This window comes from Kribbella sp. NPDC050820, assembly GCF_040653975.1.
GTDB lineage: Bacteria > Actinomycetota > Actinomycetes > Propionibacteriales > Kribbellaceae > Kribbella.
In genome coordinates, this window is record NZ_JBFAHB010000007.1 from 1 (window position 1) to 56,176 (window position 56,176).

The 56,176-nt window shown below is 69.3% G+C and carries 54 protein-coding genes (1 of these 54 cut by a window edge); 23 read left to right on the forward strand and 31 right to left on the reverse strand.

What is annotated here, in order from left to right:
• Window positions 1-719, forward strand: a 719-nt coding sequence (locus tag AB0H36_RS08695; protein WP_360518816.1) for a DUF72 domain-containing protein, incomplete at its 5' end; no start/stop codon positions are given.
• Here AB0H36_RS08695 and AB0H36_RS08700 read toward each other — a convergent pair.
• Both AB0H36_RS08700 and AB0H36_RS08705 read right to left on the reverse strand, forming a co-directional pair.
• A complete protein-coding gene (locus AB0H36_RS08700; RefSeq protein WP_360518819.1) occupies window positions 700-1,191 on the reverse strand; it encodes a methylated-DNA--[protein]-cysteine S-methyltransferase in 492 nt (163 codons plus the stop codon). The genes AB0H36_RS08695 and AB0H36_RS08700 overlap by 20 nt on opposite strands.
• A gap of 36 nt (window positions 1,192-1,227) precedes the next feature.
• The gene (locus AB0H36_RS08705) at window positions 1,228-2,070 is read right to left on the reverse strand and encodes a carbon-nitrogen hydrolase family protein (RefSeq protein WP_360518822.1); all 843 of its coding nucleotides are present in this window, start codon (window positions 2,068-2,070) and stop codon (window positions 1,228-1,230) included.
• Between the two features lie 454 nt (window positions 2,071-2,524).
• Between AB0H36_RS08705 and fgd the strand changes: the two genes are divergently transcribed.
• Window positions 2,525-3,529, forward strand: coding sequence for a glucose-6-phosphate dehydrogenase (coenzyme-F420) (gene fgd / locus AB0H36_RS08710; RefSeq protein WP_360518825.1), 1,005 nt, complete (start codon window positions 2,525-2,527; stop codon window positions 3,527-3,529).
• Here the strand turns inward: fgd and AB0H36_RS08715 are convergent.
• Complete coding sequence (locus AB0H36_RS08715; protein ID WP_360518828.1) at window positions 3,526-4,290, reverse strand: IclR family transcriptional regulator; 765 nt, start codon at window positions 4,288-4,290, stop codon at window positions 3,526-3,528. The two genes, fgd and AB0H36_RS08715, sit on opposite strands and share 4 nt — an antisense overlap.
• 125 nt (window positions 4,291-4,415) lie before the next feature.
• Here AB0H36_RS08715 and AB0H36_RS08720 point away from each other — a divergent pair, with 125 nt between their 5' ends.
• The 7 genes from AB0H36_RS08720 (at window position 4,416) to AB0H36_RS08750 (ending at window position 10,248) form a co-directional block, all read left to right on the forward strand.
• Window positions 4,416-5,663, forward strand: a complete 1,248-nt coding sequence (locus AB0H36_RS08720) for an aldolase/citrate lyase family protein (protein WP_360518831.1) — start codon at window positions 4,416-4,418, stop codon at window positions 5,661-5,663.
• A gap of 23 nt (window positions 5,664-5,686) precedes the next feature.
• On the forward strand, window positions 5,687-6,154 hold the full coding sequence (locus tag AB0H36_RS08725; protein ID WP_360518834.1) for a helix-turn-helix domain-containing protein: 468 nt from the start codon (window positions 5,687-5,689) through the stop codon (window positions 6,152-6,154).
• Between the two features lie 90 nt (window positions 6,155-6,244).
• A complete protein-coding gene (gene uraD / locus AB0H36_RS08730) occupies window positions 6,245-6,736 on the forward strand; it encodes a 2-oxo-4-hydroxy-4-carboxy-5-ureidoimidazoline decarboxylase (protein ID WP_360518837.1) in 492 nt (163 codons plus the stop codon).
• Window positions 6,733-7,062: a hydroxyisourate hydrolase gene (uraH, locus tag AB0H36_RS08735; RefSeq protein WP_360518840.1), complete on the forward strand. Its 330-nt coding sequence runs from the start codon at window positions 6,733-6,735 to the stop codon at window positions 7,060-7,062. Before uraD (AB0H36_RS08730) ends, uraH begins: the two co-directional genes overlap by 4 nt.
• Before the next feature lie 3 nt (window positions 7,063-7,065).
• Window positions 7,066-7,971 (forward strand): factor-independent urate hydroxylase, encoded by a 906-nt coding sequence (gene pucL, locus AB0H36_RS08740; protein ID WP_360518843.1) that lies wholly within the window; start codon window positions 7,066-7,068, stop codon window positions 7,969-7,971.
• Window positions 7,972-8,059: 88 nt separating this feature from the next.
• Window positions 8,060-9,418: an 8-oxoguanine deaminase gene (locus AB0H36_RS08745; RefSeq protein WP_360518846.1), complete on the forward strand. Its 1,359-nt coding sequence runs from the start codon at window positions 8,060-8,062 to the stop codon at window positions 9,416-9,418.
• A 101-nt stretch (window positions 9,419-9,519) separates the two neighbouring features.
• Window positions 9,520-10,248: a peptidoglycan-binding domain-containing protein gene (locus tag AB0H36_RS08750; protein ID WP_360518849.1), complete on the forward strand. Its 729-nt coding sequence runs from the start codon at window positions 9,520-9,522 to the stop codon at window positions 10,246-10,248.
• A 180-nt stretch (window positions 10,249-10,428) separates the two neighbouring features.
• Here the strand turns inward: AB0H36_RS08750 and AB0H36_RS08755 are convergent, their stop codons facing one another.
• The 9 genes from AB0H36_RS08755 to AB0H36_RS08795 all read right to left on the reverse strand — a co-directional run bounded on the left by AB0H36_RS08755 (window position 10,429) and on the right by AB0H36_RS08795 (window position 21,790).
• A complete protein-coding gene (locus AB0H36_RS08755) occupies window positions 10,429-10,629 on the reverse strand; it encodes a hypothetical protein (RefSeq protein WP_360518852.1) in 201 nt (66 codons plus the stop codon).
• 128 nt (window positions 10,630-10,757) lie between these two features.
• Entirely contained in the window at window positions 10,758-11,150 is a 393-nt protein-coding gene (locus tag AB0H36_RS08760) for a hypothetical protein (protein ID WP_360518855.1), read from the reverse strand.
• A gap of 159 nt (window positions 11,151-11,309) precedes the next feature.
• Window positions 11,310-11,987, reverse strand: a complete 678-nt coding sequence (locus tag AB0H36_RS08765) for a hypothetical protein (RefSeq protein WP_360518858.1) — start codon at window positions 11,985-11,987, stop codon at window positions 11,310-11,312.
• 273 nt (window positions 11,988-12,260) lie between these two features.
• Window positions 12,261-13,541 (reverse strand): guanine deaminase, encoded by a 1,281-nt coding sequence (gene guaD, locus AB0H36_RS08770; RefSeq protein ID WP_360518861.1) that lies wholly within the window; start codon window positions 13,539-13,541, stop codon window positions 12,261-12,263.
• Window positions 13,538-14,380: a xanthine dehydrogenase accessory protein XdhC gene (xdhC, locus tag AB0H36_RS08775; RefSeq protein ID WP_360518864.1), complete on the reverse strand. Its 843-nt coding sequence runs from the start codon at window positions 14,378-14,380 to the stop codon at window positions 13,538-13,540. Before xdhC ends, guaD begins: the two co-directional genes overlap by 4 nt.
• The gene (gene xdhB / locus AB0H36_RS08780; protein WP_360518867.1) at window positions 14,377-16,740 is read right to left on the reverse strand and encodes a xanthine dehydrogenase molybdopterin binding subunit; all 2,364 of its coding nucleotides are present in this window, start codon (window positions 16,738-16,740) and stop codon (window positions 14,377-14,379) included. The genes xdhC and xdhB overlap by 4 nt, the downstream gene beginning before the upstream one ends.
• Window positions 16,737-18,179 (reverse strand): FAD binding domain-containing protein, encoded by a 1,443-nt coding sequence (locus AB0H36_RS08785; protein WP_360518870.1) that lies wholly within the window; start codon window positions 18,177-18,179, stop codon window positions 16,737-16,739. The genes xdhB and AB0H36_RS08785 overlap by 4 nt, the downstream gene beginning before the upstream one ends.
• Window positions 18,176-20,101, reverse strand: a complete 1,926-nt coding sequence (uraD, locus tag AB0H36_RS08790; RefSeq protein WP_360518873.1) for a 2-oxo-4-hydroxy-4-carboxy-5-ureidoimidazoline decarboxylase — start codon at window positions 20,099-20,101, stop codon at window positions 18,176-18,178. Before uraD (AB0H36_RS08790) ends, AB0H36_RS08785 begins: the two co-directional genes overlap by 4 nt.
• Window positions 20,102-20,257: 156 nt before the next feature.
• On the reverse strand, window positions 20,258-21,790 hold the full coding sequence (locus AB0H36_RS08795) for a helix-turn-helix domain-containing protein (protein WP_360518876.1): 1,533 nt from the start codon (window positions 21,788-21,790) through the stop codon (window positions 20,258-20,260).
• Window positions 21,791-21,945: 155 nt separating this feature from the next.
• On the opposite strand from AB0H36_RS08795, the gene AB0H36_RS08800 reads away from it, so the two are divergent.
• From AB0H36_RS08800 to AB0H36_RS08825, 6 genes are read left to right on the forward strand one after another with little or no spacing between them, the layout of a single operon-like run.
• The gene (locus tag AB0H36_RS08800) at window positions 21,946-22,746 is read left to right on the forward strand and encodes a TIM barrel protein (protein ID WP_360518879.1); all 801 of its coding nucleotides are present in this window, start codon (window positions 21,946-21,948) and stop codon (window positions 22,744-22,746) included.
• A 23-nt stretch (window positions 22,747-22,769) separates the two neighbouring features.
• Complete coding sequence (locus tag AB0H36_RS08805; RefSeq protein ID WP_360518882.1) at window positions 22,770-23,654, forward strand: 2-hydroxy-3-oxopropionate reductase; 885 nt, start codon at window positions 22,770-22,772, stop codon at window positions 23,652-23,654.
• Complete coding sequence (gene gcl / locus AB0H36_RS08810; protein ID WP_360518885.1) at window positions 23,654-25,426, forward strand: glyoxylate carboligase; 1,773 nt, start codon at window positions 23,654-23,656, stop codon at window positions 25,424-25,426. The genes AB0H36_RS08805 and gcl overlap by 1 nt, the downstream gene beginning before the upstream one ends.
• A complete protein-coding gene (locus AB0H36_RS08815; RefSeq protein WP_360518888.1) occupies window positions 25,423-26,532 on the forward strand; it encodes a glycerate kinase in 1,110 nt (369 codons plus the stop codon). The genes gcl and AB0H36_RS08815 overlap by 4 nt, the downstream gene beginning before the upstream one ends.
• Window positions 26,529-27,860 (forward strand): allantoinase AllB, encoded by a 1,332-nt coding sequence (allB, locus tag AB0H36_RS08820; RefSeq protein WP_360518891.1) that lies wholly within the window; start codon window positions 26,529-26,531, stop codon window positions 27,858-27,860. The genes AB0H36_RS08815 and allB overlap by 4 nt, the downstream gene beginning before the upstream one ends.
• A complete protein-coding gene (locus AB0H36_RS08825; protein ID WP_360518894.1) occupies window positions 27,857-28,672 on the forward strand; it encodes a bifunctional allantoicase/(S)-ureidoglycine aminohydrolase in 816 nt (271 codons plus the stop codon). The genes allB and AB0H36_RS08825 overlap by 4 nt, the downstream gene beginning before the upstream one ends.
• On the opposite strand, the gene AB0H36_RS08830 is transcribed toward AB0H36_RS08825, so the two are convergent.
• Window positions 28,669-29,208, reverse strand: a complete 540-nt coding sequence (locus AB0H36_RS08830) for a GNAT family protein (RefSeq protein WP_360518897.1) — start codon at window positions 29,206-29,208, stop codon at window positions 28,669-28,671. The two genes, AB0H36_RS08825 and AB0H36_RS08830, sit on opposite strands and share 4 nt — an antisense overlap.
• Before the next feature lie 98 nt (window positions 29,209-29,306).
• On the opposite strand from AB0H36_RS08830, the gene AB0H36_RS08835 reads away from it, so the two are divergent.
• Window positions 29,307-30,074, forward strand: coding sequence for a glucose 1-dehydrogenase (locus tag AB0H36_RS08835; protein ID WP_360518900.1), 768 nt, complete (start codon window positions 29,307-29,309; stop codon window positions 30,072-30,074).
• Here the strand turns inward: AB0H36_RS08835 and AB0H36_RS08840 are convergent.
• From AB0H36_RS08840 to AB0H36_RS08850, 3 genes are all read right to left on the reverse strand, one after another.
• On the reverse strand, window positions 30,071-30,949 hold the full coding sequence (locus AB0H36_RS08840; RefSeq protein ID WP_360518903.1) for an FkbM family methyltransferase: 879 nt from the start codon (window positions 30,947-30,949) through the stop codon (window positions 30,071-30,073). The genes AB0H36_RS08835 and AB0H36_RS08840 overlap by 4 nt on opposite strands.
• A gap of 28 nt (window positions 30,950-30,977) precedes the next feature.
• Entirely contained in the window at window positions 30,978-31,772 is a 795-nt protein-coding gene (locus AB0H36_RS08845) for an ABC transporter permease (RefSeq protein ID WP_360518906.1), read from the reverse strand.
• A gap of 76 nt (window positions 31,773-31,848) precedes the next feature.
• Window positions 31,849-32,802: an ATP-binding cassette domain-containing protein gene (locus AB0H36_RS08850; protein ID WP_360518909.1), complete on the reverse strand. Its 954-nt coding sequence runs from the start codon at window positions 32,800-32,802 to the stop codon at window positions 31,849-31,851.
• Window positions 32,803-32,896: 94 nt separating this feature from the next.
• Here AB0H36_RS08850 and AB0H36_RS08855 point away from each other — a divergent pair, with 94 nt between their 5' ends.
• Window positions 32,897-33,664 carry a TetR/AcrR family transcriptional regulator gene (locus AB0H36_RS08855; protein ID WP_360518912.1) on the forward strand — a complete coding sequence of 256 codons (768 nt, stop codon included), beginning with the start codon at window positions 32,897-32,899 and terminating at the stop codon, window positions 33,662-33,664.
• On the opposite strand, the gene AB0H36_RS08860 is transcribed toward AB0H36_RS08855, so the two are convergent.
• The 6 genes from AB0H36_RS08860 to AB0H36_RS08885 form a co-directional block, all read right to left on the reverse strand.
• Entirely contained in the window at window positions 33,654-34,256 is a 603-nt protein-coding gene (locus AB0H36_RS08860) for an FMN reductase (RefSeq protein WP_360518915.1), read from the reverse strand. The two genes, AB0H36_RS08855 and AB0H36_RS08860, sit on opposite strands and share 11 nt — an antisense overlap.
• The gene (locus tag AB0H36_RS08865; protein WP_360518918.1) at window positions 34,253-35,365 is read right to left on the reverse strand and encodes an LLM class flavin-dependent oxidoreductase; all 1,113 of its coding nucleotides are present in this window, start codon (window positions 35,363-35,365) and stop codon (window positions 34,253-34,255) included. Before AB0H36_RS08865 ends, AB0H36_RS08860 begins: the two co-directional genes overlap by 4 nt.
• 109 nt (window positions 35,366-35,474) lie before the next feature.
• The gene (locus tag AB0H36_RS08870) at window positions 35,475-35,819 is read right to left on the reverse strand and encodes a tetratricopeptide repeat protein (protein WP_360518921.1); all 345 of its coding nucleotides are present in this window, start codon (window positions 35,817-35,819) and stop codon (window positions 35,475-35,477) included.
• A gap of 55 nt (window positions 35,820-35,874) precedes the next feature.
• A complete protein-coding gene (locus AB0H36_RS08875; RefSeq protein ID WP_360518924.1) occupies window positions 35,875-36,834 on the reverse strand; it encodes a hypothetical protein in 960 nt (319 codons plus the stop codon).
• A gap of 10 nt (window positions 36,835-36,844) precedes the next feature.
• The gene (locus AB0H36_RS08880; RefSeq protein WP_360518927.1) at window positions 36,845-38,494 is read right to left on the reverse strand and encodes a hypothetical protein; all 1,650 of its coding nucleotides are present in this window, start codon (window positions 38,492-38,494) and stop codon (window positions 36,845-36,847) included.
• Between the two features lie 98 nt (window positions 38,495-38,592).
• Complete coding sequence (locus AB0H36_RS08885) at window positions 38,593-39,075, reverse strand: GNAT family N-acetyltransferase (protein ID WP_360518930.1); 483 nt, start codon at window positions 39,073-39,075, stop codon at window positions 38,593-38,595.
• A gap of 134 nt (window positions 39,076-39,209) precedes the next feature.
• Here AB0H36_RS08885 and AB0H36_RS08890 point away from each other — a divergent pair, with 134 nt between their 5' ends.
• A complete protein-coding gene (locus AB0H36_RS08890; RefSeq protein ID WP_360518933.1) occupies window positions 39,210-40,790 on the forward strand; it encodes an alkaline phosphatase D family protein in 1,581 nt (526 codons plus the stop codon).
• Between the two features lie 43 nt (window positions 40,791-40,833).
• Here AB0H36_RS08890 and AB0H36_RS08895 read toward each other — a convergent pair whose 3' ends face one another.
• Window positions 40,834-41,655, reverse strand: a complete 822-nt coding sequence (locus AB0H36_RS08895) for a polysaccharide lyase family protein (RefSeq protein WP_360518936.1) — start codon at window positions 41,653-41,655, stop codon at window positions 40,834-40,836.
• Complete coding sequence (locus AB0H36_RS08900) at window positions 41,655-43,187, reverse strand: alkaline phosphatase D family protein (RefSeq protein ID WP_360518939.1); 1,533 nt, start codon at window positions 43,185-43,187, stop codon at window positions 41,655-41,657. The genes AB0H36_RS08895 and AB0H36_RS08900 overlap by 1 nt, the downstream gene beginning before the upstream one ends.
• Window positions 43,188-43,353: 166 nt before the next feature.
• Here AB0H36_RS08900 and AB0H36_RS08905 point away from each other — a divergent pair, with 166 nt between their 5' ends.
• Window positions 43,354-44,229, forward strand: coding sequence for an aldo/keto reductase (locus AB0H36_RS08905; protein ID WP_360518942.1), 876 nt, complete (start codon window positions 43,354-43,356; stop codon window positions 44,227-44,229).
• Between the two features lie 24 nt (window positions 44,230-44,253).
• Here the strand turns inward: AB0H36_RS08905 and AB0H36_RS08910 are convergent, their stop codons facing one another.
• The 7 genes from AB0H36_RS08910 to AB0H36_RS08940 form a co-directional block, all read right to left on the reverse strand.
• On the reverse strand, window positions 44,254-45,690 hold the full coding sequence (locus AB0H36_RS08910; protein ID WP_360518945.1) for a diguanylate cyclase: 1,437 nt from the start codon (window positions 45,688-45,690) through the stop codon (window positions 44,254-44,256).
• Window positions 45,691-45,761: 71 nt separating this feature from the next.
• The gene (locus AB0H36_RS08915; RefSeq protein WP_360518948.1) at window positions 45,762-46,508 is read right to left on the reverse strand and encodes a sugar phosphate isomerase/epimerase; all 747 of its coding nucleotides are present in this window, start codon (window positions 46,506-46,508) and stop codon (window positions 45,762-45,764) included.
• Between the two features lie 19 nt (window positions 46,509-46,527).
• Window positions 46,528-47,343 (reverse strand): sugar phosphate isomerase/epimerase, encoded by an 816-nt coding sequence (locus tag AB0H36_RS08920; RefSeq protein ID WP_360518951.1) that lies wholly within the window; start codon window positions 47,341-47,343, stop codon window positions 46,528-46,530.
• Window positions 47,340-48,494, reverse strand: coding sequence for a dihydrodipicolinate synthase family protein (locus tag AB0H36_RS08925; protein ID WP_360518953.1), 1,155 nt, complete (start codon window positions 48,492-48,494; stop codon window positions 47,340-47,342). Before AB0H36_RS08925 ends, AB0H36_RS08920 begins: the two co-directional genes overlap by 4 nt.
• A complete protein-coding gene (locus tag AB0H36_RS08930) occupies window positions 48,491-49,669 on the reverse strand; it encodes a Gfo/Idh/MocA family oxidoreductase (protein WP_360518956.1) in 1,179 nt (392 codons plus the stop codon). Before AB0H36_RS08930 ends, AB0H36_RS08925 begins: the two co-directional genes overlap by 4 nt.
• Complete coding sequence (locus tag AB0H36_RS08935; protein ID WP_360518959.1) at window positions 49,666-50,400, reverse strand: cupin domain-containing protein; 735 nt, start codon at window positions 50,398-50,400, stop codon at window positions 49,666-49,668. Before AB0H36_RS08935 ends, AB0H36_RS08930 begins: the two co-directional genes overlap by 4 nt.
• Window positions 50,401-50,580: 180 nt before the next feature.
• Window positions 50,581-51,990: an FGGY family carbohydrate kinase gene (locus AB0H36_RS08940; RefSeq protein ID WP_360518962.1), complete on the reverse strand. Its 1,410-nt coding sequence runs from the start codon at window positions 51,988-51,990 to the stop codon at window positions 50,581-50,583.
• A gap of 123 nt (window positions 51,991-52,113) precedes the next feature.
• Between AB0H36_RS08940 and AB0H36_RS08945 the strand changes: the two genes are divergently transcribed.
• The 4 genes from AB0H36_RS08945 to AB0H36_RS08960 form a co-directional block, all read left to right on the forward strand.
• Window positions 52,114-53,010 (forward strand): nucleoside hydrolase, encoded by an 897-nt coding sequence (locus AB0H36_RS08945; RefSeq protein WP_360518965.1) that lies wholly within the window; start codon window positions 52,114-52,116, stop codon window positions 53,008-53,010.
• Window positions 53,007-54,305, forward strand: a complete 1,299-nt coding sequence (locus AB0H36_RS08950) for an extracellular solute-binding protein (RefSeq protein ID WP_360518968.1) — start codon at window positions 53,007-53,009, stop codon at window positions 54,303-54,305. Before AB0H36_RS08945 ends, AB0H36_RS08950 begins: the two co-directional genes overlap by 4 nt.
• A gap of 9 nt (window positions 54,306-54,314) precedes the next feature.
• Window positions 54,315-55,229, forward strand: a complete 915-nt coding sequence (locus AB0H36_RS08955) for a sugar ABC transporter permease (RefSeq protein ID WP_360518971.1) — start codon at window positions 54,315-54,317, stop codon at window positions 55,227-55,229.
• Window positions 55,230-55,344: 115 nt separating this feature from the next.
• Window positions 55,345-56,176, forward strand: the 5' portion of a protein-coding gene (locus tag AB0H36_RS08960; protein ID WP_360518974.1) for a carbohydrate ABC transporter permease. Its footprint extends 65 nt past the window's final position; 832 of the gene's 897 nt are visible here — the first part of the coding sequence; its start codon is at window positions 55,345-55,347; the stop codon falls past the right edge of the window.

Sequence of the window (56,176 nt, forward strand, 5' to 3'; positions counted from 1 at the left end):
TCCGCGCCGTCGAACCGTGCCTGACCCCAGCCGCTCGCCGAAACCTTGTCGACGCCCGGGACGGCCTCGACTGGTACGACGAGACGCCGGACGGGTTCGTGTTCTCGGTCAAGGGTCCGCGCTTCGTCACGCACATGAAGAAGCTGGTCGACGTCGACGCGCCGATGGCCAACTTCTTCGCCTCCGGCGTACTTGCTCTCGGCAACAAACTTGGTCCGGTGCTCTGGCAGCTGCCGCCGAATCTCGGGTACGACGCCGACCGGTGCGGACCGTTCTTCGAGTCGTTGCCGCGCACCACGGCGGCCGCAGCCGAGGTCGCGAAGGGTCATGACGAGCGGATGGAGGGCCGGGCGTTGCTGGAGTGCTCGGTCGACATCCCGCTCCGGCATGCGATCGAGGTGCGGCACTCCAGCTTCGAGACCAAGGAGTTCGTCGAGCTGTGCCGCGCGTACGACATCGCGCTGGTCTGTGCGGACACCGCCGGCAAGTGGCCGATGTTCGGCGACGTCACCTCCGACTTCGCCTATGTCCGCCTACACGGCGCCGAGGAGCTCTACGTCAGCGGGTACGACGACGAGTCGCTCGACCACTGGGCCCGCAAGATCAGATCCTGGAAGCGCGACACCTACGTCTACTTCGACAACGACGTCAAGGTCCGTGCCCCCTTCGACGCGGAAGCCCTCGCCCAACGCCTGAAGATCAGAAAAGCCGGGCGGTGACTGGTTCCTCCAGGTCCAGGAGGAACTGCTTCCGCTTGAGCCCGCCGGCGTACCCGGTCAGTGAGCCGTTCTTGCCGACCACGCGGTGGCATGGGACGACGATGCAGAGCGGGTTCTGGCCGACTGCCTTTCCCACCGCTTGGGCCGTCTCGCCGAGTCGGGCTGCGATCTCGCCGTACGTCGTGGTCGCGCCGTACTCGATCTCGGTGAGGACCGCCCACACGCGCCGCTGGAAGGCGTCGCCGCGCAGGACGATCGGGAGGTCGAAGCCGATCCGCTCACCGGCGAGGTACTCGTCGAGCTGGCGGGCGGCCTCGGCGATGACCGGGTCGGTCGGCTCGACCGGCTCGCCGAGAGTGGCCGGCGCCGGCTTCACCCAGTGGTGCGGGAAGTAGACGCCGGCCAGTGCGTTGCCTGCGGCGACCAGGGTGAGGTCACCGATCCGGGTGCTGACGGTCGCGTGCCTGATCATGCTGATGGAACGCGTCAGCACCCGGACGTGTGAGCCTCAGGAGCCGACGCGCTCCCGGGTCCGGCGCCGGAACTCCCGGCCGACCTGAGTCACCTCGGCATGCTGCACGTCGGTGACCACCATCGCCGGCGAACCGTCCGCCGGCGCCTGGGCCACCCACTCGCCCCGCGGGTCGATCACGCCCGCCTCGAGCCCGCCGTCCGGGTTGGCCGACACGGCGAAGCTGATCCAGCAGGTGTTGTTGACCGCGCACCCGCGCGCCTGAACGGCTACGTGCTCGTGGTGCGAGACACCGTTCGTCGCGTACGACACCAGTACGCCGTCAGCGCCGAGCTGGTCGTACTCCGTGAACAGTTCCGGGAACAGCACGTCCAGCCCGAGCGCGAGCCCGAACCGGAATCCGTCCACGTCGAAGGTCACCGGCTGCTTGCCGGGGCTGTACATCCAGGTGAGCTTCGTGGTCGACAGCGTGCGTTCGTCGTACCGGGCGACCACTTTGCCCTGGTCGGAGACGACGTACATGCTGTTGTGCGGGCGATCGGGTGCGGGCAGTTGGTGCACCGACGGGATCACCGCCCAGATCCCGAGCTCACCCGCGAGTACGGCGATTCGGTCGAGCTCCTGCTGCAGCACGGTCCAGTCGGCCTTGGTCCAGTCGGACGGGCCGACGTCGTCCGGGCCGAGCTCCGACATCACGTGCTTGCTCGGGAAGCAGATCGCCCCCTCGGTGAAGTGCACCAGGCGGGCGCCGGCCTTCGCGGCCTGCTTCAGGAAGCTGCGGATCTCGGCGCCGGCCTCCCGGAGCAGAGCGGCGCTGGTCGGGTCGTCGCGCATCGTCGACTGGACGACGGCGAGACGCAGGGTGTGGTTTTCCGGCATGTCTGGTTCTCCTGTGGGAGTCGGACGGAAGTACCGGAGGGCAGCCGTGTAGGACTCACCCGTCTTGGCGGCGCGGGCTCGAACCCGCCGTTTGAGGTTCCTGTGCGCTGTCATCTGGCCTTCCACGCACTCGTCCGCGATCCCCCAGCGATCCCGTCCGAGGCGGCTGACCAGGACGTACGGCCCGAGACAGGAAGTCCCTTTGCCTTCTCGATGAGACCGGGCTGGGGCCGGTCGACGAAGGTGAGGCGCGGGCCGCGCCGGATCCACATGCTAACCGAAGGTGCAGACCGACAGGAGGTATCCGGCTCCGGACGAGTTCTGCGGCGACTCGCACGCAGGGGAGACCCTGCCGACGCGGACTACCTCCTGTCCGTTTGCCCCCGGCGGCATAAGTCCAGCCAGAATGGGGTTGGCTTGGAGGAGCAGGTCCAGACGACGTTGGGAGCAGAGGGTGAGCATTCGAGTCGGGTACAAGGCGTCGGCGGAGCAGTTCGGGCCGCGGGAGCTGGTGGAGTACTCGGTCCGGGCCGAGGAGCTCGGGCTCGACAGTGTGACCGTCTCGGACCACTTCCTGCCGTGGCGGCACGAGGGCGGCCACGCGCCGTTCGCGCTGGCCTGGCTGGCGGCGGTCGGCGAGCGGACCAACCGCGTGCTGCTGGGAACGTCGGTGCTGACGCCGACCTTCCGGTACAACCCGGCGGTGATCGCGCAGGCGTTCGCCACGATGGGTGAGTTGTACCCGGGGCGGGTGATGCTCGGAGTCGGCACCGGCGAGGCGCTGAACGAGATCGCGGTGTCGGGGATGGAGTGGCCGGAGTTCAAGGAGCGGTTCGCGCGGCTGCGGGAGGCGGTGCAGCTGATCCGCGACCTGTGGACGAAGGACGGCGTGAGCTCCGAGGGGCCGTACTACAAGACGGTCGACGCGTTCATCTACGACCGCCCGGAGACCCAGCTGAAGGTGTACGTCGCCGCCGGCGGACCGCTCGTGGCCAAGTACGCCGGCCGCGCGGGCGACGGGTTCATCGCGACCTCGGGCAAGGGGATGGAGCTGTACACCGAGAAGCTGATCCCCGCGGTCAAGGAGGGTGCTGAGAAGGCCGGGAAGAAGTTCGACGACCTGGACCGGATGCTCGAGGTCAAGGTCTCCTACGACCGCGACCCCGCGGCCGCGCTGGAGAACACCCGGTTCTGGGCGCCGCTGTCGCTGACGCCGGAGCAGAAGCACAGCGTGACCAGCGCGACCGAGATGGAGCGGCTGGCCGACGAGCTGCCGATCGAGCAGGTCGCGCAGCGCTGGATCGTCGCCTCCGACCCCGAGGAGGTCGTGAAGCAGTTCCAGCCCTACCTGGACGCCGGCTTCAACCACTTCGTCGTGCACGGTCCCGGCAACGACCAGGAACGCTTCCTCACCCAGTTCACCTCAGACGTGCTTCCGCTGCTGCGGAAGCTCGGCTAACGCAGGTCCTCCGAGAAGGCCTTGCCGGCCTGGGTGAGCAGGGGGACGGCTCGTTCGACGAGCTCTTCCGACATCCGGCCGGCGGGCCCGGAGATCGAGATCGCCAGCCGGGACGGCGCGTCCGGTACGGCGACCGCGACACAGCGCACCCCGAGCTCCTGCTCGCCTTCGTCGGTGGCGTAGCCGACCTCTTCGGCCTTGTGCAGCTGGGCGGTGAACGCCTCGGGGTCGGTGATGGTGTTGTCGGTGTGCTTCGGCATGCCCGTGCGATGCAGTAGCTCGCGCACCTCGGCCTCGGGCAGCTTCGCGAGGATCGCCTTGCCGACGGCCGTGCAGTGCGGCAGCACCCGGCGGCCGACCTCGGTGAACATCCGCATCGAGTGCCGCGACTGGACCTGCGCGAGGTACACGATCTGGTCGCCGTCGAGCATCGCCATGTTGGCCGACTCGCCGAGTTCGTCGACCAGGCGGGTCAGGTGCGGGCGGGCCCAGACGCTCAGCATGTTCGAGGAGCTCTCGCCGAGCCGGATCAGCCGCGGGCCGAGCACGTACTGCCGGGACGGCTCCTGGCGCAGGTAGCCGAGGTCGACCAGCGTGCGGACCAGCCGGTGGATCGTCGGCAGCGGCAGGCCGGACGCCGTGGCCAGCTGGGACAGGCCCATCATCCCGCCCGCGTCGGCCATCGTCTCGAGCAGCCCGAAGGCGCGCTCGATCGACTGCACACTGCCCGACCGGCCCTTGCCCTCAGTCTTCTCCGCCACCGCACACTCCCTCTTTCCGGATCATGGAAGTTTAGCGACAGATACCGGACATTGCGGCTTCCGCAAAGTAGATATTAGTATCCGCGATACGGAAACTGGCGTCAAGGTGAACGAGGTGTGTTGTCATGACTCACGTGGACGATCTCGCTGCGGAGTTGGATCGGCTGCTGGCTGCGGCCGATGCGGAGCTGGCCGCGCGGTACCCGGGTGATCGAGGGGTCCGGCAGCCCGTGCACACCGTCTACGTGCCGGCCGACCGGTACGACGCGGACACCGTCGGCGAGTGGGGTTCGCAGGCGAAGGCCGCGCTGGGCGACGGCCCGGCGGGGTTGACCGAAGCGCTGGATCTCCCGGCGGACCTGGGGGCCGAGCTGCACGAGCGGGTCCGCGCCAAGCTGGAGCGAGAGCCGATCGAGGATCTGCGGATCGACTTCGAGGACGGCTACGGGACCAGGCCGGACGAGCAGGAGGATGCCGCCGCGGTCGACGCGGCCCGTGCGCTCGCGAAGACCGTGAAGGCCGGCTCGGCGACGCCGTACCACGGGCTGCGGATCAAGTCGCTGGAGGCGCCGAGTCGCCGGCGTGGGCTGCGCACGCTGGATCTCTTCGTCCGTGAGCTGGCCGGCGCCGACGCGGTGACGGACTGCTTCGTGATCACGCAACCGAAGGTGACGTCGGTCGAGCAGGTCGAGGCGATGGTCGTCGTATTGTCGACAATCGAACGAGCCTACGATCTGACTGTCGGATCGTTGCCGTTCGAGATCCAGGTCGAGACCCCGCAGGCGATCCTCGGCCCGGACGGCAGCGCGCTGATCGCCCGGATGATCAGCGCGGGCGCCGGCCGCGTCACCGGTCTGCACTACGGCACCTACGACTACTCGGCTTCGCTCGGCGTGGCGGCGGCGTACCAGAGCATGGATCACCCGGTCGCCGACCACGCCAAGGACGTGATGCAGCTGGCCGCGGCAGGCACCGGCGTGTTCGTCTCCGATGGCTCGACGAATGTCCTGCCGGTCGGCGACACCGAGGCCGTGCATGCCGCCTGGCGACTGCACTTCGGCCTGGTCCGGCGATCGCTTGCCCGCGGCATCTATCAGGGCTGGGACATGCATCCGGCCCAACTCCCGACTCGGTACGCGGCGACGTACCTCTTCTACCGCGAGGGTCTGGAAACGGCCGGTGCTCGGCTGCGTGCGTACGTCAGCGGCGGCAACTCCGGCTATCTCGACGAGCCCGCAACCGCTGCGGCCCTGGCGGGCTACGTACTGCGTGGCCTCGAGTGTGGCGCCGTGGATCCGGCAGAGGTCGACAAGCTGATCGGTGTGGACACCATGGGCCTGGCGAAGCTCGCCCGGCGACCAGTGCGGTCCTGACGGCTCGGGGCTAGCCTCGCGACATGCGACTGGTAGCGGAGTTCACCACCGAGCCCTTCGATGTCGAGGGCCAGCCGCCCGCCCACGCGACCAAGGCGCTCGAGGCTGCCCGGGAGGCGGGGCTGGAGTGCGACTTCGGCCCCTTAGGTACGTCGGTCCGCGGTGAAGAGGAACTGCTGCTGCCGGCCGTGAGTCGGGTCCTGGAGGCCGCATTCGCCAACGGCGCGAACCAGGTGACGTTGCAGGTGCGCCAGGACGGCACGGTCCGGGCTCCGCGCGAGGGCAGTGGGGTGAGCGCGCTGCTCGCGGAGGTTGCGGCCGAGCTCGGCGGGCCGTTGAGTGGGTTGTCCCGGGGCGACAAGCAGCGGGCCGTGCTGCTGCTCGAGGCCAAGGGCGCATTCGAGTATCGCAAGTCGGCGGAGACCGTGGCCGAGGCTCTCGGCGTCACCCGCTTCACCGTCTACAACTACCTGAACCGGGCCCGCGACTGAGAAATTCAACAAACTGTTGACGTAGGATCAGCTCGCGTGCCACTCTCGTCATACGGAAATTCAGTTTCGTGATTCGAGAAGGTGTGACCTGTGGATCTGCTGGAGTTCAACGCCGCGCCGGACGACCGGCTGCGCCCGTTGCTGGCGGCCTGTTGCGACGTCCCCCGCTGGGTCGACGCCGTTCTGGCCGGCCGTCCGTACGGCGACCTCGAGGCGCTGACCGGGGCCGCTGACAAGGCCTTGCGCGAGCTCGACGCCAGTGACGTCGACCGGGCTCTGGCCGCGCACCCCCGGATCGGCGACCGGGCCGAAGGGGCCGGCACCGAGGCGGCCTGGTCGCGCAACGAGCAGTCCGGGGTCGGCGACGACCCTGACGTCCGTACGGCGCTGGCGGCGGGCAACCGGGAGTACGAGGAGCGGTTCGGCCGGGTCTTCCTGATCTGCGCGACCGGTCTGTCGGCGGAGCAGATGCTCACCAGCCTGCGCGAGCGGTTGACGCACGACGAGACTGCCGAGGCGGCCGTCGTACACGAGGAACTCCGGAAGATCGCACTCCTCCGATTGGCAAAGGTCGTCTCATGAGCTCTGTCAGCACGCACGTTCTGGATACCGGACTCGGGCTGCCCGCCTTGGGGGTGCCGGTCCGGCTGTCCCGGATCGCCGACGACCAGGTCGCCGTACTCGGAGAAGGCGCGACGAACGCCGACGGGCGGTTCTCCGACTTCGAGGCGGGACTCGAGCCCGGCACGTACCAGTTGTGGTTCGACATCGACGCCTACGCGGCGAAGTCCGGCCAGACGATCTTCTTCCCCGAGGTCACCGTGACCTTCACGATCTCCGACGAGCGGCACCACCACGTCCCGCTGCTGCTCAGTCCGTTCGCCTATTCCACCTATCGAGGGAGCTGACCCATGGCCATCCACCTGGGCGCCAACCAGTACGGCAAGGCCGAGAGCCGGGTCGTCCGCATCTACCGTGACACGCCGCGGCACCAGATCCGCGACCTGAACGTCTCGTCGGCGCTGCGCGGCGACTTCGAGGACGCGCACACCACCGGCGACCAGCGCGACGTGCTGCCGACCGACACCCAGAAGAACACCGCGTTCGCGTTCGCCAAGGAGAGGGGCATCGGCGCGATCGAGGACTACGCGCTCACCCTCGGCGCGCACTTCATCGACTCCGCGCCGGCCGCCGAGGGCGCGCGCGTCGAGGTCGAGGAGTACACCTGGGAGCGGATCCAGGTCGACGGCCAGGAGCACGACCACTCCTTCGTCCGGGCCGGCAGCGGCGTACGGACGACGGTCGTCAACGTCGAGGGCCGCGGCGACCAGCGGAAGTCGTACGTCGTCTCCGGAATCAAGGACCTGGTCGTGCTGAAGTCCACGGGCTCGGAGTTCCACGGGTACCTGAAGGACAAGTACACGACGCTGCAGGAGACCGACGACCGCATCCTCGCCACGTCGCTGGTCGCCCGCTGGCGCTACGACCACACCGAGGTCGACTGGGACAAGTCGTACGACGAGATCAAGGCGCTGCTGCTGGAGCAGTTCGCGAAGATCCACAGCCTGGCCTTGCAGCAGACGCTGTACGGGATGGGCGAGGCAGTGCTCGAGCGGCATCCGGAGGTCGCGGAGATCAAGTTCTCGGCGCCGAACAAGCACCACTTCGTGGTCGACCTGAGCCCGTTCGGCCTGGAGAACCCGAACGAGGTGTTCATCGCGGCCGATCGCCCGTACGGCCTGATCGAGGCGACCGTGGTCCGCGACGACGCGTCCGACGCCGGCTCCGCGTGGCACGCCGTACCGGGCTTCGTGTAGGAACCTCCAACCGCAGGTCGCCGGCGGGGCCGAAGTTCGTGGTCCCTGCCGGTGACGCGCGATCGAGCCGATGGGTTGACTGGACCGCATGAGCACAACGCGGATCGTCATCGATGGGGCGACGGTGGTCACTCTCGACCGCAGCCGCCGGGAGTTCACCGGCCATGTCGTTGCTGAGAGCAACCGCATCGTTGCCGTCGGTCCGGGTCCGGCGCCGGCGTACGCCGAGGCACGGGTGGTCGACGGGCGGGGCTGCCTGGTCACTCCGGGGCTCGTCAACACTCACCAGCACCTGTACCAGTGGGTGACTCGTGGATTGGCCGCTGACGCGACGCTGTTCGGCTGGCTGACCACGCTGTACCCGGTGTGGGCCGGCATCGACGACGAGTCCGTGCACGTGGCAGCTCAGGCCGCGCTGGCCCGGCTCGCGCGGACCGGTTGTACGACGGCGTCCGACCATCACTACGTCTTCCCGCGTGACGGGAAGGACCTGCTGGAGGCGGAGATCCTTGCCGCCGCGCAGGTCGGGATGCGGTTCCACCCGTCCCGGGGATCGATGGACCTCAGTCAGAAGGACGGCGGGCTGCCGCCGGACTCGGTCGTCGAGGACCGCGACGAGATCCTGGCCGCGACCGAGGCTGCGATCAACCGCTGGCACGATCCCGGCCCGGACTCGATGCTGCAGCTGGTGGTCGCGCCGTGCTCGCCCTTCAGCGTCACCGGTGAGCTCATGCGCGAGGCCGCCGTACTCGCCCGTCGCAAGGGTGTCCGGCTGCATACCCATCTGGCCGAGACCACCGACGAGTCCGCGTACTGCCGGGAGCACTTCGGATCCACGCCGTTGGAGTACGTCGCTGAACTCGGCTGGACGGGGTCGGACGTGTGGTTTGCCCACGGCATCCACTTCTCCGACTCCGAGATCGCGCACCTGGGGCGCACCGGGACCGGGGTCGCGCACTGCCCGAGCTCCAACGCCCGGTTGGGCGCCGGCATCGCTCGCGCAGCAGACCTCCGCGCGGCGGGCAGCTCTGTTGGCCTAGGCGTAGATGGTGCCGCCAGCAACGAAGCCGGAAGCCTGGTCGAGGAGTTGCGGCACGCGTTGCTGTTCGCCCGCGCCCGCGGTGGACCTGAGGCGCTCGACGTCCGTGCCGCGCTCGAGATGGCCACCCTCGACGGCGCCCGCATCCTCGGCCGCGAGAACGAGATCGGCTCGATCGAGGAGGGCAAACTCGCCGACCTGGCCCTCTGGCGTCTCGACACGCTGGAACACGCAGGCATCGCCGACCCGGTAGCCGCGCTGGTCCTCGGCACCCCGCCGCCTCTGGATCTCCTTCTGATCAACGGCAAACCCGTCGTCGAGCACAACAGAGTCATCACCGTGGACGAGTCCGGCTTGGCGCTCCAGGTAGCCAAGGTCCAAAACGACCTACTCACCAAGGCTCGCTGAGACACGCTCTGCCTGGTGCGGGTGGAGTACGGGCAGTGGGGTGTTCCTGCAGATTCCTACTGTGCTGCAGGAACACTTGTCCAAGCGAGAAATGGAACTTCATGAGGAACATCCTGCGTCGACCGCGCACCGTCGTCGTCGCCACAGCGTTGGCAGGCAGTCTGGTGCTGGGCCTGGCCGCAGCAGCTCACGCGGACTTCGGCAGCCCGAGTGACCCGACGGCCGCGCCGTCCGTCGAGTCCTCTCCCGCCGCGACGGCAGCGACAGGTACGACGGCAGCGACGGCAGCGACAGCCGAGACTGACGCGGAGACCGCGGCGGTCGCGAGCTGCTTCGGTACCTATCTGAGCCTCGGCAGCCGTGGCACCTGTGTGCGGCTGCTCCAGAAGAACCTGGGTGGGCTCAGCGTGGACGGCGTGTACGGCACAGGGACGCGGAGCCGGGTCCGGTCGTTCCAGGACGACGCCGGCCTCACTGTCGACGGCAAGGTCGGGCCCCAGACCTGGCGGAAGCTGCGGACCTACGGCAAGGCGTTGGCCTGGGTGTCCGGAGTCACCATGTACATGTGCAAGGTGAACTCGGAGACATTCCGTGTCTCCGTGTGGAACAACTCGGGCAAGTGGGCCGACTGGGCCTACTACATGTGGGACCACGGCTACCCGATCGACGGAGAGGTCATCGGCGACGACCGGATCGCCACCCAGTTCAACATCTACGCCGGCGCGTACGACGGCAAGCAGTTCACCGCCTGGGTCGGAACCTACGGCAACGCCCACCACACCAAGTCCGTCCGCGACATCTCCCGCAACACCCTCCCCGCCTGCGCCTGACAGCCCCACAGCCAGCTACGCGCGCTCCTCCGTCGCGCGTCCGCCCGGCTGCCCCACCCACGCCTCCGCGCGGCTCATCGCCGCTCGGTGAGCAGAACTCGTCGGCGTCGCCGGCCGGTGGACCGCTCGGTTGCTTCTGGCAACGTGGCGGTCACCGGCCTGGCAGGCGCGGGATGTTTGTCAGCGGCCCTGGCCGCCGCGGTCGCGCTTGTGGGCGTCGCGTACTTCCGGCGAGTCCCAGCGGCCGCCCTTGGCCTCGATGTTCTTTGCCGCCTTGAGATGTCCCATGTCCGTGAGGCGATCGACGACCGGGCCGTGCGCCTTGAGAAGATCCATCGCCTTCTTCATTCCCGCTTCGTCCCGCTCTTCTTGGTTGCTCAAGTTCATCTCCTGTGTGATTCATGGCGAGGCGTGCGTCACCACTTCGTTGATTCGGCGACATGTTCTCACCGCTTCGGGTCACGCATCCGACGTGTGCTTCTGGCAACTGGTTCCCGACTGTTTGCCAGTTACAGGTAGGCCAGAGCCACCAGGAAGAGGGCGAAGGCGGACCAGGTTGTTGCGCACTGGATCCAGTTGATCGTGAAGTAGGTCTGGCGGCCGGCTTCCCAGTCCGCCGGCATCGCCTCGGGGTCCCAGGCAAGCATCACCTTGTAGTGCGGTGTCTTCCACGCGTTCGACAGGATGATCACACCGACGACCACGATGCCCAGGCCGATCGCGGTGAGCACGAACGACGTGGAGCCGCGGTCGTCCCAGAGGAGCACGAGCGCGAGGATCGGGCCGAGGAACATCACGATCGACCAGGCGAGGTTGTACGCCTTCCCGAGTCCACCGCCGGCGAATTCAAGGAACGCTCCCATAAAGTTCCGGAAGCCCCGGCCGTCCATCTCCTGGAGCATCGGGCGCATGATCGTGCACAACATCCCCAGCAGGCCGGACGCAAGCCCCGAAAAGAAGCAAATAACCGCGAGTGTCCACTGTTCTGCCGTCACAGCACCCCCCTCTCGCTGCTAGGCCCGACGATAAAACTGCGCTCAGATACGGGTCAAGCAACCAAATCAAGGGCATCCCGGACACGCGCGCCCGTGCGAGCACGCGCTTAAGGAGTAGGCGCGTGGGCTGACCAGCGGTTCAACCGGAGGTGGTTCGCCGAGTTGTGGATTTCTGCAGTAGATCCGCTCGCTGAAGCACCGAAATCGACGACTCGGCAAACGTCGGATGCTCCTATGGATGTCAAGACGGGTGTGGGTGGTGCGGCTGGTTGATCCGGGCCGGATCTGGTCGCAGCGCAGCGCGGCGCAGGTGGTGACCAGCTCGCGAGTCGGCAGGTGGCGCACCTGGTCGCGGAGTTCTTCGGATGCGGTGACGACGAGGGTCTTGCTCCGGCGCACGCAGTCGGCGCGGTGGCTGATGGCGCCGCGGTGGGCAATGCGCAGGTTGCGGAGTGCTTCCTCGGAGTATTTCGGGTCGGACTTGCGGCTGATCAGCGGGGCTTGCGGTCGGGCCGGTCGACCTCGATCACCCGCACCCCGTGTCCGCTCAGGTAGCAGGCCAATCCGCTGCCATACACCGGTGCCCTCGACACCGACCTTCACCACGCTGCCGAAGCTCTGCAACCAGGCCGCAGTTGCCGGTAACCCGCCATACTGGCGGGGAACACACCCGATGACCCAGGAGCCGGTCAACGGCATCGATCGCCGCGGCGGTGTGAGTGTCTCAATGAGTGTCCACGCCACCGGTCACCTCGAGCCGGCGACACAGTCGGTTCATGCGATGGTGGTCATCAGCCGTCCTTTCGCTAGGGCCAGGGCGGCACGCACCAGCCGAGGCGAGCGGACAAACAGTATGGGTGCCTGCTGGCACAGGCTCTTATGCAGTCACAACCCCTGGCCCGGTGAGTGCAGGCACGCCCCGCAGTAGTCGACCGACAGATCCCGACAATGACCCGAAGTCAGTTAGAGGGCGAGTCAGGACGACCACTGCGGGGCCCACTCACATCATCCTCACTGTTAGGGGTGGAGGAGGTCGCCGTTGATCCAGACTGCGTGGACGTCGGCGGGGGTGCCTAGGGTGAAGAGGCGGGCGAGGGCTTCTTCGGCGTCGTCGGCGTGGGCTACGCCTACTGCGAGGGGGGAGCCGTCGGCGGGGCGGAGGAGTTGGGCGTCGAAGCGTTGGCCGACGCTCAGGTGGCCGACCTCGTCCAGGCCCAGGGCGTCCGCGCCGGCCGCGGTCGCCAGGTACAGCAGGTGCGCAGCGTTCAGCGGATGGCCGTGGTCGCCGATCAGTTGCTGGCAGAAGTACGCCTGCAGGCCCTCTTTCAGCAGGGAGAAGCCGGTGCCTGCGCCGACGTCGGACCCCAGTGCGACGCGGACGCCGTACTGGAGGTGCCGGGACAGTGGGAAGAGTCCGCTGCCGAGCGCGGCGTTGCTGGTCGGGCAGTGCGCGACCGCCGCACCGCCTTCGCCGAGCGTCTTCAGCTCGACGTCGGTCGGGTGGACGTTGTGCGCGAGCACGCTGCGCCGGTTGACCAGCCCGTGCTTGTCGTACGTGCTCACGTAGTCGCTGCCGCCGAACAGTTCGGACACCGTGGCGATCTCCGCCTCGTTCTCGTTCACGTGCGACGTGAACAGCGAGCCCGGGATCTCCTCGAGCAGCGTCTGGCAGACAGCGAGCAGCTCGTCGGTGCACGAGAGCGAGAAGCGGGGCGTGACGGCGTACCGGTTCCGGCCGACGCCGTGCCAGCGCTCGGCGAGAGCCAGCGACTCCGCATAGGCCCGCTCAGGTGTGGTGAGCAGGTCCTCCCGCAGGAGCCGGTCGCTGACGACGAGCCCGCTGGTGATCCGCAGGCCGACCTTGGCAGCAGACGAGAACAGTACGTCGACAGCGTCCGCGTAATGCGCTCCGAAGACCAACGCACTCGTGGTCCCCGCCGCCGCGAGCCCGCGAACGAACTCGGACGCGACCCCCGCCGCGTAGGCGGTGTCAGCCATGCGCGCCTCCTCAGGCAGCGCATAACGGTCGAGCCACTCCAGCAGCGGCAGCCCGAGGCCGCCGACCGCCCGAATCTGCGGGAAGTGCACGTGGGTGTCGACGAACCCGGGCAGCACCAGGCCGCTGCGCAGGTCGACGATCTCCTCGGCCGGGTTGGCCCGCCGTACGTCGGTGAAGGTGCCGCGCGCAACGATCACGCCGTCCGTCACCAGCAGCGCGGCGTCTGCGTCGACGCGCAGGCTGCCGCCGGTGAAGGGGTTCTCCGGCGTGTCGAGGAACGTGCCTCGGTAGATGGTCATGCTTTCGCCTCACGGTGTGCAGGGTTGCGTTCGGCAACGAACTGGTGGAGCAGCCAGGCCGCGACGCTGACCGCGATGGTGGCCGGCTCCTTGCCGGCCAGATCGGGCAGGCCGATCGGGGTGGTGATCCGGTCGATCGCCGCGGCGGAGTTGCCGTCCTCGGCGAGTTTGCGGCGGAACCGAGCCCACTTCGCGCTGGACCCGATCAGCCCGATCGTGGCCAGGTCGTCCCGGCGGATCGCGGCGTCGCACAGGGCGGCGTCCTCCGCATGGTCGTGGGTCATGATCAGGACGTGGGTACCGGCCGGCAGCTCGCCGACGACGAGCTCGGGCAGCACCGGCACGTTGTGCACGTGCAGGTTGGCCACCGCGTCGTCGAGGACGACCATCCGCTCGGTCACCAACTGGTCGGGCCGCGAGTCGATCAGGTGCAGCTCGATGTCGTGCCGGGCCAGGATCCGCGCCAGCTCGAGTCCGACGTGCCCGACGCCGAAGATCGCCACCGCAGGAACCACCGGCAGCGGCTCGAGCAGCAGCTTCACCTCACCGCCACAGCACTGAACCCCGTGCTGGTACGGCGCTTTGTCCGACAACGCGACCTCGATCACCTCAGGCTCGCCAATGCCCGCCGTGATCATCGCCCTGGAACGCTCGACCGCCAGCGCCTCCAGATTGCCGCCGCCGACAGTCGCCCAGGTCCCGTCCGCCGCGACCACCATCTTCGCCCCGGCCTCGCGCGGCGAGTGCCCGCGCACCGAGATCAGGGTCACCAGGACGCCGGGCAACCGCTGCTCGCGGAGCCGCTCGACCGCCTTCATCCATTCCATCTCGGTCGTCACACCCCACTCGCCTGCGCTTCGAGGCGCTCCACGCGGACCGCCGACCGGGCCTTGTCGAGCGCCCAGTACACGGCCTCCGGCGTCGCTGGCGAGGGCAGATCCACGCTCGTGCCGGAAGGTCCAAACGCAGCCGCAGCCTGCCGCAACGCTTCGCGCACCGAGAAGGCCAGCATCAGCGGCGGCTCGCCTACGGCCTTCGAGCCGTAGACCGCACCTTCCTCATGCGCCTTCTCCAGCAGCTGGACGTTGAAGACCTCAGGCATCTCCGAGAAGCTCGGCAGCTTGTACGTGCTGGCCGCCTGCGTGGCCAACCGGCCGCGATTCGGGCCGGTGCTCTCGTCCCAGCGCAGGTCCTCGAGCGTCAGCCACCCGGTGCCCTGGACGAAGCCGCCCTCGATCTGGCCGATGTCGATCAACGGGCTGAGACTGTCGCCGACGTCGTGGACGATGTCGACCCGGCGCACCGTGTAGGCGCCGCTGAACCCGTCCACCTCGACCTCGGCCGCGGCGACGCCGTACGCGAAGTACTTGAAGGGCTCGCCGCGCATCGCATTGGGGTCCCAGTGCAGGCCCTCGGTGCGGTAGAAGCCGGCCGCCCAGAGCTGAACGCGCTGGTGGTACGCGCTGTTGATGATCTCCTCCCACGGCACGCTGTCGCCGGTCAGGCTGCTGACCTGGCCGTCGGCGAACCGCACGTCGTGCGGGCTGATCCCGAGCCGGCCGCCGGCGACCTGCGCGAGACGGTCGAGGATCTGCTCGCACGCGTTCTTGATCGCCGCGCCGTTGAGGTCCGCGCCGGAGCTGGCCGCGGTCGCCGAGGTGTTCGGCACCTTGTCGGTGCGGGTCGGGGCGAGCCGGACCCGAGTTAGCGGGAGACCCAGCGTGGTGGCAGCGACCTGCAGCATCTTCGTGTGCAGGCCCTGCCCCATCTCGGTGCCGCCGTGGTTGATCAGCACCGAGCCGTCCTTGTAGACATGCACGAGCGCGCCGGCCTGGTTGAACGCGGTCAGGTTGAACGAGATGCCGAACTTCACCGGCGTCATCGCCAGCGCCCGCTTCCGGTGAGCATTCGAAGCGTTGAACGCCGCGATCTCCGCCTGCCGCCGTACGACGTCGCCGTTGGACGACACCTGGCTCCAGCAGGACTCCAGCCGGTCGGCATGCCGGACGGGCTGTCCGTACGGCGTGGTGTCGTTCAACCGGTAGAGGTTGCGCCGGCGCAGCTCGGTCCCGTCGTACCCGAGCAGCGGGGCGCAGCGGCCGAGGATGTCCTCGACGACGATCATGCCCTGCGGGCCGCCGAACCCGCGGAACGCGGTCTGCGACGTCTTGTTCGTCTTGGCGATCCGGCCGTCAACGCGGACGTTCGGGATCCAGTAGGCGTTGTCGATGTGGCACATCGCGCGGGCGAGCACCGGCTCGGACAGGTCCAGGCTCCAGCCGCCGTCGGAGGTCAGCGTGGCATCGAGCGTGACCAGGTGACCGTCGTCGTCGAAGCCGGCCCGCCACTCGCTGTGGAACCCGTGCCGCTTGCCGGACATCGTCAGGTCCTGCGTCCGGTTGAGCCGCAGCCGCACGGGTCGTCCGGTCAGCGTCGATCCCAGTGCGGCGATCGCAGCGAACCCGTGCGGCTGCATCTCCTTGCCTCCGAAACCCCCTCCCATCCGGAGACACTGCACGGTCACCTCGTGGCTCGGCACGCCGAGAACGTGCGCGACGATCTCCTGCGTCTCGGACGGGTGCTGCGTGCTGCTCTGAATGAAGATCTGGCCGCCCTCGTCGACGTGAGCGAGCGCGCAGTGGGTCTCCAGGTAGAAGTGCTCCTGCCCGGCGAACTCGAACTCGCCGTGGAACACGTGCGCCGCGTCCGCGAACGCACCCTCGACGTCACCCCGGACCAGGTGCCGTCCGGTGCCCTGGAAGCTGCCCGCGGCGATCGCCTCCCGGACGGTCACCAGCGACTCGAGCGGCTCGTAGTCGACCTCGATCGCGGCCGCGCCGAGTCGCGCAGCCTCCAACGTGTCGGCCAGCACCCAGCAGATCGCGTGCCCGTGGAACATCGCCTCGGTCGGGAACAACGGCTCGTCGTGCTTCACGCCGGCGTCGTTCACCCCAGGTACGTCGTCACCCGTCAGCACGCGGACCACGCCAGGGACGTCGTACGCCGGTTTTACCCGCAGATCCGTGATCCGGGCGTGCGCGTGCGGCGACTGGACCGGCCAGGCGTGCAGGACGTCGCGGGTCCGCTGCACCAGGTCGTCGGTGTAGAGCGCCTTTCCGGTGACATGCAGCGCGGCGCTCTCGTGCGGCAGCGGCAGACCAACAACGGCCTGCTGCGGACGCTCTGACAGCGAACTCATGCGCGTACTCCTTCCGCGTAGAACCGGAGCAGCGACTGGCCGAGCATCGCCGAGCGGTACGACGAGCTCGCCCGGTGGTCGTCCATCGGCGTACCCTCGGCCGCCATCACCGCGGCCGCCTCCCGGACGGTCCGCTCGGTCCATGGCTTGCCGATCAGCGCCTGCTCGGTGGCCAGCGCGCGCAGCGGAGTGGCGGCGACCCCGCCGAGTCCGATGCGGGCCCGCCGTACGACGCCGTCCTCGACGTCGACGGCGTACCCGACGGCAACGCTGGAGATGTCGTCGAACCGCCGCTTGGCGATCTTGTGGAAAGCGGACAGCGGTTCGAGCGGCAGCGGGATGACGATCGTCCGGATCAGCTCGTCGGCCGCCTTCATGGTCTGCCGGTAGCCGGTGAAGTAGTCCGCCAGCGGTACGACGCGCTCACCTCGACGGGACGCCAGGACGAGCGAGGCGTCCAGCGCCAGCAGGGCCGGCGGGGTGTCACCGATCGGCGAGCCGGTGCCGAGGTTGCCGCCGATGGTGGCGCCGTTGCGGATCAGCCGGGACGCGAACTGCGGGAACATCTGGGCCAGCAGCGGCACCCGCCCGGCCAGCAGCCGCTCGATCTCGCTGAGCGTCAGCGCGGCGCCGAGCCGGACCTCGTCCGGGCCGAACGAGAACTCCCGCAGCTCGGCCAGCCGGTCGATCGCGACGACCAGCGGCTTCCGGACGCCGCGGAGGTTCACCTCCACCCCGACATCGGTCGACCCGGCAACGATCTGCGCTTCGGGGCTCTCGGCAAGCACCTCGAGGACCTCGGCCAGATCGGCCGGCCGCAGGAACTCCGCGCCGTCCACCTCGATCGCGGTGGCCACCGGCGGTGGCGGCGGCGCGGACCGGCGGGCGGCCAGCGCGTCGTCCACGGCCGGCTCGCCCAGCGCGTAGGCCGCGTCCTTGATCGGGCGGTACCCGGTGCAGCGGCACAGGTTGCCGCTCAGCGAGTGCAGGTCGAAGCCGTTCGGCCCGTGCTCGTGGTCGCAGTGCCCGTTGGACGTCGTACGCGTGGAGCGGTAGAACTCGGCGGCCATGCTGCACACGAAGCCCGGCGTGCAGTACCCGCACTGTGACCCGCCGCGTACGGCGAGCTCCCGCTGGACCGGATGCAGTTCCTCCGGGGAGCCCAGGCCCTCGGAGGTGATGACCTCCTGGCCGTCGAGCGCCGCGACCGGCAGCAGGCAGGCGTTGATCGCGGTCCACTCGGTCGGGGCGTCGGTGCCGGGCCGGGCGACGAGCACGGAACATGCTCCGCACTCGCCCTCGGCGCAGCCCTCCTTTGCCCCGGTCAGGCCCCGGTCCCGCAGCCAGTCCAGCACCGAGGTGTGCACGGCAACGTCACCGAGGGCGGTCGGTTCGCCATTGACCGTGATCGATGGTGCTTGCGTGGTCGTCGTACTCATCGGCTAGTGCTCCAGCGTGTTCTTGCACTATGAATCGGATTGGCGTCCGAGAGGAAGTCGTCGAACCGGTACCCAGCGATCTTGGCGATTTCCAGCAGGGCCGCGGCGTGTTCCTGGTTCTCGCAGTTGCCCAGCCGATCCCGGCCCTGCTCGAGGATCCGGTCGAACGACTCCGCGTCCCGGACCGAGATCACCAGCGGGAAGCCGAACCGCTCCCGGTACGCCTCGGTGATCGCGGCCAGCTCGTCGCGCTCCGGCTCGGCCAGGAAGGTCAGGCCGCGGGCGGACTGGTCTCGCAGCGACGCCTCACCGCTCAGGCCGTCGGCGACGAACTGCGAGCCGAGCTGCGGGTAGGACTCGATCAGCTGCCGCTGCTCCTCGGGCGAGCCGGAGAACAGGGCCTCCTGGAACGAGCGGCGCAGCGCGTGGGTGTCGGTGAACGGCCGCATCTCCCAGGCCCGCTCGACCATCCAGCGCGGGCCCTGGAACAGGCCGGCGAAGGTCTCGACGAACTCCGCGCGGCTCATCTTGTTCACCTGGTCCAGCCGGACCGAGTCGCCCGGCAGCCCGGCCACCGCGGGACCGAAGTCCTTGCCGAGGTGGTGGAAGACGATGTTCAGCAGGATCGCGGTCAGGCTGCCCAGCGTGATGCCGCTGCCGAAGATGATCTCGGCCCAGCCCGGAACCGCCTGGGCGACCTGCGGCTGCGCGGTGACGTACATCGCCAGGCCGACGCTGGTGGCCACGATGACCACGTTGCGGTGGTCGTGGAAGTCGACCTTCGCCAGGGTCTGGAAGCCGACCACGGCCACGGTGGCGAACATCGCCAGGGCGGCGCCGCCCAGCACCGGGTGCGGGATGCCGGCCACGATCGCGCCGGCCTTGGGGATCAGGCCGAGCAGGATCATGATCGCGCCGGCCGCCGCGACCACGTAGCGGCTCTTGATCCGGGTCAGCCGGACCAGGCCGACGTTCTCCGCGAAGCACGTGTAGGGGAAGGAGTTGAAGACCCCGCCGATCGTGGTGGCCAGGCCGTCGGCGCGCAGCGCGCGGGCGACGTCCTCGCGGCCGATCCGCTTCTCGACGATCTCACCGGTCGCGAAGACGTCACCAGTCGTCTCCACCGCGGTGATCAGCATGACCACGACCATCGAGATGATCGCCGCGAGCGAGAACTGCGGCCAGCCGAAGTGGAACGGCGTGGTCACGCCGACCCAGCCGGAGTCGCTGACCGCGTCGAAGTGCGCGTCGCCGAAGGCCCAGGCGACCAAGGTGCCGGCGACCAGGCCGACCAGGACGGCGATGGTGGCCATGAACCCCTTGAAGATCCGCTGGATCGCAACGATCAGCGCGAGGGTGCCCAGTGCGTACGCCAGGTTCTTGCCGCTGGTCGGGTCGGCCGTCGGCCCGGCGCCGCCGACCGCGTCCCCGGCCGCCACCGGCAGCAGCGCCAGGCCGATGATCGTGATCACGGACCCGGTCACGACCGGCGGGAAGAACCGGATCAGCTTGCTGAAGTACGGGGCCAGGAAGAAGGTGACCAGACCGGCCACGATCACCGCGCCGTAGATGACCAGCAGGCCGTCGGTCCCGCCGCCCGCGGCCAGGCCGATCGCGATCATCGGCGACACCGCGGTGAACGTCACGCCCTGCAGCAGCGGCAGCCGGACGCCCACCTTCCAGAACCCGACCGACTGGATGATCGAGGCGATACCGCAGGTGAACAGGTCGGCGTTGATCAGGTGCACGAGCTCCTGCGTGCTGAGGCCGATCGAGTTCGCGAGCAGGATCGGTACGATCACGGCGCCGGCGTAGAACGCCAGGACATGCTGGAAGCCGTAGACGGCGAGCTTGCCGGGTGGCAGCACCTCGTCGACGGGGTGACGGCTGGCGCGGCGGCCGGGTCGCAGGATTGCCTTCATCGGGCACCTTCCTCGGATGTGGCTCGGGGGCGCGGCGGCGTTTGGTGATCTGCACGACAGCATCCGCGCGCGCCGATCCGGTTTGCACCCCGTGAACCTCCGAAGATCACCCGCTCCGGCGGCCCCGGTTTTGTGCGATCACCCAAACCACGCGGTTCAGAGCGACTTGAGAGCGAGGAACACGTCCACCCGGTCCTCGAGCCGGGACAGATCGCGACCGGTCAGTTGCTCAACGCGTTCGATCCGGTAGCGAACGGTGTTGACATGAAGGTGTAGAGCCTCGGCCGCCCGCGACCACGAGCCGTCGCAGGCGAGGAACTCCTGCAGCGTGGCGAGCAGGTCGGCGTTGGTACGGCGATCGTGTTCGAGCACGGGCCCGAGGACGCGGTGGGTGTAGGTACGCCGTACGTCGTCGGGCAACGTGGCGAGCAGCAGGACGTGCGAGGCGACTTCCTCCGACGTGACCACCGACACCGGCGTACTGCCCGATCGAGCGACCCGATGTGCGAACCGGGCCTCCTCGAGCGCACCCACCAGCGCGTCGACGCCGGTCTCGCCGCTGACGCCGACCGCGAGCCGCGCGCGCACGAGCCCCGAGGAGAGCCGGCCGAACGCTCGGCGGAGCTGCTCCGGCAGCCCGGGGACGAACGGCAGCAACGCGACGAGCACCCCGTTACGCCCCGGCGCCACGACCGCGGGACCGAACGTGAGCGCGACATCCTCGAGCAGCGTGATCGCGACCTCGCTCGGCCCGTCGTCGCGCAGGTCCGCCACTGCGACCACCATCGGCAGGTCCGAGTGCGCACCGGCCTGCCGCAGCCGGATGGCGACTTCGGCATGCGGTGCGCCCGACTCGACCAATGCCAGCGCGTCAGCCACCAGAGGCCGCAACGCCAGCCGCCCTTCGTCCCGGCGAGCCCTGTCCAGCGCGGCGATCGCGCACAGCTCTTGCACTGCCTCGACGTGGTCGCGGGACCAGTCCGTGTGGTTGCCCTCGATCGCCAGCACCCACGCCGTCAGCCGATTCCCCAGACCCGACCCGACCGGGAACAGGCTGTACGACGTACCGAAGGCGTCGGCGACCGCAGGAGTCCGGTCCGCGGTCAGGAACCGCCGCGAGAGCACGTCGAGCACTTCCTCGTCCAGACGACCAGGCCCGGGTACGACGTGCCGGCCGGTCGGCGTGATCACCCGGCAGTCGTGCCCGATCTCGGCGGAGATGCGGTCGGCGAGTTCGTCGAGACTCCGGCCGGCCGCGATCGACGACAACAGTTGCCGTTGCCGGACCAGGCTCGCGGACAGCCGCATCCCCGTCTCGGCCGAGCCTGCGGCGGCGACGTACTCGGTGATGTCGGCGAACGCGATCTCGATGGGGACCTCGACGAGGGTGACCTGGTGGCGGTGGCAGGCCTCGAGCAGATCCTCGGGGACGGCGCCGAGCAACGCCTTCCCGGCCAGGATCGTGGTGGCGCCCCGGACCGCCATCGAGGAGACGAAGGTCTCGCTGTCCGCCTCGCTCCGGCGCCAGACCAGGCCGGTCAGCACCAGCTCGCCGCCGCTCAGGTACCGGCCGGGTTCGAGCAGGTCGGTGGTGACCAGCCGGCCGACCGGACGGGCGAGTGAGTCGTCGGCCAGGTGCAGCAGGCGGAGCCCGAGCTCGGGCGCGTCGAGCAGCTCGGACAGCAGCACGGCGCACCTCCTCCGCCCGGTGTGGTTCTCAGAGGAACGTACAACGCCCGGGCACCCGGCCGGAAACCTTTCCCTTGACGCCGGCGCGCTGGCCCACCTATGGTCTTTTCGCAGAACAGAATTCAACTTCCGCAATACGGAAAGTCGAGAATGCCATGACCAACCCGCTGCGCTACACGGTGAACTGCTCGCTGCTGTTCACCGAGCTTCCGCTGCTGGAGCGCCCGGCGGCCGCCCGGCGGGCCGGCTTCGGCGCCGTCGAGTTCTGGTGGCCGTTCGTCGAGGCGGTGCCTACCGACCGGCACGTCGACGCGTTCGTGTCCGCGATCCAGGACGCCGGCGTCCAGCTGAGCGGCCTGAACTTCTTCGCCGGCGACATGCCCGGCGGCGACCGCGGCCTGGTGTCCTGGCCGAAGCGGTCCGGCGAATTCCGGGACAACATCGACGTCACCGTCGGCATCGGCGAGCGACTCGGCTGCCAGGCCTTCAACGCGCTGTACGGCAACCGCGAGGACGGCCACTCCCCGAGTGAGCAGGACGACCTCGCGGTCGAGAACCTCGCGCTCGCCGCGCAGGCGGCGGCCCGGATCGACGGCGTCGTACTGGTCGAGCCCGTCAGCGGCGCGGACCGGTATCCGCTGCTGACCGCCGCCGACGCGCTGGCCGTGATCGACCGGGTGCAGGCGCCGAACGTCGGGCTGCTCGCGGACCTCTACCACCTCGCGGTCAACGGCGACGGCGTCGACCGGGTGATCGCCGAGCACACCGACCGGATCGCGCACGTGCAGATCGCCGACGCCCCCGGCCGGAACGAGCCCGGCACCGGCACGCTCTCGCTCGCGCGGCAGCTCGACGCGCTCACCGCCAACGGCTACTCGGGCTGGATCGGCCTGGAGTACAAGCCCTCCACCACCACCGTCGACAGCTTCGGCTGGCTGCCGCGCGCCGCCCGCTGACACCTCTTTGGGAGATCTCCGACATGACGAACATCGCCTTCATCGGCCTCGGCATCATGGGCAGCCCGATGGCTGTGCACCTGGCCGCCGCCGGTCACAACGTCGCCGGCCTCGACCGCACTCCCGAGCGCGGCGCTCCGCTGGTCGAGGCCGGCGGCCGGTACGCGACCTCGGTCGCCGACGCGATCAAGGGCGCCGACGTGATCTGCGTGATGGTGCCCGACTCACCCGACGTCGAGGAGGTCCTGGCCGGCGAGGACGGCGTCTTCCAGCACGCCGAGACCGGCTCGCTGATCATCGACTTCTCCAGCATCCGGCCGGACGTCACCCAGTCGCTGGCCGAGCAGGCCCGGGCGCTGGGCTTCCGGATCCTGGACGCTCCCGTCTCCGGTGGTGAGGCCGGCGCAAAGAACGCCGCGCTGTCGATCATGGTCGGCGGCGACGCGGACGACTTCGAGGCCGCCAAGCCGCTGTTCGACGTGGTCGGCAAGACCGTCGTGCACGTCGGCCCGAGCGGGTCCGGCCAGACCGTCAAGGCGGCGAACCAGCTGATCGTTGCCGCCAACATCCAGGCGCTGGCCGAGTCCGTCGTGTTCCTGGAGGCGTACGGCGTCGACACCAAGGCCGCCCTGGAGGTCCTCGGCGGTGGCCTGGCCGGCTCGTCGGTGCTGAACCAGAAGAAGGAGAACATGCTGGGGCGCTCGTTCCAGCCCGGCTTCCGGATCGACCTGCACCACAAGGACATGGGCATCGTCACCGCCGCAGCCCGCGAGGCGGGTGTCGCCGTACCGCTCGGCTCGCTCGTCGCCCAGTTGGTCGCGTCCGCCCGGGCCAACGGTGACGGCGGCCTCGACCACTCCGCGCTGCTGCGTGGCGTGGAGCGCCTGTCCGGAAAGGCGTCGGGCTGATGGCACGCATGCGCGCGGTCGACGCCGCGGTCCTGATCCTGGAGAAGGAAGGTTCCACCCAGACCTTCGGGCTGCCCGGTGCCGCGATCAACCCCTTCTACAGCGCGATGAAGAAGCACGGCGGGATCAAGCACGTGCTGGCCCGCCACGTCGAGGGCGCGTCCCACATGGCCGAGGGCTACACCCGGGCGAAGGCCGGCAACATCGGCGTCTGCATCGGTACGTCGGGACCGGCCGGCACCGACATGATCACCGGGCTGTACTCCGCCTCCGCGGACTCGATCCCGATCCTGTGCATCACCGGCCAGGCGCCGGTCGCCAAGCTGCACAAGGAGGACTTCCAGGCCGTCGACATCGCCTCGATCGCCAAGCCGGTCGCGAAGTGGGCGGTCACGGTGATGGAGCCGGCGCAGGTGCCCGGCACCTTCCAGAAGGCCTTCCAGCTGATGCGGGACGGCCGCCCGGGTCCGGTGCTGATCGACCTGCCGCTGGACGTCCAGCTGGCCGAGATCGACTTCGACATCGAGACGTACGAACCGCTGCCGGTGGCCAAGCCGGCCGCGACGCGGGCACAGGCGGAGAAGGCTCTCGCGATGCTGAACGCCGCGGAGCGGCCGCTGCTCGTGGCCGGTGGCGGGATCATCAACGCGGACGCGTCCGACCTGCTGGTCGAGTTCGCCGAGTTGGTCGGGGTGCCCGTCGTACCGACGCTGATGGGCTGGGGCTCGATCCCGGACGACCACCGGCTGATGGCCGGCATGGTCGGGCTGCAGACCTCGCACCGCTACGGGAACGCGACGCTGCTCGCCTCGGACCTGGTGTTCGGCATCGGCAACCGGTGGGCCAACCGGCACACCGGGTCGGTCGGGACCTACACCGAGGGCCGCAAGTTCATCCACGTCGACATCGAGCCGACGCAGATCGGCCGGGTGTTCTCGCCGGACTACGGCATCGTGTCCGATGCGCGCGCCGCGCTCGAGGTGTTCGTCGAGGTCGCGCGGGAGTGGGTCGCCGACGGTCGCCTGGCGGACCGGTCCGCGTGGGTTGCGGAGTGTCAGGAACGCCGTACGGCGTTGCTGCGCAAGACGCACTTCGACGTCGTGCCGATCAAGCCGCAGCGGGTCTACGAGGAGATGAACCGGGCGTTCGGGCCGGACACCCGCTACGTGTCGACCATCGGGCTGTCGCAGATCCAGGCGGCTCAGATGTTGCACGTCTACCGGCCGCGGCACTGGATCAATGCCGGCCAGGCTGGGCCGCTGGGGTGGACCGTTCCGGCGACGCTGGGGGTCGCGGTGGCGGACCCGGAGAGCACTGTGGTCGCGCTGTCGGGTGACTACGACTTCCAGTTCCTGATCGAGGAGCTGGCGGTCGGCGCGCAGTTCAACATCCCGTACGTCCACGTCGTCGTGAACAACTCCTACCTCGGTCTGATCCGTCAGGCGCAGCGCGGGTTCGACATGGACTTCTGCGTGCAGCTGTCCTTCGAGAACATCAACAGCCCCGAGGTCAACGGCTACGGCGTCGACCACGTCAAGGTCGCCGAAGGCCTGGGCTGCAAGGCCCTCCGGGTCACCGAGCCCGACGAGATCCTGCCCGCCCTGGAGAAGGCCAAGAAGCTCATGGCCGAGTTCCAGGTGCCGGTCGTCGTCGAGGTCATCCTCGAACGCGTCACCAACGTCTCGATGGGCCTGGAGATCGACAACGTGACCGAGTTCGAAGACCTGGCGGAGCGCCCCGAGGACGCCCCGACCGCCATCGCGGTCCGATGACCCGCGTGGTGGTTGCCTCCGACAAGTTCAAGGGCAGCCTCACCAGCAACCAGGTGGCGGTGGCGGTTCGCGAAGGGGTACGGCGTGCCGACCCCGACGTGACCGTGGACGCCGTACCAGTGGCCGACGGCGGCGACGGCACCCTCGCCGCCGCCGTCGCCGCCGGATTCGAACTGGTCGCGGTGACCGTGACCGGCCCGACCGGCTCGCGCGTGCGCAGTGGGTTCGCCCGCCGCGGCGACACCGCAGTCGTAGAGCTCGCGGACGCCTCAGGCCTGGTCCGCCTCCCCGGCGGCCGGTTCGCACCCATGACCGCAACCTCCCGCGGCACCGGCGAGCTGATGGCCGCGGCCATCGACAACGGCTGCACCCGGGTGATCCTGGGCATCGGCGGCAGCGCCTCCACCGACGGCGGCACCGGCCTGGTCCGCGCCATGGGTGCCACCATCAGTGAGGAATCCCTGGAGCTGACCGCACTTCGTGAGCGGATCGCTGGTGTCGAGGTTGTGGTGGCGTGTGACGTCGACAACCCTCTGACCGGGCCGTCGGGTGCTGCAGCTGTCTACGGGCCGCAGAAGGGCGCCGACACCGCCCAAGTCGCGCAGCTGGATGCTGCTCTCGGCCGGTGGGCGGATCTCGTGGCTCGGGAGACCGGGCGTGACCTGCGGGATGTACCCGGGGCCGGGGCAGCGGGTGGAGTGGGGTTTGCGGCGGTCGCCCTGCTGGGGGCCGAACTGCGGCCCGGGATCGGGCTGATGCTCGATCTCGTTCGCTTCCACGAGCAGCTCCAAGGCGCGGACCTCGTAGTCACCGGCGAGGGTGCGCTGGACGAGCAGACGTTGCATGGGAAGGCGGTCGCGGGAGTGGCGGCGGCGGCTCGGGCGGCGGGGGTTCTGGTGGTGGCCGTGTGCGGCACCAATCGGCTCGACCGCCACAGGCTCGAGGAAGCCGGGATCGCGGCCGCCTACGCGTTGACCGACCTCGAGCCCGACGTACGGCGTTGTATCGGCGAGCCGATCCCGCTGCTCCGGCAACTCGGCGAGAAGATCGCGGCCGGTCACCTGCCGAGATCTACGATGACAGCAACCGAGAGGGGCATCGCATGACCTCGCTGGATCTCGTCATCAGGGCTCGCCGCGTGATCACCGCCGCGGGTGAAGCCCCGCATGCGGTCGGGGTGCGGGACGGTCGGATCGCCGCCATAGCGCCGTACGACGCCCAGCTCGACGCCGCCCGAGAGCTGATCCTGGCCGACGACGAGGTGCTGATGCCCGGCCTGGTCGACTCGCACGTGCACGTGAACGACCCCGGTCGCACGGACTGGGAAGGCTTCACCTCCGCGACCCGGGCAGCCGCTGCCGGCGGCGTCACCACGATCATCGACATGCCGCTCAACAGCATCCCGCCGACCTGCGACGTACCTGCGCTGGAGCTGAAGCGGAAGACCGCGGCCGGCCAGGCGTACGTCGACGTCGGCTTCTGGGGCGGCGCTATCCCGGGCAATCTCGCCCAGCTGCGCCCGCTGCACGACGCCGGGGTCTTCGGCTTCAAGTGCTTCCTCCTGCACAGCGGCGTCGACGAGTTCCCGCCGCTGGCGCAGGACGAGCTCAGGCTCGTCATGCGCGAGATCACCGCGTTCGACGGCCTGCTGATCGTGCACGCCGAGGACGCGCACCGGATCGACGACGCACCATCACCGAAGGGCGCCAGCTACCAAGCCTTCCTGCTGTCCCGGCCCCGCGCGGCAGAGACCAAGGCCGTGGCCGGCGTCATCGAGCTCGCCCGACGGACCGGTTGCCGCGTCCACATCCTGCACGTGTCCTGCGCCGACGTCCTCCCGATGATCGCCCGGGCACGACAGTCGGGCGTCCGGATCACCGCCGAGACCTGCCCGCACTACCTGACCTTCACCGCGGAGGAGATCCCCGACGGCGCCACGCAGTACAAGTGCTGCCCGCCGATCCGGGAGGCCGCGAACCGCGAGCTGCTCTGGGACGGCCTGCGCGACGGCGTGATCGACCTGGTCGTGTCCGACCACTCGCCGTCCACGATCGAGCTCAAACGCCTCGACACCGGCGACTTCGGCGAGGCCTGGGGCGGGATCGCCTCCCTCCAGCTCGGCCTCTCCGCCGTCTGGACCGGAGCCCGCGCGCGCGGCTTCACGCTGGCCGACGTCGCACGCTGGATGTGTCAGGCGCCCGCCGTACCGCACAAAGGCAGGATCGAGACCGGGTACGACGCCGACTTCTGCGTCTTCGCCCCGGACGCGACGTTCGTGGTGGACGCGAGCACCCTGCACCACAAGAACGCCATCACCCCGTACGACGGACGTCGGCTCGACGGCGTCGTCCGCAGCACCTGGCTGCGCGGCGCCCTGGTCGACATCGACGCCGGCCCCCGAGGACGGCTGCTGACCCGAGGAGGACACGGATGACCTACTACTCTCCGAGCGGTGGGCTGCCCGCCCAGACCGATCTGACCACCGACCGCGCCGTCTTCACCGAGGCGTACGCCGTCCTGCCGCGCGGGACCATGCGCGACATCGTCACCAGCCGGCTGCCGTTCTGGAACGACACGCGGCTGTGGGTGATCGCGCGGCCGTTGTCCGGGTTCGCCGAGACGTTCTCGCAGTACATCGTGGAGGTCGCGCCGGGCGGTGGCAGTGACAGGCCGGAGACCGACCCGGGCGCCGAGGCGGTCGTGTTCGTTGTCGAGGGCAACGTGACGCTGACGGTCGCCGGTGAGAAGCACGACCTCGGGCCGGGCGGTTACGCGTTCCTGCCGCCGGCGGCCGACTGGACGCTGCACAACACCAGCGAGCAGGTCGCCCGGTTCCACCTGGTCCGGAAGGCGTACGAGCGGGTGGAGGGGATCGACGTCCCCGAGCCGTTCGTCACCAACGAGGTGGACGTCGAGGGTGTGGAGATGCCGGGCACCGAGGGCCGCTGGAAGACGCAGCGGTTCGTCGACCCGGACGACGTACGGCACGACATGCACGTCAACATCGTCAGCTTCGAGCCCGGCGGCGTGATCCCGTTCCCGGAGACGCACGTGATGGAGCACGGCCTGTACGTCCTCGAAGGCAAGGCCGTCTACCTCCTGAACAAGGACTGGGTCGAGGTGCAGGAGGGCGACTTCATGTGGCTCCGCGCCTTCTGCCCCCAGGCCTGCTACGCCGGCGGCCCCGGCCGCTTCCGCTACCTGCTTTACAAGGACGTCAACCGGCACCCGAAGCTGACCCTCTAGAGACTGATCGTCACCGGGCGCTGCGGGGGATGGAGGGGGTCGGTGGCCAGGCGGGCGTGGCGTTCGACGTCGTACCGGGTGCCGTCGTAGGCGAGGCGTTGGCGTTCCAGGCCTTCGTAGAGGAAGCCGGCGCCGGCGGCGACGCTGCAGGAGGCCGGGTTGTTGGTGCGGTGGCCGAGCTCGAGGCGGTAGAGGCCGGCCTCCTGGTGGGCCCAGTTGGCGAGGGCGCGGAGCGCGTCGCGGGCGATGCCCTGGCCGCGGACCTCGGCGAGCGTCCAGTACCAGGTCCAGCCGACCTGGTGCCGGTCGATGTTCGTCACCGCGACGCACCCGATCGGGTGGTCCTCGGCGTCCGCCACGGCGTAGACGTGGCCGTTGTCCAGGTCGGCCACCCGGCCGATCCAGTCGACCGCCGACGCCGTGTCCACGATCCCGCCCTGGTTCACCATCTCGGGATCCTGGTGCGCCGCCGACAACCGCAGCGCGTCCGCCGTTCGCCACCGCCGAAGATCCAGCTGCCCCAGCGCATATCCCATCCATGAAATCTACCGCCGACGCTGCCTGGGCAAACCCTCTCCCGGCGCGTACACCCTTCCGCGCGCGGCCCCGACCCGGCCGGGGCAGGATAGGCCGCATGGCATATCTGGATTTCAGGGATCAGGTCGTCGTGGTGACCGGCGCGAGCAGCGGGATCGGGGCCGCGGCGGCGGTCGGGTTCGCCGAGACCGGGGCGACGGTCGCGCTGCACTACCACCGCAACTCCGAGGGCGCGAAGCACACGCTGGGCGCAGTCCAGACCGCCGGCGGTACGGCGACCGTCCACCAGGCGGACCTGGCCGACCCGGTGTCGGCGGGCAAGCTGATCGACGATGTGCTCGCCGAGCACGGCCGGATCGACGTGCTGGTGAACAACGCCGGTGACCTGATCAACCGCGCACCGGTCAGCGAGGTGCCGGACGAGGAGTTCCACCGGATCCTGGACGTGAACCTGACCTCGGTGTTCGCGCTCTCCCGCCGGATCGTGCCGGTGTTCCGGACCCAGGGTGGCGGCACCATCATCAACGTCACCTCGATCGCCGGCCGGCACGGCGGTGGCGGTGGCTCGGTCGTGTACGCGACCAGCAAGGGCGCGGTCAGCACGTTCACCCGCGGCCTGGCCAAGGAACTCGCCCCCGAGGGGATCCGGGTCAACGCCATCTCACCCGGCGTGATCAAGACGCCGTTCCACGACCGGCACACGGGCGAGGAGCAGATGAACGGCATGATCGCCACCATCCCGATGGGCCGCACCGGCACCCCGCACGAGTGCGTCGGCACCATCCTGTTCCTCGCCTCGGACGCGATGAGCTCCTACGTCACCGGCCAGATCATCGAGGTCAACGGCGGCCAGTTGATGCCCTAGGCAACCGGCCGGAACAGGGCGTTGTGGTCCAGCACCTCCCCGGTGGGCCGATACCCGAGCCGAGCGAGTACGGCGTGCAGTCGCGTACGCGTCTCCGGCCTCTTGTCCTCCACCAGCAGGGCCCGTGGTCGCAGCCGCGTCAGGGTTTGCGTGGCTCCGGAGAGGGCAGCCAGCTCGGCGCCCTCGATGTCCATCTTCACGATGTCGAGCCGGTCGAGTCCGTGGTCCCGGGACCAGTCGTCCAGCGTGACCACGGGCACCTCCTGTACCACGGTCCCGTCGCCGTAGAGGGATCGCACACCGGCGTCAGCCTCGTCGTACCGGCTGTCCGCTCTGAGCGCCGCGTAGCTCGCGCGCTCCCCGAGTGCGGCCGACACGATCTCCACCTGCAGGCTGTTGCGCTCCGCCCCGGCGCGGAGCTTGGCCAGGCAGTCCGTGGCCGGCTCGAACGCGATCACGCGGCCGCCACCTATGCGCTTCAAGCGCTTGGCGGCGGTGAGAGCGTGCAGGCCGATGTTCGCTCCTACGTCGAGCATGACGTCGCCCTGCCGCAGTTCGCGCAGCAGGAATCGGCGGACAGTTGGCTCGTAGCGGCCCGCGTAGTAGAGGACCGCTTGCAGGTTGTCGCGTAGGTCCAGCTCGAGTTGCAGGCCCTGGCGTCGTACCGAGACTGTGGGAGTCGCCCAGTCGGGAGAGACCTTGACGAGCCACGGGTTGGCGTCGGTCAGGCGGGGCGAGATGCGCAGGGCGACTCGATGTACTCCGGCGTCGGTGCGGCCCTCGATGGCGCCGGCGAGGCGGGCGGTCCGGCGGGCGGCGTGTGGGCTCAGCGCACGTGCGAGGACGTGCGCTGAGCGCCACAGAAGTTGCGTCACCTACGCCTGGTACCCGATCGCGGCCGGCCTACTGCGAGAGGGTGCGGTAGCGGTGGGCGGACAGCGGGAGGAAGACGGCGATCAGGACGAGAGGAGAGACGATCGCCGCGATCTCTGCGTGGTTGCCGATCCAGGTTGCCGTTGCTGATGGGTCCGGGTTGCCGAACAGGGCTCGGGACGCGGTAGCCGTTGCGGACAACGGGTTCCACTGGGCGATGGTGCCGAGCCAGTCGGGCATCGTCGACGTGGCGACGAACGCGCTGGACAGGAAGCCGATCGGCCAGACCAGCACCTGCACCACTGTCACGCTCTGCGCGTTCTTCACCGACAGCCCGATGAAGATCCCGACCCACAGCAACGCGAACCGCAGCAAGAGCAGCAACCCGAAGGCCGCAAGTGCCGCCGGCAGCCCCTCGTGCCAGCGCCACCCGAGCGCGAGCCCGGCCGCGGCCAGCACGATCAGCGTGACCACCGAGTCGAGCATGTCCGCGATGCACCGGCCCAGCACCACGGCCGTCGAGTTCATCGGCAGCGACCGGAACCGGTCCGTCACCCCCTTGTCCTTGTCCGTGGTCACCGCCGTCATCGTGCCCTCGAGCCCGAACAGCATCGCCAGCGCGAAGATCCCGGGCACCAGCAGCTCGTAGTACGACTCGCCCTCGGGGAAGTCCATCGCCCCGCCGAGCAGGCTGCCGAACATCAGCAGCATCAGCACCGGGAACAACCAGTTGAAGACGATCAGGCCCGGCTGGTTGCGCCAGTGCGTCAGCGTCCGCCGCGCGATCGTCCAGCTGTCCGCCAAGGTCCACCCGAGCGTACTCATCCACGTCCTCGCTTCGCTCCGGGCGCGGATGAGGACACGAGCCGCCTGTGCTTGATGATGAACTCGCTCCGCTCGTTCATGCCGCCACCTCCGGCCCGGTCAGGTGCAGGAACACTTCGTCCAGCGTCGGTCTGCGCAGCGTGATGTCCTCCGGTTCGATCTTTGCCTCGTGCAAGGAATTCGCAATCGTCACCAGCGCCCGCGTCCGGTCCTTCACCGGCACGCTGATCCGGACGTCGGTCACCCGGATCTCGCCGTCCGCCAGGGGCTTTGCCAGCTCGATCACCTGCGTCACGTCGGCGGGATCCGCCAGCACCAGGTCCAGCCAGTCGGACCCGAGCTGGGTCTTCAACTCGTCCGGGGTGCCCTCGGCCACCACCTTCCCGGCCTTGAGCATCGAGATCCGGTTCGCCAGCTGATCCGCCTCCTCCAGGTACTGCGTGGTCAGCAGCACCGTCGTCCCGCCGTCGACCAGCTGCCGGACGGCGTTCCACACCTCGATCCGGCCGGCCGGGTCCAGCCCGGTGGTCGGCTCGTCGACGAACAGCACCGACGGCGCCACGATCAGGCTGGCCGCCAGGTCGAGCCGCCGCCGCATCCCGCCGGAGTACTTCGTGACCGCCTGCCCGGCCGCCTCGGTCAGGCTGAACCGCTCGAGCAACTCGTCCGCCCGCCGGACCGAGGCCGCGTGGCCCAGGTGGTTCAGCCGGCCGAACATGACCAGGTTCTGCCGGCCGGTCAGCACCTCGTCGACCGCCGCGTACTGGCCGACGAGCCCGATCCGGCGCCGTACCTCGGCACCCTGCCGGCGAACGTCGTACCCCGCGATCGTCGCGGTGCCGGAGTCCATCTCGAGCAGCGTGGACAGGATCCGCACCGCTGTCGTCTTGCCGGCGCCGTTGGGCCCGAGCAGGCCCGTCACGGTGCCGGCCGTGACCTCCAGGTCGAAACCGTTCAGCCCCGCCCCCTCGGTACCGCCCTTGTAGTTCTTCCGTACGCCGACGGCCTCGATCACACGTTCCGTAGTCACTTCCCACCTCTCGCCGAATGAATCGTAGGGTGTACCGTACACCGTACGACTCAGGTACGATGCGGTCAACGACGAGCGGTTGGAGTTTGTTCCCTTGAGTCCGAAGAAGTCGGCCGCGCCCGATCCGGCGCGCAGTCTGGCGCTGCTGTGGGGCAGTCACACCAAGCCCGGCCGGTCCGGCCTGACCGTGCGCTCGATCGTCGGCACCGCGATCGAGTTAGCGGACACGCAAGGGCTCGACGCGGTGTCCATGCGGACCGTCGCGGAGCAGCTGAAGGTCGGCACGATGTCGCTCTACACGCACGTGCCGGGCAAGGGTGAACTGACCGACCTGATGTTCGACAGCGTGTACGGCGACCTGTACGCCGACGTCGACGAGCCGGCCCGGCAGTCAGGAGGCTGGCGAGGAGCGCTGGAGTTCATCGCTCAGCGCAACTGGGACGTCCTGGTGAAGCATCCGTGGATCCACGAGGTCCCGACGATGCGGAACGCGCTCGGGCCGAACATCACCTTGAAGTACGAAGCCGAGCTCCGTCCGCTGGACGGGCTCGGCCTCACCGACGTGGAGATGGACTCCGCGCTGACGCTCGTCCTCACCCACGTCCACGGCACCGCCCGCGCGGGTGCGGAGCAACTCCGCACCCAGCGCGAGACCGGTCTGTCCGACCAGGAGTGGTGGCGGGAGATCTCACCCACGCTCACCTACGTCATGGCCGGTGCGGCCGACCGATTCCCGGTGGCCGGCCGCGTCGGCACCTCGGTCGGCGAGCACTTCCAGTCCGTCATCGATCCCGCGCATGCGCTGCAATTCGGGCTGACCCGGATCCTGGACGGGATCGAACTGCTGATCGCTAGCCGTTGAGCAGGTCCTCGAACGGGGTGGGGTTCTCGTACGGGTCGGCCTGGGCCGGGGTCTCGTGGTGGAGGACGGCTACCAGCTCGGTTGCGGCCTGGGCGATGCGGGTGCGGAGCTTGGTGGCGCCGCTGCCCCAGTCGGTGGAGGCGGCGTACACGCCGGTCGCGACCGGGAGCGCCTTCAGGTAGGCGAACAGCGGCCGCAGGGCGAAGTCGAGCACCAGGGAGTGTCGCTCGGTGCCGCCGGTCGCGGCGAGCAGCACGGGCTTGCCGGCCAGCGCCTTGTCGTCGAGCACGTCGAAGAACATCTTGAACAGCCCGCTGTACGACGCGCTGAACGTCGGCGTCACCGCGATCAGGGCGTCGGCCTTGGTGACTGTGTCGAGCACTTTGCCGAGCTCGGCCGTCGGGAAGCCGGTGAGCAGGTTGTTGGTCAGGTCGTGGGCGTGGTCCCGCACCTCGATCAGCTCGACCCGCGACTCGATCCCGCGACCCGACAGCTCGTCGCGCACCGCGGCGGCCAGTTGGTCGGCGAGCAGCCGGGACGACGAAGGGGTCGTCAGCCCGGCCGTCACCACGGCGATCACACGTTCGGTCATACCGTCGGCTCCTCGATCGTCTCCAGGTCCCGCGCCCGCTCGGCCGCGGCCTTCAGGGAGGGGTGCGTCGGCGCGTCCGGCACGTGCGCCGGCTTCTTCGCGGCGAACTCCTTGCGCAGCACCGGCACGACCTCCTCGCCGAGGATGTCCAGCTGCTCGAGCACGGTCTTCAACGGCAGTCCGGCGTGGTCGATCAGGAACAGCTGCCGCTGGTAGTCACCGAAGTGCTCCCGGAAGGTCAGCGTCCGCTCGATCACTTCCTGCGGGCTGCCGACCGTCAACGGCGTCTCCCGGCTGAAGTCCTCCAGCGACGGGCCGTGCCCGTAGACCGGCGCGTTGTCGAAGTACGGCCGGAACTCCCGGACCGCGTCCTGCGAGTTCTTCCGCATGAAGACCTGGCCGCCGAGGCCGACGATCGCCTGGTCCGCGGCGCCGTGCCCGTAGTGCTCGAAGCGGCTGCGGTAGAGCTCGATCATCCGCTTGGTGTGGGTGACCGGCCAGAAGATGTTGTTGTGGAAGAACCCGTCACCGTAGTAGGCCGCCTGCTCGGCGATCTCGGGCGAGCGGATCGACCCGTGCCACACGAACGGAGGTACGCCGTCCAGCGGCCGCGGCGTCGCGGTGAAGCCCTGCAGCGGCGTCCGGAACTTGCCCTCCCAGTCGACCACGTCCTCACGCCACAGCCGGCGCAGCAGCGCGTAGTTCTCCACTGCGAGCCCGATGCCGTTGCGGATGTCCTGGCCGAACCACGGGTACACCGGGCCGGTGTTGCCGCGACCCATCATCAGGTCGACCCGGCCGTCGGCCAGGTGCTGCAGCATCGCGTAGTCCTCGGCGATCTTCACCGGGTCGTTGGTGGTGATCAGGGTGGTCGCGGTGGACAGCACGATCCTCGACGTCTTCGCCGCGATGAACCCGAGTTGCGTGGTGGGGGAGGACGGCACGAACGGCGGGTTGTGGTGCTCGCCCTGCGCGAACACGTCCAGGCCCACCTCCTCGGCCTTCAGCGCGATCGCGACCATGGCCTTGATCCGCTCGGCCTCGCTCACCGTCTGACCGGTGGTCGGGTCCTCGGTCACGTCGCCGACGCTGAACACACCGAACTGCATCTGTCCTCCTCCAGACTGTAGTAGTTCACTATTAAACTACCTCTGACCTGCACAACGCCATTCCATGGTCGGGGCATTCCCCGCGACCGGCACGCCGCGCAGCGTCAGCTCAGACGCGGTGGGGCTTGAGCAGTTCGTCGTCACCGGTGAGCGCCGCCGCGATCCGGCGGTGCTTGCCGGCCTCGTCGGCCCGCGACTGCCGCTCGAGCGTCCGCGCCAGCATCAGGTGCGCGTAGTACTCGGTCGGCTCCCGCTCGATGACCTCCAGCAGGTGCTCCTCGGCCGGCTTCAGCAAGGCCGCGTGGTAGTAGGCGCGGGCGAGCAGCAGCCGCGTGCCGACATCGTCCGGAGTCTCCTCCACCACCGGCCGCAGCGCCCGGATCGCGCCACGGTAGTCCCGCTCGTCGAAGTATTGCTGCCCGAGCCCATAGCTCAACGCACGCAGATCTTCCATCGCGAGAACCTCCTGTCTGGTGGGGGACAAGACAGGAACGCCGACCGGCGCAAACCTATTCCGGCCGCACCGCGGCCGCCGCCCGGGATCGGGCTTCGAGGAATCTTTGGGCGGGGTCGCCGCCGAGATAGCCCCAGGGCTGCTCGGTCGGGCGCTCGCCGAGCTGCCGGAAGACTGCTCCCGCGGCCGAGGGATCCTCGCTCAGGCTGAAGGCCAGGGCGAAGATGTTCAGCGCAGCGGCGGATCCGGGGCGGAGGTCGGCGGCCGGGTGCCAGATCGAGTGCTCGGCGGCGGTCCGCAGGTCGGCCCGGACGTTCGGCTGGGTCATGTAGCCGGTCGTCTGGTTCGCGTCCAGCTCGGGGGTGCTCTCGAGGTGCGCGAGCGCGACCAGGGCGTGCACCATGCTGCCGTCCGGGCTGCGGGTCGCGGTGTCGCGGGCGAACTGGTGCATCCACTCGTCACTGCCGAACCACTTCTTGCAGAGGGTCTGCATCCACTCGTGGTTCGCCTTCCAGTGGCTCGGGTGCCGTTTCGTCGCTTCCCGGTACCGGAACTCGCCGTCGTCCAACGGCAACTGCAGTCCGCGCGCGGTCCGGATCAGGAACGCCCACGCGGACACCTCGTCCGGGTCGCGGCTGATCACGTCGTACAGGTACGACTCGGCGAGGCGGAGGCGCTCGAAGAAGAGCTCGAAGCGATCGCGGGAGGTGTACTGCGCGCGGTAGCCGCCGCGGGCGTCCCAGGCCCAGTGCACGGCGTGCGCACCGCGGACCAGCTGCGCGAGGTTGTCATCGGACGTGTGGAACCCGATCCACCCCTGGACGCCGGGCACTGCGCCGCAGACGTCCAGGTAGAACGCGCGGTCGTCGGGGTGCTCGGTGGCGGCCAGTACGGCGCGGGCGGCGGGCCACTCGCGGTTCTCGAGGGCGTCGTACAGCCGGCGGGCGGTGGGATCGCCGAGGCACGGATCGAGAACCATGGTGGGCGGGGGAGGTGTCTTCCGTCGCCACTTCATCGGCGTCGCCTCATCTCTTGCGGTGTTCGCGGTAGGCCACGACGGCGCCGACCAGCAGGATCGGGACCACAGCGGGTTCGACGACGTCGTCGAACGAGAGCCCGGTCGCCAGCGCCACCACGATCACTGCGACGAGGACCGTGAGGACCCAGAGCTCCGGCCGCTTCAGCCAGTACGCCGCCTTGTCCCGCCGGGTCACCGAGCTCTGCGGGATCGCGTCGGGCTCGCGGGCCGGCATCGGCACCCGCAGCGCAGCCGGGACCGCGGCGTCGACCGTCGCGACCGCCTGCTGCCCGTCCTTCCACAGCGCAGGCTCGATCGGAAGCTGGTAGCCGTCCCGCCGGATCAGCATCCGCCCGCCGTCGGGGTAGGCGACGACGGCGGCCAGTTCGTCGTACGACGCCGAGATCCTGTTCGTGGTGGTGTCGACATGGGCGCCACTGCGGCCCACCGTCAGCATGGCCTTGGCCACCGGGCTACCGATGTGCTTGAACTCCTGCCCCAGCGGCGCCCTGGCCCACGGCGGGCCACCGTGCCAGGTCAGCTGGGGATCGCGGCCGCCGGCGGGGTCCACCGAGACCAGCAGGCTGCTCCACATCGCGCGGGCGGCCTGCCGGACGTCGTCGACCGTCACGGCGTCGACCTCGGCGGCCAGCTGGTCGCGGTCCGTCGGCGGGCGTCCGAGCAGCACGTCGCGCGCGGCCAGGTACGGCAACCAGTTCTCGGCCGGCTCGGCCTTGATCCGCCGGAGCTCCTGATCCAGGTCGTCGCGCAGCTCGGTCGGGTCTGGACCGTGATCCCGCAGCCGGCGCAGCACGATCGTGGTCTCGGAGACGACGTTCGCCAGTGCCTCGGGCAGGATGTCCATGCCCGCACTGACCATCGCGTGGTCGCCGTCCACGAGCTCGTACGACGACCAACCGCTGTAGCCCACTCCGGCGCCGTGCCGGAAGCCGCCCTCCAGCCCGCGTCGCAGGGCCCGCGTCAAGGTGGCAGCCGCGGTCGAACGCGGCACGACACCCGACAACGCGACCGAGCCCTCAGGACCGGGGAAACCACCAGGCATCGGCTGATCGCAGGGTGTTGCACGGCTGACCGGCCAGTGTGTGCCGTCGTTGAGCGGCAACCGCAGACCCGCCGGGGGCGGACCGGTCAGGGCCAGTACGGCGTTGCCGCGGGTGTAGATGTCCGCCGCGAGCGCGCGCAGGCGATCCGCGTCGGCGGTGTACAGCCCGAACTCGTCGTACGCGGCCAGGCCGGGTCCTTGCGCTCCATAGCGCCACAGCAAGTGCGTCCCCACAGCACCGCCACCACGCGTGGCGCCCTCGGCCCGAAGCACCCGCTGCTCGTGCTCCAGGTCGGTGAAGTCCGGATCGCTCAGCCACCGGCAGGTCTGCTCGAGGAACGCGGCGATGTCCTCGGGCTCACCTTCCACGTCGAAGCTGGTGTGCAGCATGCCGACGTGCCCGTTCACCGGCGTACGGATCGTGTCCCGCCCGTGCAGGGCGAGGTGCTCGAGCAGATGCAGCCAGCCGTGGGTCGGCAGCGTCTCGTCCGCCATCCCCATCCGGAACCACAAACCGGCCCGCATCTGCTTCTCACCAGGCACCCAGTAGACGGGAACCCCGTCCACCTCCGTGACCCGCAACTCCCCACCCATGTCCCCACCCCGGTGCTCGAACCGACAGCCGCCCTATCTTGCCCGGAGAGACGCGATCCCGCTCCCCATTTCGCTCCGATTGCAGGAAGTTGCAACGCTCAGGAGCTGAGATGGGTCAGGGCGGCGTCGGTGAGGCGGTAGGTGGTCCATTCGTCCTGGGGGTGGGCGCCGAGGGACTTGTAGAAGTCGATGGCGGGGGTGTTCCAGTCGAGGACGGACCACTCGAGGCGTTCGTAGTCGTTGCGGACGCATTCCTGGGCGAGGGCGACCAAGAGGGCCTTGCCGAGGCCGGTGCCGCGGGTTTCGGGGCGGACGAAGAGGTCTTCGAGGTAGATGCCGTGGACGCCGCGCCAGGTGGAGAAGCTGAGGAACCAGATGGCGCAGCCGGCCACGGCGCCCTCGTGCTCGGCGACGTGGCAGAACACCTTCGGCTCCGGGCCGAACAGCGCGGTCTGCAGCTGCTCGGCGGTCAGCCGGCACTCATCGGGGGCTCGCTCGTACTCGGCCAGGCCGTAGACCAGTTCCACGATTGCCGGGACGTCGTCCGGCCGCGCGCGTCGTACTCGTTCGTCGGTCTGCATTGGACCATCCTGCACGCCGACTCGGCTACCGAGCATTTCTGTTAACTTACCGAGCACCTCCGCGACAAATCCCAGTCACCCGGCGCCGGAAGGCTGACAACCCGCCTTCTCCGCCCGACACAGGAGGATCCTCTATGTCCGTTTCCCGCCGCCGCTTCCTCGGCCTGAGTGGTGCGGGCTCTGCCGCCGTGCTGCTCGGCACCGGAGCCTGGGACGCCTCGACCACGTACGCCGCCCCGGCCGGCAGCGGCAACCCGTTCACCCTCGGCGTGGGCTCCGGAGACCCGCAGTACGACGGTGTCGTGCTGTGGACCCGCCTCGCCACCGACCCGTACGCCGTGGACGGCAAGGGCGGCATGCCCGCCAAGCCGGTCCGGGTCGAGTACGAGATCGCCCGCGACCCGAACTTCCGGCAGGTCGTCCGCCGGTCCAGCGTCGTCGCCACCCCGGAGCTCGGCCACTCGGTGCACCCCGAGGTCCGCGGCCTCCAGCCGGACCACGTGTACTACTACCGCTTCCGCACCGGCTCCGAGGTCTCGCCGACCGGCCGGACCCGGACCACGCCGCACCCGTTCGCGTCGCCGCGTGAGCTCCGGTTCGCGTTCGCGTCCTGCAACGCCTGGCAGGACGGCTTCTACACCGCCTACCAGCACATGGCCGACGAGGACCTCGACCTGGTCGTCCACCTCGGTGACTACCTGTACGAGTCCGGCGTGAGGACGAACCGGCGTGGGGTCGAGACCGACCCGCGGTTCCACGGCGAGACGTTCGACCTGGCCCGCTACCGGCTGCAGTACGCGCTCTACAAGACTGAGGCGCCGCTGCAGGCCGCGCACGCGCAGTTCCCGTGGGTCCAGACCATCGACGACCACGAGGTGGAGAACAACTGGGCCGGCGACCTGTCCCAAGCGGACACCGAGCCGGACCAGGACCCGGTGGTGTTCCGGGCCCGCCGCGCGGCCGCGTTCCAGGCGATGTACGAGAACATGCCGCTGCGGCACGACCAGATGCCGTCCGGCCCGTCGGTCCGGCTGCACCGGCGGCTCCCGTACGGGCGGCTGGCCGACATCACCATGCTGGACACCCGCCAGTACCGCTCCGACCAGCCGTGCGGCGACGGTGACTCGTCGACCTGTGACGACCGGTTCAACCCGGACAACACGATGCTCGGCGGCAAGCAGCGGGCCTGGCTGCTGGACGGGTTCAAGCAGTCGAACGCCCGGTGGCAGATCCTCGGCAACCAGGCGCCGATGGGCCAGACCGACTGGACCCCCGGCCCGGAGACCCGGGTCTGGCTGGACCCGTGGGACGGCTACGTTGCCGAGCGCAACCAGGTGCTCGGCGCCGCGCAGGACAGCGGGGTCCGCAACCTGGTGGTCATCACCGGCGACCGGCACCAGAACTACGCGCTCGAGCTCAAGCGGGACTACGCGAACCCGGACTCGGCGGCCGTCGGCACCGAGTTCGTCGGCACGTCGATCACCAGCGGTGGCGACGGCGCCGACATGACCCCGCAGGGGCTGCAGTTCCTGGAAGCCAACCCGCACCTCAAGTTCTTCAACTCGCAGCGCGGCTACGTCCGCGTCACCGTGAACCAGAAGGAGTGGCGCTCCGACTACCGCGTCCTGCCGTACGTCACGAAGCCCGACGCGCCGATCAGCACGCGGGCATCGTACGTCGTCGAGGACCGCAACCCGCACGTGCACGCATCCTGAAACGGCGAGGACCCCGGCACCGGCGCGCCGGGGTCCTCCCCTTTCACTTCCGCGCGAAGAGGCCGAGGGCGTCGTACGCGATCCAGGAACCGTTGTCCTTGAACAACTCGAGCACGTTCTGCCCGGTCCTGAAGAGGGCCCGCGGCAACGGCTGCTCGAGGTACGACGGCTTCAGCGGCGAACCCGGATAGGTGCTGTCGGCAATCGTCGACCCCTTGGTCGCGCCGTTGGCGAACGTCAGCCGCCCGACCTGGGTCCCATTGACGGTCAGTACGGCGGTGCCGGCCAGGCTGGCATGGCTGTCGATCAGCCACAACGCCAGGTCGAGATCCTGCTCCGGTACGGCGGTCAGGTCGAACCGCAGCGTCGCCTTGTGGTTCTTCGACCCGGCCCACTTGTCGGCCGGACCTGGCAGCAGGTACGACCAGTCGGCCGACGGGGTCGACGTACCGGCCGTGTAGTCGACGTCCGACGGGAACCGCGTCGGGTAGCTCGCGTAGCCGTTCGGCGACAGCGCGAGCTCGGAACCCTTGCCGTCGAAAGCGCCCACAGTCGCCACGGGGACACCCGAGATCGTGACGGACGTCAGGTTGGTCGCGGAGGCCGTCGCCGACGGCTTCGACTTGTTGCCCGCCGCATCGACCGTCACGACGCGGTACGTCCGGGTCACGCCGGTGAAGCCCAGTCCGCGGTGGACGAAGTGCGGGTAGACGGTCTTCCCGGCCAGCTCCCAGGCGCCGTTGGTCAGCACGTACACCGCGTAGTGGTCGACGACCGTGGCCCACGACACCGGTTTCCAGTCGAGGGTGATGGTGCCGAGCTGGCCGCTGCCGGTCAGGTCGGTGATGGCGGGCGGACGGTTCATCACAGGGCCTCCAGACGGGGCGCGCCGGCGGGTGAGCGGAACGCCGCGGCAACCCGCGGTTCGGCGTTCGCGTCGGCCTCGATGTACGGGAAGTTGACGAACTCCGCGGTCAGTTCGGAGCGGGTCAGCGTCGTGTGCACGTAGCCGCGCCGGGCGTTGTAGAACTTCACGTACGGGTGCTGGAGCCAGTCCTTCGCGTACTGGTCGGTGTCCGCGCCGTCCCCGTCGGACCCGATCGACGAGCACACCAGTTCGACGCCAATCGTCGGCGAGGCCGGGTCCGCGAAGTCCGCCTTCAGCTCGGACGCCACGTGCCGGTGGATGTCGCCGGTGAGCATGACCGCGTTCCCGGCCCGTTGCAGCTCCGCGAGGAGTCGGCGCCGGTTCGCCGGGTAGCCGTCCCACTGCTCGATCCGGTCGTCGGTGATCGCGGTGAGGACGACGCCGCCGGCCAGGACGTTCCAGGTCGCGCGGGACCGCCGCAGGCCGTCGTACAGCCACTTCTCCTGCTTGGCACCCAGGATGGTGCGCTGCTCGGACTGCCGGTCCGCCTCGTCCACCGGCACCGGGTCGCGGTACTGGCGGTTGTCCAGGAGGTTGAGCCGGGCGAGCGTCCCGACGTCGTACCGCCGGTAGACCTGGGTGTCCGGGCCCTCGGGCAGGCTGCCGAGCCCGATCGGCAGGTTCTCGTAGAAGGCGCGGTAGGCGACCGCGCGGCGATGGATGAACAGCTCCGGTGGGATCCCGTAGATCGAGTTCGCTGCGCCGTAGTTGTTCTGCACCTCGTGGTCGTCCCAGACGTTCAGCCACGGCGCGGCGGCGTGCGCGGCCTGCAACTCGGGGTCGGTCTTGAACAGGCTGTACCGCAGCCGGTACTGCTCGAGGGTCTCGATCTCCACCCCGTGTTCGGGGCCGACCGTCACGCCCTCGCGCCAGAGGTTGCCGCCCGCGACGATGCCGTACTCGTAGATGTAGTCGCCGAGGAAGAACACCGCGTCCGGCGCCCGGCGGGCGATGTCCCGGTATGCCGGGAAGTGGCCGTGGTACCACGCCTGGCACGACGCGGTGGCGAAGCTGAACCGCGAGCCGTGCACCGGCAGCGTCTTCGTGCGGCCGACCGGGCTGAGCTGGGTGCCGACGCGGAAGCGGTAGAAGTACTCGCGCTCCGGCCGCAGCCCACGCACCTCGGGATGTACGGCGTGTGCCAGCTCAGGCGTCGCGATGGCGAGTCCTCGTCGTACGACTCGCTTGAAGGAGCTGTCCTCGGCCACCTCGTACTGCACCGGCACGTGGTCGGCGCGCATCCCGCCGTGCCCGTCAGCGGCCAACGGCGTCGGCGCAAGCCGGGTCCAGAGCACGAAACCGTCAGGCCGCGGATCACCGGAGGCGACCCCGAGTGCGAACGCACCCGACGGAATCGGACGCCCAGGAGTGGCGTCCGCACTCGCCGGCGCGGACACCCCCAGCGCGACACTCGCAGCGCTGAGCCCAGTGAGCTGAAGGAAGGTACGACGTGTGGGCGGTGGAGGCACGGACGGAGCTCCAATCAGGGGAGGACTTGCGTCACATTCTTACGTAAGTCTCGTCCGGAATGTCAGCCGTTGACGGGAAGTCGCCAAAGATTCAGCAACCGGAGTGCTGGGTGTTTGCGAAGATTCCTGTTGGAAGTCTGAGTGGTGGCGCGGGAGGCTTGACGGCATGGCAGCTCAGACGAAGAAGACGCGTCGGATCGGCGACGTGGAGGTCAGCGGGATCGGGCTCGGCGCGATGCCGATGTCGATCGAGGGCCGGCCCGACGAGGCCCGGTCGATCGCGACCATCCACGCCGCGCTCGACGCCGGCATCACCCTGATCGACACCGCGGACGCGTACCACCTGACCGCGACCGACGTCGGACACAACGAGTCCCTGATCGCCAAGGCGCTGGCGTCGTACGGCGGTGACACCTCCGGCGTCCTGGTCGCGACCAAGGGCGGGCACCTGCGGCCGGGTGACGGGCGGTGGACGCTCGACGGCTCGCCGCAGCACCTGAAGGAGGCGGCCGACGCGTCGCTGAAGCGGCTCGGCGTCGACGCGATCGGGCTGTACCAGTTCCACCGGCCGGACCCGAACACGCCGTACGAGGAGTCGGTCGGCGCGATCCGCGACCTGCTCGACGCGGGCAAGATCCGGATGGCCGGGATCTCGAACGCGAACCCGGCGCAGATCCAGCTGGCCAACGAGATCCTCGGCGGCCGGCTCGTCTCTGTGCAGAACCAGTTCTCGCCGGCCTTCCGGTCCAGCGAGCCCGAGCTCGAGTTCTGCGACCAGCTCGGGATCGCGTTCCTGCCCTGGTCCCCGCTCGGCGGCATCTCGAACGCCGGTGAGCTCGGCGCCAAGCACCCCGCCGTCCACCAGCTCGCGAACGAGCTCGGCGTCAGCCCGCAGCGCGTCACGCTCGCGTGGATGCTGGCCAAGTCGCCGTACGTCATCCCGATCCCCGGCTCCAGCCGCCCGGAAACGATCCTCGACTCCTACGCCGCCCTGGACCTCGACCTCACCCCAGACCAGGTCGCCACCCTCGACGCGGCCTGAGCACCGGACCGTCCGGCTGCGACGTCAGGCGCGGTGTTGTTTGGCTTCGTACATGGCCTGGTCGGCGGTGTGGAGGAGGGTGTCCAGGTCGGTGGTTTCGGGGGTGATGGGGGCGGTGCCGATGCTGGTGCTGACCTGGACGGTGATGTTGGGGAGGGGGCGGCTGACGGCGGTCTCCAGGCGGGCGATCAGGGCGGCCAGGTCGTCGTCGGCGATGTCCTCGGCGAGGACCGCGAACTCGTCGCCGCCGAGACGGGCCACGGTGTCGCCGTGGCGGACCTCGCTGGCCAGCCGGCCCGCGATCTCGCGCAGTGCGTGATCGCCGGCCTCGTGACCGTAGCTGTCGTTGACCAGCTTGAAGTGGTTCAGGTCGCAGAACAGCAGGGCGCCGCGGCGGCCGGTGGCGCGGGTCCGCTCCAGCGCGGCGGCGAACCGGTGCTGCAGCAGGCGACGGTTCGGCAGTCCGGTGAGCGGGTCGTGGGCGGCGTGGTGGCGGAGCTCGCGCTCGGCGTCCTTGCGGGCGGTCACGTCGTCGATCTGGATCAGCAGGATCCGCGACTGCCCCTTGGCGCCGACGATGGCCGCCGTGCCGCCGAGCCAGATGTCGTTGCCGGCCGGCGGCGAGAAGATCCGCTCGAACCGGTACGTGCCATTGCCGGCCGCAACCTTCTCGAGCTCCTCCCGGGACAGCGACGGGTCCTCGTCGCGCAGGAACTCCAGCAGCCGGGCGCCGACGAGCCGGTCGGCGGCGTACCCGGTGATCCGGCAGAAGGCGTCGTTCACGCGCAGGATCCGGCCCTCCTCGGGCCCGTCCAGGGCGACCGTCGCCATCCCGTTCCCGGCCCCCTCGAACACCATCCGGAACGTCGTCTCGCTGGCCTCCAGCCGGGCCTTCTCGGCCAGCAGTTGATCGGTCAGCCGGGCCTTGTCGATGGCCAGCCCGGCCTGGGTGGCGAAGATCTCCAGCAGCTCCCGGTGGATCGGCCCGGGCCGCCGCTGGTCCTCCGGCAGGTCGACCGCCAGCATCCCGACCAGGTCGCCGGCCGGCGAGTACAGCGGCGCGAACAGCGCGTCCAGCGGATGCCACGCGGCCGGGTCGTCGGACACCGGTACGTCGGGCACCCAGCCGACCACCTCGCCTTCCGGCAACCGCTCGTGCGGCACGAAGCGGAGCCGGCCCCACTCGTCGGCGATCGCGAACTCGGCGTCGAAGATGTCCGCCGAGCTGACCGTGCCGAGCAGCGCTTCGCGGGCCTCCGGCGACCCGGCGACCGCGATCACCTCGAACTTCCCGTCCGGCTGCCGCAGGTTGAGCACGGCGATCCCGAACCCGAGTCCGGTCACGACGCCCTCGACGACGGCCTGCAGGGTTTCGGCCAGGCTGCGCCCCGCCCCCATCCGCGCGCTCACCTCGTACAGGCGCCGCACGGCCGTCAGCCGAACAGTCGGTTCGTTCTGCACGCGACGAGCTTAGGACGATCTCACCCGATGTGAGCAGTTGTAACCAACGCTGATCCGGTTAAGCGTTTGGCTCAGAACCGGAGATCGGACAGTCCGCGGTAGCTCCGCTCGGCGGACTGCCAGGCGTCGGCGGGCTTGTCGTGCTCGACCAGCCACTGCTCGACCCCGCCGTCGCCGGCGTAGGCGAACATCGCGGCGAAGTCGAGCTTGCCGGCGCCGACGTCCTCCCACGAGCCGTCCTCGGCCATGTCCTTGACATGCAGTGCCGGATATCGGCCCGGGTGGTTCCGGAAGTAGTCGATCGGGTCCTTGCCGCCGTTGACCACCCAGTACAGGTCCAGCTCGAAGCCGAGCAGCTCCGGGTCCACCTCGAGCAGGATGTCGAACAGCACCTGCCCGTCGACCTCGTCGAAGTCCCGGCCGTGGTTGTGGAAGAGCAGCTTCAGGCCGGCGTCCCGAGCCGCCTTGCCCGCCTCGGTGAACGCGGCGGCCGCCGTACGGAACCCCTCCACCGAGTGCTGCTCGGACGGAATTGACGGTACGACGACCCACTTCGCACCCAGCGTCGTGGCGTCGGCCAGCGCGCCGGCCCAGTCGTCGGCCATCCGGTCGTACTTCACGTGCTCCAACACGATCGCCAGCCCGGCCTCGTCCGCGAAGGACCGGATCTTGTCCGCGGAGTGACCGAACCGGCCGCTCACGCCAACCGTGCGGTACCCGATGGCGGCCAGCCGCTTCAGTGTTCCCGGATAGTCCTCGGCCAGCACATCCCGCATTGTGTACAGGTGCATCCCGATGCCGTCGGCGGGGATAGTCATACAGGCAGCTCCTCGGTAGCTAGACGACGTGCTCCTGGTACCGCTCCAGCGCCAGGTCGAAGACCTCCTGACCGGGCGCGTCCCACAGTTTCTGGTTGAAGATCTCGACCTCGATCGGCCCGTCGTACCCGGCCGCGTCACAGGCCTCGCGCAGCCGGCGCAGCTCGATCGAGCCGTCGCCCATCATGCCGCGGCCGAGCAGCGTGTCCTCGGGCAGCGGCACGACCCAGTCGCTCACCTGGTAGGACAGGATCCGCTCACCGGCCCGCTCGATCTGCCGGTAAACGTCCGCGTCCCACCACAAGTGGTAAGCGTCCACGATCACGCCGACCTGCGACGCCGGGAACTGCTCGGCCAGGTCGAGGGCTCCGGACAGCGACGACACCACGCACCGGTCCGAGCAGAACATCGGGTGCAAGGCCTCGACCGCAAGCTTCACGCCACGTTCCTCGGCGTACGGCGCCAGCTCGGCCAGACCGTCCCGGACCATCGCCCGGGCTCCGTCGATGTCCCGTGACCCCGGCGGCAGGCCGCCGCTGACGAGCACGAGCACGGAGGTGCCGATCGTCGCCGCCTCGTCGATAGCGCGGCGGTTGTCCTCGATCTTCGCCTTCCGCTCGACCGGGTCGGTCGCGGTGAAGAACCCGCTCCGGCACAACGACGACACCTTCAGGCCGGCGTCCGCGACCAGCTTGGCCGCCTGGTCGACGCCGTATTCCTGGATCGGCTCACGCCACAGGCCGATCCAGGACAGCCCGGCCTTCGCGCTGGCCGCGACGACATCCTCGAGCGGCCAGTACTTCGTCGTCGCCTGGTTCAGGCTGTAGCGGTTCACGCGTCCACACCACCCACACGCAGCAGCTGCCGGAACCGCGACGCGGCCAGCTCCGGATTCGTCAGTACGCCGGCTTGGTCAGCGAGCCGGAACGTGTCCGCCAGATGCGGCAGCGACCGCCCGGTCTGCAGGCCACCGACCATCGAGAACCCAGGCTGGTGGCCGTTCAGCCACGCCAGGAAGGCGATTCCGGTCTTGTAGTAGTACGTCGGCGCCGAGAAGATCTGCCGGGACAGCGCAACGGTCGGCTCGAACACCTCGTCGTACCGCTGCAGGTCGCCGTCGTCGAGCGCCTTCAACGCGGCCGCGGCCGCCGGGGCGATGGCCGCGAAGATGCCGAGCAGCGCGTCGCTGTAAGCGTTGTCGTCGCCCTTGATCAGAGAAGGGTAGTTGAAGTCGTCGCCGGTGTAGAGCCGCACGCCCTCGGGCAGGCGGTTGCGCAGGGCAACTTCACGCGAGGCCTCGAGCAGCGAGACCTTGATGCCGTCGACCTTCGCGATGTTGTCGCCGATCAGCTCGACCACCACGTCGGCGGCAGTGTCGAGTGAATCGCTGCCCCAGTAGCCGTCGAGCGCCGGGTCGAACATGGCACCCAGCCAGTGCAGGATGACCGGGCGGGACGACTGGCTCAGCAGCCGGTCGTACACCTTCCGGTAGTCGTCCGGCGAGGTCGCCGCCGCACACAGGGCCCGGCTGGCCATCAGGATCGGCTGTGCGCCGACCTCCTCGGCGACCGCCAGCTGCTCCTCGTAGGCGCCGATCACGGTCTCCAGCGCATGGTTGCCTGCGGCAAGTTGATCCGTGCCGACACCGACCGCGATCCGGCCGTTCGGAGCCTCTGCGGCGGACCGCCGGATCAGCTCCTGCGTCGCCGGCCAGTCCAGACCCATCCCGCGTTGCGCGGTGTCCATCGCCTCCGCGACCGACAGCCCGAGCGACCACAGGTGCCGCCGGAACTCCAGCGTGTGCTCCCAGTCGACCACCGCGGGCTGCCCCGGCGAGTTGTCACCCAGCGGGTCCGCCACGACATGGGCCGCCGCGAAGGCCAGCCGGCTCCGGGCCGGCTCATAGGTGCCCTGAGCAACCGGTTCGCCGGCCAGCTGGTAGGTGCCCAGCCCGTCCGGGCCGGGCAACCGCAGTGAAAGCGTCACGGCTTTGCCTCGAGGTCGAGCGGCGGCACCTCGAGCTTGCGGCCCTCGCGCCACGACTGCAGGCCCAGCTCGGCGAGCTGCACACCCTTGGCGCCCTCGACGAAGTCCCAGGTGAACGGCGCGTCGTCGACCACGTGCCGCAGGAACATCTCCCACTGCACCTTGAAGCCGTTGTCGAAGTCCTCGTTGTCCGGCACCTCGGCCCACTGATCCCGGAACTGCTCGGTGGCCGGCAGGTCCGGGTTCCAGACCGGCTTCGGCGTCGCCGAGCGGTGCTGCGCCCGGCAGCGGCGCAGGCCCGCGACCGCGCTGCCCTCGGTGCCGTCGACCTGGAACTCGACCAGCTCGTCGCGGAACACCCGGGTGGCCCAGGACGAGTTCATCTGGGCAACGATGCCGCCCTCCAGCTCGAAGACGCCGTACGCCGCGTCGTCCGCGGTGGCGGTGTACTCCTGGCCCTGCTCGTCGTACCGGGTCGGGATGTGGGTGGCGCCCTGGCAGTAGACCGACTTGACCTCGCCGAAGATCTGGTCGAGCACGTACCGCCAGTGGCAGAACATGTCGACGATGATGCCGCCGCCCTCTTCGGACTTGTAGTTCCAGGACGGCCGCTGCGCCTCCTGCCAGTCGCCCTCGAAGACCCAGTAGCCGAACTCGCCGCGGACCGAGAGGATCTGGCCGAAGAACCCGCCGTCCACCAGCCGCTTCAGCTTCCGCAGGCCGGGCAGCGACAGCTTGTCCTGGACCACGCCGTTCTTCAGCCCGGAGTCGCGGACCAGGCGGGCCAGGTCGACGGCGGCCTCCAGGCCCTCCGCGATCGGCTTCTCGCAGTAGATCGCCTTGCCGGCCTCGACCGCCGCGCGGACACCCTTCTCGCGCAGCTGGGTCAGCTGGGAGTCGAAGTAGATCTCCACGTCCGCCTCGGCCAGCGCCTCGGCCAGGTCGGTGGTCCACCGGGTCAGGCCGTAGGTCTCCGCGATCCGGCGCAGCTTGAGCTCGTTGCGGCCGACCAGGATCGGCTCGGGGATGATCATGCTGCCGTCGGCGGCCGGGATGCCGCCCTGCTCACGGATCGCCACGATGGAGCGCTCGAGGTGCTGGCGCAGGCCCATCCGGCCGGTGACTCCGTTCATCACGATGCCGATGCGTCGCTCGTTCACAGTCTTGCCTCTCACGAAGTGATGTCGTAGATGTCGAGGCGACCGCACATGCCGTGCCGGCCGAACTCGGTAGGGGCGGGAAGTCGATGGAGCTCAGCGGTCTGCAGGTGCGGCGCCGTGCCGGCCTCGAGGGCGTCCAGCGCCGCGCCGGTCTCGTCGGCGAGCCGGCGGGCGCCCTGCTCCCAGCGGCGGCGCCAGTCGGCGAGCTGCGGCTGGACGATCTGGACCGCGGCCGCGTAGAAGTCGTCGAGCGCGGTCGGGCCCTGCGCCTCGCACGACTCCCGCAGTACGGCGAAACCCTCGAGCGCGAGGTCGCGGCGGGCCATCGCGGACGCGGTCCGGGCCTCACCTTCACCGGTGAGGGCGGTCGCCTGCAGGTACGTCTCGCGGTCGGTCAGGTGCTCGGGCGGCAACGTCAGTACGGCGTCGCCGGCCTCGGGGAGTCCGGAGTTCGACATCAGGGTGAGGATCTGCAGCCCGCCGTCGTTCACCAGTCGGTGGATGGTGCCGGGGTCGAACCAGACCACGGCGCCGGCCTGCAGCGGGGTCTCGGCGAAGCCCTTCGGCGTCAGCGTCTGGACCGCGCCGGTGCCGGCGATCACGTAGTACCCCTCGGAGCAGGCGAGGTGGACGTGTGGCGTCCCACCGACCAGGCCGTCCGGGGCCTCGACGTCGTACACCGACAGCCGCGAGATGCCGATCCCGCCCGGGAGCGCCACCGCAGCACCGGGCTCGAACTCGCACATGCCGAAGCCTCCCTCGCCATCCGCCTTGGAAAGGGCTTTCCAGGGCTTGTGACCGCAACCTTAGGTGTGCTGTCACGACGAGTCAACCTGTAACGGAAAGCGATGTCCGACCGCATCCGGACAACGGTGTCAGGCGAGCGGTTCCGGAACCGTCGTCATCCAGGCGTGTGCGCTGGGTAGTCAGGAGGCCGTTCGGACCCCGGCGACGGCCTCGGCCCAGCGGGTACGGCGGTCGGCGCGAGAGGCAGCGTCGATCGCCGGCTCGAAGGTGCGTGCGGTGCGCCTATCAGCCCAGCCTGTCGTCTCGCCGAGGGTGGTCCAGGCGAGCTCGGCGGCGCCTAGCGCACTGACCTCGGCGACGTCCGATGCCTCGACCGGGTGACCGAGCAAATCGGCCTGGGTCTGCATCAGCAGACCTGAGACGGTCGCGCCGCCATCGGCCCGAAGTCGCCCGGGCGTGCCCGGGATGGTGTCGACGATGTCGCAGATCTGGTGCGCGACCGCGTCCACGGATGCCCGCGCGATGTGCGCGCGAGTGGTCGAACTGCTCATCCCGGTCAGCGCCGCGCGGGCGTCGCGATCCCAGTGCGGCGCCCCGAGTCCGGCGAACGCCGGCACGAGTACGACGCCGCCCGCATCCGGCACGGTGTCCGCCAACTCCACCAGCGCCCCGACATCGGGCAGTCCGAGCATGCCGGCCGTCCACGCGAGCGCGGCGCCGGACGACACGATGTTCCCTTCGAGCGCGTAGAGCGGCTGATCCGTCAACCACGCGAGCGTGCAACCGTCCGCGACGAACGCGTCGACCGGCGTCATCACGGACGACCCGGTCCCGTACGTCGCCTTGATCATCCCGGCTCGCGTGCAACCCTGCCCGTACATCGCCGCATGCGAGTCGGCCAGCACGGCGACGATCGGGATCCCGTCGGCGAGTCCCGGAACGCCTTTGGTGTGGCCGAATCCGCCGTTCGACGGCCGGACCTCCGGCAGCACCGACCGCGGTACGGCGAAGGCGTCGAGCAACGACGCGGACCAGTCGAGGTCGAGAACGTCGTACAGCAAGGTGCGTGACGCGTTGCCGGCTTCTATTAGATGCTCTTGGCAACCAGTCAGCCGGTGGACCAGCCAGGAGTCGACGGTGCCGACGCGATCGGGTTTCGAGTTCTCGAGTAGCCAGTGCAGCTTGGGTGCGGAGAACATCGCGTCCACCCGCAGTCCGGTGCGCTCGCGGACCAGGTCATCGAGCTCGACTGGAAGCGTGGCGCACCAGGCGGTCGTCCGGACGTCCTGCCAACCGATCACCGGTCCGACCGCCTCGCCCGTGTCCCTCCACCCGACGACCGACTCACGTTGTGTGGACAAGGCGATTCCGGCCACCTCAACCGCGCCGGCGGACTCCAAGCACGCCGAGATCGCAGCGAGCACGCTCTGCCAGATGCCTTCGGCGTCCTGCTCGGCCCACCCGGGGTGTGGCGTCGAGAGGCCGACCGGGGCGGATCCGGTGGACAGCACGGCGCCGTCCGCGGCGACGAGCACCGCCTTGGAGTTGGTCGTGCCCTGGTCGACCGCAAGCACGGCAGATCCACCCACGTCGAGCGCCCTCCCGATTGGACAACTTTCAACTGAGGTCTTGACGGGACTCTAGCCCCGTGGTGAAACTCAGGTCGACAGGTTATGCACTATTGAATATCTATTCAAAGATTGGATCTCAGGGTGGCGAAGCCGAGTAGACGCCGGGTGATCATCAACACGGACGCCAAGAACGAGGCGGACGACCAGTTCGCGATCGTGCACGGGCTGTTGTCGCCCACCTTCGACATCCGCGGGCTGATCGCCGCGCACTTCGGGACCCGGCGGTCGGACCGGAGCATGGAAGAGTCGCGCGAGGAGATCGAGCTGCTGCTGGACCTGATGGACCTGACCGGCCAGGTCCCGGTCGCGGACGGGGCGCCGACCGGGATCCCGGACGAGCAGACCCCGCTGGACTCGCCCGGCGCCCGGCTGATCATCGAGGAGTCCAAGCTGGCCTCGAAGGACGACCCGCTGTTCGTGTCGTTCCTCGGCCCGCTGACCGACATGGCCTCGGCGATCCTGCTCGACCCGGAGATCGTGCACCGGGACGTGATCGTGATCTGGATCGGCGGCCGGGGCTACGACGGCTACACGACGTACCCGGGGATCGAGTTCAACCTGTCCAACGACATCCACGCCGCGAACGTGGTGTTCGGCTCCGGGATGACGGTCTGGCAGGTGCCGAGCGACGTCTACACGAAGGTCTCGGTGAGCTACGCGGAGCTCGACGAGAAGATCGGCGACGCCGGGCCGCTCGGCAAGTACCTGATCGAGCAGCTGCACGAGTGGAACGCCACCCACCACGGCGAGCCGATCGAGTCCCGGTCCCTCGGTGACTCACCCGCGATCGCCCTGATGCTCTTCCCCCGCAGCGGGGACATGCGGGTCCGGCCGGCGCCGCGCTTCGGCGTGGACGGCTGGTACCTGCCCGGGACCGACAACCCCATCAGCGTCTGCGAGCACGTCGACGTCCGGTTCCTGCTGGAAGACATGTTCGCCAAGATCCGCCGCTTCGCCCGGCAAAGGAGCACTCAATGAACACCTTCACCCGCCGTGGATTCCTCGGTCTCACGTCCGCCGCCGCAGCCGGCGTCGGTCTGTCCGCCTGCACCGGCGGTGGCACGTCGACCAGCGGGAGCGGCGGCGCCACCGGCGCGGCCTCGAACAATCTGCGCCTGTTCACCTACGAGGGCGACGAGACGATCGGCCTGCTGCGGGCGCAGGTCAAGAAGTTCGACGAGCAGAACGGTACGACGACGACCGTCGACAGCCTGCCCGGCTCGGGGGCGGCGGTGTACCCGGACAAGCTGCGCACCGAGCTGCTCGGTGGCAAGGGCCCGGATGTCTGGCGGATCTGGGGCGGCCAGATCGGGGCGCCGTTCGCGAAGGCGAAGCAGTCGCTGGACCTGTCGCCGTACTACTCCAAGTACGGCTGGGACTCGAAGATCAACACCGCGGCGATCGGCGGCATGACGTTCGACGGCGTGAAGTCCGGGGTGCCGTTCGTCTCCCTCGGCATCGGCGCCTGGTACAACAAGTCGCTGTTCGCGAAGGCCGGCGTGAGCGGCCCGCCGACGACGTACGCCGAGCTGGAGGCGATCAACGACAAGCTCGTCGCGGTCGGGGTGACGCCACTCGGCACCGGCGGCAAGTACGGCTGGCATGTGATGCGGCTGTTCGAGTACCTGCTCGAGCACACCGCCGGCCCGGAGCTGCACGACAAGCTGCTGACCGGCGACGAGAGCTGGGACCGGCCCGAGGTGGTCGAGGCGTTCGCGCTGTTCAAGAAGTGGCAGGACAAGAAGTGGGTGCCGCAGGGCGCGCTGGGTCTCGACCCGGCCGACATCGAGCCGGCGTACGTCCAGGGCAAGACGGCGTACACGATCACGGGGCCGTGGACCGAGGCGGCCGCGATCCTGACCGCGAAGAAGAGCCCGGCCGCGTTCGGCAACTTCGAGCTGCCCACCGACCAGCAGCCGGCCCGGCACTCGGGTTTCGTCGAGGGCTACATGATCAACGCCAAGACCGGGAACGCCGACAAGGCCGCGGCGCTGATCGACTTCATCGTGAAGCCCGAGACGCAGAAGGCGATGCAGGTCAGCGCCTCGACGGTCAAGGGCGCCGAGCCGGACCCGAAGGCGCTGCCGCTGTCGGCGGAGTGGGCGCAGAAGTACGGGAGCAACCCGTTCTACACGATCCAGGACCAGGCCTTCCCGAAGAAGGAGGCGGACCAGTACTTCAGCGTGCAGAGCGACCTGCTGCAGGGATCGGTCACGCCGGAGGCCGCGGCGAAGAAGATGCAGGAGATCGTCTCCGCCTGGGCGAAGGGCTGAGTAGGGCTGATGGCGACGGTCGCACTGTCCAAGCCTGCCAAGGCCGCGAAGGCCAAGAAGGGTGGCAAGTGGTCACCCTGGTTGTTCGCCCTGCCCGCCTTGGTGGTGTACGTCGCGTTCCTGGTGTACCCGGCGTTGTCGTCACTGTGGTTCAGCCTGACCGACTGGGACGGCCTGAGCGCGACGTACAACTTCGTCGGGCTGCAGAACTACGTCGACCTGCCCAAGGACCCGGTCGTGGTCACAGCGGTCCGGAACAACGTGATCTGGACCGTCGTGACGATCGCGGTCCCGACGATCATCGGGCTCGCGCTGGCGATCGCGCTGAACGGCAAGGTGCACGGCAAGCCGATCCTGCGGCTGATCTTTTACACGCCCGCCGTCCTCCCGCTGGTCTCGATCGCCTCGATCTGGGGCTGGCTGTACAACCCGCAGTACGGCGCGATCAACTCGTTCCTGCGGCTGCTCGGGCTGGACGGGCTGGCGCAGCCGTGGCTCGGGCAGGACTCGACCGCGTTGTGGGCGGTGATGGTGCCGGCCATCTGGTTGCGCACCGGCTTCCCGATGCTGCTCTACCTGGCCGCCCTGCAAGGGATCCCGAACGAGCTCTACGAGGCCGCGACGGTCGACGGTGCGAGCCGTTGGCAACAGTTCTGGCACGTGACGATGCCGAGCCTGCGGCCGGCCCACTACATCGTGCTGGCGTTGTCGCTGATCGACTCGTTCAAGGTCTTCGACATGATCTACGCGATGACGTACGGCGGCCCCGGTACGGCGACGCAGGTGATGGGGACGTGGATGTACGCCAACGTCTTCCAGTACTACCAGGCCGGTTACGGCACCGCGATCGCCGTGGTGATCACCCTGGTGGCGGTCGCCGTCGGCATCCCGTACGTCCGGTCCCAGACGAAGGAGGCGTCATGACTGTGCTGAATGCCGCGCTGCCGCGCGGCAGGTCATGGGGCTGGAACTCCCGGCCTTCCCTCGTCTCTCCAGTCGCTTCGCTCCCTCCGTTCCTCAGTCCAGGCCGGGAGGCCCCATGACCTCGATCGCACCCGTGCGGGTCGACGCGCCCGTCGTACTGCAGCAGACCGAGCCGGTCAGCCAGGAGCCGAAGGGCCGCAAGGGCCTGGTCATCACGCTGGTGCTCGTCGTGGTGGCGCTGTTCTGGATCTCGCCGCTGGCGTTGCTGGTGATCACCGCGGTCCGGCCGCTGTCGGACTTCATCGGCAACGGGCCGCTGTCCTGGCCGGACCAGTTCACCTGGTCGAACTTCAAGGACGCCTGGGGGATCGGCAACTTCGCCACCACCTACCGCAACAGCGCGCTGCTGGCGCTGATCAAGGTGCCGCTCGGCGTGCTGATCGCGGCGATGCTCGGGTTCGCGCTGGCCAAGCTGCGGATGAAGTTCCGCACCACCGTGATGTTCTCGGTGTTCCTCGGGCTGACCATCCCGATCTACATCACCATCGTCCCGGTGTTCATCATGATGCGTCAGGCCGGCGCGACCGACAGCATCTTCGGGCTGATCGGGCCGTACCTGGCCTTCGGCATCCCGTTCGAGGTGCTGGTGCTGCAGTCGTTCTTCCGGCAGATCCCGGACGAGATCATCGAGGCCGCCAAGGTCGACGGCGCCGGCGACTGGCGGGTGTTCTTCACGATCGTGCTCCCGCTGTCCCTGCCGGCGCTGGTCACGGTCGCGATCCTGGACGCGGTGGCGACCTGGAACGAGTTCCTGTTCGCGCTGATCCTGCTGAACTCCGACGCCAACAAGACGATCCCGGTCGGACTGCTCAACTTCCAGGGCCAGTTCGCCAACAACAACACCGGTCTCGCGGCGGGCATCCTGATCGCCGTGGTGCCGATCCTGA

What these genes read in the sequence shown, in the direction of transcription:
- AB0H36_RS08700 (WP_360518819.1), bottom strand. Translation starts at nt 1,191, where the DNA reads ATGATCAGGCACGCGACCGTCAGCACCCGGATCGGTGACCTCACCCTG.
- AB0H36_RS08705 (WP_360518822.1), bottom strand. Translation starts at nt 2,070, where the DNA reads ATGCCGGAAAACCACACCCTGCGTCTCGCCGTCGTCCAGTCGACGATG.
- AB0H36_RS08720 (WP_360518831.1), top strand. Translation starts at nt 4,416, where the DNA reads ATGACTCACGTGGACGATCTCGCTGCGGAGTTGGATCGGCTGCTGGCT.
- AB0H36_RS08725 (WP_360518834.1), top strand. Translation starts at nt 5,687, where the DNA reads ATGCGACTGGTAGCGGAGTTCACCACCGAGCCCTTCGATGTCGAGGGC.
- uraH (WP_360518840.1), top strand. Translation starts at nt 6,733, where the DNA reads ATGAGCTCTGTCAGCACGCACGTTCTGGATACCGGACTCGGGCTGCCC.
- pucL (WP_360518843.1), top strand. Translation starts at nt 7,066, where the DNA reads ATGGCCATCCACCTGGGCGCCAACCAGTACGGCAAGGCCGAGAGCCGG.
- AB0H36_RS08745 (WP_360518846.1), top strand. Translation starts at nt 8,060, where the DNA reads ATGAGCACAACGCGGATCGTCATCGATGGGGCGACGGTGGTCACTCTC.
- AB0H36_RS08750 (WP_360518849.1), top strand. Translation starts at nt 9,520, where the DNA reads ATGAGGAACATCCTGCGTCGACCGCGCACCGTCGTCGTCGCCACAGCG.
- AB0H36_RS08760 (WP_360518855.1), bottom strand. Translation starts at nt 11,150, where the DNA reads ATGCTCCAGGAGATGGACGGCCGGGGCTTCCGGAACTTTATGGGAGCG.
- guaD (WP_360518861.1), bottom strand. Translation starts at nt 13,541, where the DNA reads ATGACCATCTACCGAGGCACGTTCCTCGACACGCCGGAGAACCCCTTC.
- xdhB (WP_360518867.1), bottom strand. Translation starts at nt 16,740, where the DNA reads ATGAGTTCGCTGTCAGAGCGTCCGCAGCAGGCCGTTGTTGGTCTGCCG.
- AB0H36_RS08785 (WP_360518870.1), bottom strand. Translation starts at nt 18,179, where the DNA reads ATGAGTACGACGACCACGCAAGCACCATCGATCACGGTCAATGGCGAA.
- uraD (WP_360518873.1), bottom strand. Translation starts at nt 20,101, where the DNA reads ATGAAGGCAATCCTGCGACCCGGCCGCCGCGCCAGCCGTCACCCCGTC.
- AB0H36_RS08800 (WP_360518879.1), top strand. Translation starts at nt 21,946, where the DNA reads ATGACCAACCCGCTGCGCTACACGGTGAACTGCTCGCTGCTGTTCACC.
- AB0H36_RS08805 (WP_360518882.1), top strand. Translation starts at nt 22,770, where the DNA reads ATGACGAACATCGCCTTCATCGGCCTCGGCATCATGGGCAGCCCGATG.
- gcl (WP_360518885.1), top strand. Translation starts at nt 23,654, where the DNA reads ATGGCACGCATGCGCGCGGTCGACGCCGCGGTCCTGATCCTGGAGAAG.
- AB0H36_RS08815 (WP_360518888.1), top strand. Translation starts at nt 25,423, where the DNA reads ATGACCCGCGTGGTGGTTGCCTCCGACAAGTTCAAGGGCAGCCTCACC.
- allB (WP_360518891.1), top strand. Translation starts at nt 26,529, where the DNA reads ATGACCTCGCTGGATCTCGTCATCAGGGCTCGCCGCGTGATCACCGCC.
- AB0H36_RS08825 (WP_360518894.1), top strand. Translation starts at nt 27,857, where the DNA reads ATGACCTACTACTCTCCGAGCGGTGGGCTGCCCGCCCAGACCGATCTG.
- AB0H36_RS08830 (WP_360518897.1), bottom strand. Translation starts at nt 29,208, where the DNA reads ATGGGATATGCGCTGGGGCAGCTGGATCTTCGGCGGTGGCGAACGGCG.
- AB0H36_RS08835 (WP_360518900.1), top strand. Translation starts at nt 29,307, where the DNA reads ATGGCATATCTGGATTTCAGGGATCAGGTCGTCGTGGTGACCGGCGCG.
- AB0H36_RS08845 (WP_360518906.1), bottom strand. Translation starts at nt 31,772, where the DNA reads ATGAGTACGCTCGGGTGGACCTTGGCGGACAGCTGGACGATCGCGCGG.
- AB0H36_RS08860 (WP_360518915.1), bottom strand. Translation starts at nt 34,256, where the DNA reads ATGACCGAACGTGTGATCGCCGTGGTGACGGCCGGGCTGACGACCCCT.
- AB0H36_RS08865 (WP_360518918.1), bottom strand. Translation starts at nt 35,365, where the DNA reads ATGCAGTTCGGTGTGTTCAGCGTCGGCGACGTGACCGAGGACCCGACC.
- AB0H36_RS08870 (WP_360518921.1), bottom strand. Translation starts at nt 35,819, where the DNA reads ATGGAAGATCTGCGTGCGTTGAGCTATGGGCTCGGGCAGCAATACTTC.
- AB0H36_RS08875 (WP_360518924.1), bottom strand. Translation starts at nt 36,834, where the DNA reads ATGAAGTGGCGACGGAAGACACCTCCCCCGCCCACCATGGTTCTCGAT.
- AB0H36_RS08880 (WP_360518927.1), bottom strand. Translation starts at nt 38,494, where the DNA reads ATGGGTGGGGAGTTGCGGGTCACGGAGGTGGACGGGGTTCCCGTCTAC.
- AB0H36_RS08885 (WP_360518930.1), bottom strand. Translation starts at nt 39,075, where the DNA reads ATGCAGACCGACGAACGAGTACGACGCGCGCGGCCGGACGACGTCCCG.
- AB0H36_RS08890 (WP_360518933.1), top strand. Translation starts at nt 39,210, where the DNA reads ATGTCCGTTTCCCGCCGCCGCTTCCTCGGCCTGAGTGGTGCGGGCTCT.
- AB0H36_RS08895 (WP_360518936.1), bottom strand. Translation starts at nt 41,655, where the DNA reads ATGAACCGTCCGCCCGCCATCACCGACCTGACCGGCAGCGGCCAGCTC.
- AB0H36_RS08905 (WP_360518942.1), top strand. Translation starts at nt 43,354, where the DNA reads ATGGCAGCTCAGACGAAGAAGACGCGTCGGATCGGCGACGTGGAGGTC.
- AB0H36_RS08915 (WP_360518948.1), bottom strand. Translation starts at nt 46,508, where the DNA reads ATGACTATCCCCGCCGACGGCATCGGGATGCACCTGTACACAATGCGG.
- AB0H36_RS08935 (WP_360518959.1), bottom strand. Translation starts at nt 50,400, where the DNA reads ATGTGCGAGTTCGAGCCCGGTGCTGCGGTGGCGCTCCCGGGCGGGATC.
- AB0H36_RS08950 (WP_360518968.1), top strand. Translation starts at nt 53,007, where the DNA reads ATGAACACCTTCACCCGCCGTGGATTCCTCGGTCTCACGTCCGCCGCC.
- AB0H36_RS08955 (WP_360518971.1), top strand. Translation starts at nt 54,315, where the DNA reads ATGGCGACGGTCGCACTGTCCAAGCCTGCCAAGGCCGCGAAGGCCAAG.